46 protein-coding genes are annotated in these 44267 nt (G+C 71.5%); 25 read left to right on the forward strand and 21 right to left on the reverse strand.

All coding sequences use genetic code 11. The features are described 5' to 3' along the window. Positions 1-2 precede the first annotated feature (2 nt). Positions 3-191 carry a hypothetical protein gene (locus tag PSEJ35_RS0104070; RefSeq protein ID WP_028916683.1) on the reverse strand — a complete coding sequence of 63 codons (189 nt, stop codon included), beginning with the start codon at positions 189-191 and terminating at the stop codon, positions 3-5. A gap of 363 nt (positions 192-554) precedes the next feature. Between PSEJ35_RS0104070 and PSEJ35_RS0104075 the strand changes: the two genes are divergently transcribed. Both PSEJ35_RS0104075 and fabV read left to right on the forward strand, forming a co-directional pair. Then, positions 555-1790, forward strand: a complete 1236-nt coding sequence (locus PSEJ35_RS0104075) for an MFS transporter (protein ID WP_051412480.1) — start codon at positions 555-557, stop codon at positions 1788-1790. Positions 1791-1942: 152 nt separating this feature from the next. Continuing rightward, positions 1943-3148: an enoyl-ACP reductase FabV gene (fabV, locus tag PSEJ35_RS0104080; protein WP_028916685.1), complete on the forward strand. Its 1206-nt coding sequence runs from the start codon at positions 1943-1945 to the stop codon at positions 3146-3148. 119 nt (positions 3149-3267) lie between these two features. Here fabV and PSEJ35_RS0104085 read toward each other — a convergent pair whose 3' ends face one another. Beyond that, entirely contained in the window at positions 3268-3645 is a 378-nt protein-coding gene (locus PSEJ35_RS0104085) for a response regulator (RefSeq protein WP_028916686.1), read from the reverse strand. A 23-nt stretch (positions 3646-3668) separates the two neighbouring features. Continuing rightward, positions 3669-6068, reverse strand: coding sequence for a PAS domain-containing protein (locus tag PSEJ35_RS0104090; protein ID WP_028916687.1), 2400 nt, complete (start codon positions 6066-6068; stop codon positions 3669-3671). A gap of 139 nt (positions 6069-6207) precedes the next feature. Between PSEJ35_RS0104090 and PSEJ35_RS0104095 the strand changes: the two genes are divergently transcribed. Then, a complete protein-coding gene (locus tag PSEJ35_RS0104095; RefSeq protein WP_028916688.1) occupies positions 6208-7206 on the forward strand; it encodes a hypothetical protein in 999 nt (332 codons plus the stop codon). Positions 7207-7255: 49 nt separating this feature from the next. Here the strand turns inward: PSEJ35_RS0104095 and PSEJ35_RS0104100 are convergent, their stop codons facing one another. Continuing rightward, on the reverse strand, positions 7256-7498 hold the full coding sequence (locus tag PSEJ35_RS0104100) for a DUF3297 family protein (RefSeq protein ID WP_024870168.1): 243 nt from the start codon (positions 7496-7498) through the stop codon (positions 7256-7258). Positions 7499-7730: 232 nt separating this feature from the next. Between PSEJ35_RS0104100 and PSEJ35_RS0104105 the strand changes: the two genes are divergently transcribed. The 7 genes from PSEJ35_RS0104105 to PSEJ35_RS0104135 all read left to right on the forward strand — a co-directional run bounded on the left by PSEJ35_RS0104105 (position 7731) and on the right by PSEJ35_RS0104135 (position 13237). Then, a complete protein-coding gene (locus PSEJ35_RS0104105; RefSeq protein ID WP_028916689.1) occupies positions 7731-7964 on the forward strand; it encodes a hypothetical protein in 234 nt (77 codons plus the stop codon). Between the two features lie 232 nt (positions 7965-8196). Further along, a complete protein-coding gene (locus tag PSEJ35_RS0104110) occupies positions 8197-8751 on the forward strand; it encodes a YaeQ family protein (protein ID WP_028916690.1) in 555 nt (184 codons plus the stop codon). Between the two features lie 9 nt (positions 8752-8760). Next, a complete protein-coding gene (locus PSEJ35_RS0104115; RefSeq protein WP_028916691.1) occupies positions 8761-9951 on the forward strand; it encodes an NAD(P)/FAD-dependent oxidoreductase in 1191 nt (396 codons plus the stop codon). A gap of 188 nt (positions 9952-10139) precedes the next feature. Next, the gene (locus PSEJ35_RS0104120) at positions 10140-10463 is read left to right on the forward strand and encodes a hypothetical protein (RefSeq protein WP_037082292.1); all 324 of its coding nucleotides are present in this window, start codon (positions 10140-10142) and stop codon (positions 10461-10463) included. 210 nt (positions 10464-10673) lie between these two features. Further along, positions 10674-11957, forward strand: a complete 1284-nt coding sequence (locus PSEJ35_RS0104125; protein WP_028916693.1) for a histidine kinase — start codon at positions 10674-10676, stop codon at positions 11955-11957. Beyond that, positions 11950-12720 (forward strand): LytTR family DNA-binding domain-containing protein, encoded by a 771-nt coding sequence (locus PSEJ35_RS0104130; protein ID WP_028916694.1) that lies wholly within the window; start codon positions 11950-11952, stop codon positions 12718-12720. The genes PSEJ35_RS0104125 and PSEJ35_RS0104130 overlap by 8 nt, the downstream gene beginning before the upstream one ends. Before the next feature lie 151 nt (positions 12721-12871). Beyond that, on the forward strand, positions 12872-13237 hold the full coding sequence (locus tag PSEJ35_RS0104135) for a hypothetical protein (protein WP_028916695.1): 366 nt from the start codon (positions 12872-12874) through the stop codon (positions 13235-13237). 12 nt (positions 13238-13249) lie between these two features. Here the strand turns inward: PSEJ35_RS0104135 and PSEJ35_RS0104140 are convergent, their stop codons facing one another. Together PSEJ35_RS0104140 and msrB are read right to left on the reverse strand one after the other, a co-directional pair. Continuing rightward, positions 13250-13624: a YciI family protein gene (locus PSEJ35_RS0104140; RefSeq protein ID WP_028916696.1), complete on the reverse strand. Its 375-nt coding sequence runs from the start codon at positions 13622-13624 to the stop codon at positions 13250-13252. A 60-nt stretch (positions 13625-13684) separates the two neighbouring features. Further along, a complete protein-coding gene (gene msrB, locus PSEJ35_RS0104145; RefSeq protein WP_028916697.1) occupies positions 13685-14149 on the reverse strand; it encodes a peptide-methionine (R)-S-oxide reductase MsrB in 465 nt (154 codons plus the stop codon). 143 nt (positions 14150-14292) lie between these two features. Between msrB and PSEJ35_RS0104150 the strand changes: the two genes are divergently transcribed. Beyond that, positions 14293-14697: a host attachment protein gene (locus tag PSEJ35_RS0104150; RefSeq protein ID WP_051412492.1), complete on the forward strand. Its 405-nt coding sequence runs from the start codon at positions 14293-14295 to the stop codon at positions 14695-14697. A gap of 43 nt (positions 14698-14740) precedes the next feature. On the opposite strand, the gene PSEJ35_RS0104155 is transcribed toward PSEJ35_RS0104150, so the two are convergent. Continuing rightward, on the reverse strand, positions 14741-15304 hold the full coding sequence (locus PSEJ35_RS0104155) for a DUF3016 domain-containing protein (protein ID WP_037082295.1): 564 nt from the start codon (positions 15302-15304) through the stop codon (positions 14741-14743). A gap of 188 nt (positions 15305-15492) precedes the next feature. Here PSEJ35_RS0104155 and yedA point away from each other — a divergent pair, with 188 nt between their 5' ends. From yedA to PSEJ35_RS17120, 3 genes are all read left to right on the forward strand, one after another. After that, a complete protein-coding gene (gene yedA / locus PSEJ35_RS0104160; protein WP_028916700.1) occupies positions 15493-16392 on the forward strand; it encodes a drug/metabolite exporter YedA in 900 nt (299 codons plus the stop codon). Next, positions 16389-17294, forward strand: coding sequence for an EamA family transporter RarD (gene rarD / locus PSEJ35_RS0104165; protein WP_037082298.1), 906 nt, complete (start codon positions 16389-16391; stop codon positions 17292-17294). The genes yedA and rarD overlap by 4 nt, the downstream gene beginning before the upstream one ends. Before the next feature lie 654 nt (positions 17295-17948). After that, positions 17949-18110: a hypothetical protein gene (locus tag PSEJ35_RS17120; protein ID WP_198014141.1), complete on the forward strand. Its 162-nt coding sequence runs from the start codon at positions 17949-17951 to the stop codon at positions 18108-18110. Positions 18111-18241: 131 nt separating this feature from the next. Here PSEJ35_RS17120 and PSEJ35_RS0104175 read toward each other — a convergent pair whose 3' ends face one another. The 4 genes from PSEJ35_RS0104175 to PSEJ35_RS0104190 all read right to left on the reverse strand — a co-directional run bounded on the left by PSEJ35_RS0104175 (position 18242) and on the right by PSEJ35_RS0104190 (position 22767). After that, positions 18242-19552, reverse strand: a complete 1311-nt coding sequence (locus PSEJ35_RS0104175) for an ABC transporter permease (protein WP_028916702.1) — start codon at positions 19550-19552, stop codon at positions 18242-18244. Positions 19553-19564: 12 nt separating this feature from the next. After that, positions 19565-20722, reverse strand: a complete 1158-nt coding sequence (locus PSEJ35_RS0104180) for an ABC transporter permease (protein WP_028916703.1) — start codon at positions 20720-20722, stop codon at positions 19565-19567. A gap of 15 nt (positions 20723-20737) precedes the next feature. Beyond that, entirely contained in the window at positions 20738-21427 is a 690-nt protein-coding gene (locus tag PSEJ35_RS0104185) for an ABC transporter ATP-binding protein (RefSeq protein ID WP_028916704.1), read from the reverse strand. Positions 21428-21513: 86 nt separating this feature from the next. Further along, positions 21514-22767 (reverse strand): efflux RND transporter periplasmic adaptor subunit, encoded by a 1254-nt coding sequence (locus PSEJ35_RS0104190; RefSeq protein WP_028916705.1) that lies wholly within the window; start codon positions 22765-22767, stop codon positions 21514-21516. Between the two features lie 284 nt (positions 22768-23051). Between PSEJ35_RS0104190 and PSEJ35_RS0104195 the strand changes: the two genes are divergently transcribed. The 5 genes from PSEJ35_RS0104195 to PSEJ35_RS17125 all read left to right on the forward strand — a co-directional run bounded on the left by PSEJ35_RS0104195 (position 23052) and on the right by PSEJ35_RS17125 (position 28617). Next, positions 23052-24017: an ABC transporter ATP-binding protein gene (locus PSEJ35_RS0104195; protein WP_051412482.1), complete on the forward strand. Its 966-nt coding sequence runs from the start codon at positions 23052-23054 to the stop codon at positions 24015-24017. After that, positions 24017-24784 (forward strand): ABC transporter permease, encoded by a 768-nt coding sequence (locus PSEJ35_RS0104200; protein WP_028916707.1) that lies wholly within the window; start codon positions 24017-24019, stop codon positions 24782-24784. Before PSEJ35_RS0104195 ends, PSEJ35_RS0104200 begins: the two co-directional genes overlap by 1 nt. Positions 24785-24796: 12 nt before the next feature. Continuing rightward, positions 24797-25990, forward strand: a complete 1194-nt coding sequence (locus tag PSEJ35_RS15345; protein ID WP_037082302.1) for a sensor histidine kinase — start codon at positions 24797-24799, stop codon at positions 25988-25990. A 75-nt stretch (positions 25991-26065) separates the two neighbouring features. Continuing rightward, on the forward strand, positions 26066-26668 hold the full coding sequence (locus PSEJ35_RS0104210; RefSeq protein WP_028916708.1) for a response regulator transcription factor: 603 nt from the start codon (positions 26066-26068) through the stop codon (positions 26666-26668). Between the two features lie 245 nt (positions 26669-26913). Next, the gene (locus PSEJ35_RS17125) at positions 26914-28617 is read left to right on the forward strand and encodes a diguanylate cyclase (protein ID WP_037082305.1); all 1704 of its coding nucleotides are present in this window, start codon (positions 26914-26916) and stop codon (positions 28615-28617) included. Between the two features lie 21 nt (positions 28618-28638). On the opposite strand, the gene PSEJ35_RS0104220 is transcribed toward PSEJ35_RS17125, so the two are convergent. The 8 genes from PSEJ35_RS0104220 to PSEJ35_RS0104255 form a co-directional block, all read right to left on the reverse strand. After that, entirely contained in the window at positions 28639-30021 is a 1383-nt protein-coding gene (locus PSEJ35_RS0104220) for a leucyl aminopeptidase family protein (RefSeq protein WP_028916710.1), read from the reverse strand. Then, a complete protein-coding gene (locus tag PSEJ35_RS15350; protein WP_051412483.1) occupies positions 30018-30752 on the reverse strand; it encodes an HAD family hydrolase in 735 nt (244 codons plus the stop codon). The genes PSEJ35_RS0104220 and PSEJ35_RS15350 overlap by 4 nt, the downstream gene beginning before the upstream one ends. A gap of 237 nt (positions 30753-30989) precedes the next feature. Further along, a complete protein-coding gene (locus tag PSEJ35_RS0104230; RefSeq protein ID WP_037082307.1) occupies positions 30990-32129 on the reverse strand; it encodes an AI-2E family transporter in 1140 nt (379 codons plus the stop codon). 57 nt (positions 32130-32186) lie between these two features. Further along, positions 32187-32642 (reverse strand): hypothetical protein, encoded by a 456-nt coding sequence (locus tag PSEJ35_RS0104235; RefSeq protein WP_028916712.1) that lies wholly within the window; start codon positions 32640-32642, stop codon positions 32187-32189. Continuing rightward, on the reverse strand, positions 32639-33169 hold the full coding sequence (locus PSEJ35_RS0104240) for a phage holin family protein (RefSeq protein ID WP_028916713.1): 531 nt from the start codon (positions 33167-33169) through the stop codon (positions 32639-32641). The genes PSEJ35_RS0104235 and PSEJ35_RS0104240 overlap by 4 nt, the downstream gene beginning before the upstream one ends. A 7-nt stretch (positions 33170-33176) precedes the next feature. Then, positions 33177-33536 carry a hypothetical protein gene (locus PSEJ35_RS0104245; RefSeq protein ID WP_028916714.1) on the reverse strand — a complete coding sequence of 120 codons (360 nt, stop codon included), beginning with the start codon at positions 33534-33536 and terminating at the stop codon, positions 33177-33179. Positions 33537-33653: 117 nt separating this feature from the next. Further along, positions 33654-35105: a Do family serine endopeptidase gene (locus PSEJ35_RS0104250; protein ID WP_028916715.1), complete on the reverse strand. Its 1452-nt coding sequence runs from the start codon at positions 35103-35105 to the stop codon at positions 33654-33656. Beyond that, positions 35102-36979: an autotransporter domain-containing protein gene (locus PSEJ35_RS0104255; protein ID WP_156924722.1), complete on the reverse strand. Its 1878-nt coding sequence runs from the start codon at positions 36977-36979 to the stop codon at positions 35102-35104. Before PSEJ35_RS0104255 ends, PSEJ35_RS0104250 begins: the two co-directional genes overlap by 4 nt. Positions 36980-37494: 515 nt before the next feature. Here PSEJ35_RS0104255 and PSEJ35_RS0104260 point away from each other — a divergent pair. The 4 genes from PSEJ35_RS0104260 (at position 37495) to PSEJ35_RS0104275 (ending at position 42501) form a co-directional block, all read left to right on the forward strand. Then, entirely contained in the window at positions 37495-38343 is an 849-nt protein-coding gene (locus tag PSEJ35_RS0104260; protein WP_255326719.1) for a winged helix-turn-helix domain-containing protein, read from the forward strand. Positions 38344-38811: 468 nt separating this feature from the next. Further along, entirely contained in the window at positions 38812-40968 is a 2157-nt protein-coding gene (locus PSEJ35_RS0104265; RefSeq protein WP_037082309.1) for an adenosylcobalamin-dependent ribonucleoside-diphosphate reductase, read from the forward strand. Between the two features lie 125 nt (positions 40969-41093). Continuing rightward, positions 41094-41636, forward strand: coding sequence for a hypothetical protein (locus PSEJ35_RS17130; protein ID WP_156924723.1), 543 nt, complete (start codon positions 41094-41096; stop codon positions 41634-41636). 88 nt (positions 41637-41724) lie between these two features. Continuing rightward, positions 41725-42501: an NrdJb gene (locus PSEJ35_RS0104275; protein WP_028916719.1), complete on the forward strand. Its 777-nt coding sequence runs from the start codon at positions 41725-41727 to the stop codon at positions 42499-42501. 547 nt (positions 42502-43048) lie between these two features. On the opposite strand, the gene PSEJ35_RS17565 is transcribed toward PSEJ35_RS0104275, so the two are convergent. Then, positions 43049-43186 carry a hypothetical protein gene (locus tag PSEJ35_RS17565; RefSeq protein ID WP_232207572.1) on the reverse strand — a complete coding sequence of 46 codons (138 nt, stop codon included), beginning with the start codon at positions 43184-43186 and terminating at the stop codon, positions 43049-43051. A 128-nt stretch (positions 43187-43314) separates the two neighbouring features. Between PSEJ35_RS17565 and PSEJ35_RS17570 the strand changes: the two genes are divergently transcribed. Next, positions 43315-43641, forward strand: coding sequence for a hypothetical protein (locus PSEJ35_RS17570; RefSeq protein ID WP_028916720.1), 327 nt, complete (start codon positions 43315-43317; stop codon positions 43639-43641). Continuing rightward, the gene (locus PSEJ35_RS17135; RefSeq protein WP_051412485.1) at positions 43638-43973 is read left to right on the forward strand and encodes a DUF1153 domain-containing protein; all 336 of its coding nucleotides are present in this window, start codon (positions 43638-43640) and stop codon (positions 43971-43973) included. The genes PSEJ35_RS17570 and PSEJ35_RS17135 overlap by 4 nt, the downstream gene beginning before the upstream one ends. On the opposite strand, the gene PSEJ35_RS0104295 is transcribed toward PSEJ35_RS17135, so the two are convergent. Then, positions 43925-44267, reverse strand: a 343-nt coding sequence (locus PSEJ35_RS0104295; protein ID WP_028916721.1) for a transposase, incomplete at its 5' end; no start/stop codon positions are given. The two genes, PSEJ35_RS17135 and PSEJ35_RS0104295, sit on opposite strands and share 49 nt — an antisense overlap.

Below are 44267 nucleotides of genomic sequence, written 5' to 3' on the forward strand. Positions count from 1 at the left end.
CGTCAGATCACCAGCTTGCCCAGCACCGCTTCCAGCGCCACGTCGGCGCACAGGGCGATGAACAGGATCGCGATCCAGCCGCGTTCGATGCCTTCGCCCGGGTGCCAGACCAGCTTGCCGGCACCGACCAGGCTGGCCGGCAGCACGAACAGCAGGGCGGCGTGGCCCAGGCTCATCGCAGAGATGTCCATGGCGCGTCTCCATGACGGCGGTCGTACCGCGATGGCCTGATCTTCCTGCTGGTCCCAGCGAGATTCGTTGATCCGGATCAATCAGCGCTGCTGTGCCCGCCCCCCGGGGAAATGAATGTAGAGCGGGGCTTGCCCCGCTGCCTTCACCGGCGTCGGCACATCCGGCGTGGGAGTCGGGCAGGCCCGACTCCACGGGTGCCCATTCTCCAACCCGGCGGGAGGGGGCTTTCCGTCCGCGCTGCCTGTCCTGGCGACGGCGCGGCGGGCCCGATCCGCCTCTTGCGGCCGGCGTTGCATGAACGGGACGCCGGCATCCCGGCGGTCGGCCTGTACCGGGATGTTGCGACGCAGCATAATTCCCGCATGCCTGCCACGCCCCCTCCCGCCGATCCGGCGGCCGTCGCCGTTCCCGCGATCAGCCGCGGCCGCTACGCCCTGATCCTGACCGCGCTGACCCTGGGCGGCTTCGGCATCGGTACCAGCGAGTTCGCCGGCATGGGCCTGATGCCGAACATGGTCGCCGGGCTGGGCGTGAGCGAACCGCAGGTCGGCCACCTGATCAGCGCCTACGCCCTGGGCGTGGTGGTGGGCGCGCCGCTGCTGGCGATCCTCGGCAACGGCCTGTCCCGCAGGACGCTGCTGCTGGGGCTGATGGGTTTCTACGCCCTCGGCAACCTCGCCAGCGCGCTGGGCCCGGACTACCACAGCCTGATGCTGTTCCGCTTCATCGCCGGGCTTCCGCACGGCGCCTACTTCGGCGTCTCGGCGCTGACCGCGGTGGCGATCAGCCCGCCGGAAGCACGCGGACGGGCGGTCAGCCTGACCATGCTCGGCCTGACCCTGGCGATCCTGCTGGGCACGCCGCTGGCGACCTGGGTCGGGCAGCTGGCCAGCTGGCGCTGGGCCTACGCGGCGGTGGCGGTGATCTCGCTGCTGACCGTGGCGCTGATCGCGCTGGCGCTGCCGTCCCGCCTGGCGCCGCCGGCGCCGGCTGGCAGCCCGTTGGTCGAACTGCGCGCCTTCAACCGCCTGCCGGTGTGGCAGGCGCTGCTGATCGGCGCGATCGGCTTCTCCGGCATGTTCTGCGTGTTCAGTTACCTGGCGCCGACCATGGTCGAGGTCACCGGCGTGGCCCCGGCGTGGATCCCGCTGGGCCTGGCCGGCTTCGGCCTGGGCGGGGTGATCGGCAACATGCTTGGCGGCTGGCTGTTCGACCGCCTGCAGTTCCGTGCTGCGCTGGTGGTGCTGGGCTGGGCCGCGCTGATGCTCGTGCTGTTCCCGCTGGCGGCGCGGCAGCCGTGGAGCCTGCTGCTGGCCACGGTGTGCATCGGCATGATGGGCGGCCTCGGCACGATCCTGCAGTCGCACCTGATGGACGTGGCCGGCGAGGCGCAGACCCTGGCCGCCGCCTCGCACCACGCCGCGTTCAACGCCGCCAACGCGCTGGGCCCGTGGCTGGGCGGCCTGGCGATCACCGCCGGGTGGGGCTGGACCTCGACCGGCCCCGTCGGCGCGGCCACCGCGCTGGCCGGCATCGGCCTGTGGCTGTGGGCGTCGCGCACCCTGGCGCGCCGCCAAGCCTGCGCGACCGCGGCCTGACGCCGCGCTGATTGCCGCCCCGGCGGATCGCGCCCGCCACCCGCTCCCACCATACGCTCCGGAAGGGGCGGCTGGCGGCCGCAGCCCTTAGACTGTGCCGCTCCGCGTGCGCCCCGCGCCCGCGCCTCCATCCGCTTCCGAGAGAGTCACGCGTGGTCATCCATCCCAAAGTCCGAGGCTTCATCTGCACCACCGCCCACCCCGTGGGCTGCGCGAAGAACGTGCAGGACCAGATCCGTTACGTGCAGGCGCAGGGCGCCCGTGGCGAGGGTCCCAAGCGCGTGCTGGTGATCGGCGCCTCGACCGGCTACGGCCTGGCCGCGCGCATCACCGCCGCCTTCGGCTACGGCGCCGCCACCCTGGGCGTGTTCTTCGAGAAGCCGGGCACCGAGAAGAAAACCGGCAACGCCGGCTGGTACAACTCCGCCGCCTTCGACCGCTACGCCAAGGAAGCGGGGCTGTGGAGCCGTTCGATCAACGGCGACGCCTTCTCCGACGAGGTCCGCGCCAAGGCCATCGAGCTGATCGGCGAGATGGGCGGCCCGATCGACCTGGTCGTGTACTCGCTGGCCTCGCCGGTGCGCCGCCTGCCGGATACCGGCGAGCTGAAGCGCTCGGCGCTCAAGCCGATCGGCCAGGCCTACACGTCCACCGCGGTGGACACCAACCGCGACCAGGTCATCGAGGCCACGGTCGAGCCGGCCACCGAGCAGGAAATCGCCGACACCATCCGGGTGATGGGCGGCGAGGACTGGGAGCTGTGGATCGAGGCGCTGTCGAAGGCCGGCGTGCTGGCGCCGGATGCGAAGACGGTGGCCTTCAGCTACATCGGTACCGAGATCACCTGGCCGATCTACTGGCACGGCGCCCTGGGCAAGGCCAAGGAAGACCTGGACCGCGCCGCCCACGCGATCGATGCGAAGCTCAAGCCCACCGGCGGTTCGGCCAACGTGGCCGTGCTCAAGTCGGTGGTGACCCAGGCCAGCGCCGCGATCCCGGTGATGCCGCTGTACATCGCCATCGTCTACCGGATCATGAAGGAGAAGGGGCTGCACGAAGGCCCGATCGAGCAGCTGGAGCGCACCTTCCGCGAGCACCTGTACAGCGACAACCCGCCGCCGGTGGACGAGTCCAACCGCCTGCGCCTGGACGACCGCGAGCTGCGCGACGACGTGCAGCAGGCCTGCCGCGAGCTGTGGCCGACGGTGACCACCGCGAACCTGTTCGAGGTCACCGACTACGCCAGCTACAAGCACGACTTCCTGAAGCTGTTCGGCTTCGAGCGCACCGACGTCGATTACGACGCCGACGTCGACCCGGTCACCCCGTTCGACGTGGTCGACCTGACCGCGGAGTGATGCCGATTGCGCCCCTCTCCCCGGGGAGGGGCGTCAACGCCTCCCTGTAGAGCGGGGCTTGCCCCGCTGCTTTTCACGGCCGCCGGCCCATCCGGCGCGGGAGTCGGGCAAGCCCGACTCTACGGGGACGGGGGCGCGGTCGCCGCGCTGACGCAGTCGCGCAGGTCCTTCAGCCGGAACGGCTTGCCGAGCAGGAGCAGGCCCGGGTCCAGCTCCATGTTGCTGTAGCCGGAGACCACGATCACCGCGGCCTGCGGGAAACGCGCGCGGACCTCGCGCGCCAGCTCCGAGCCGGACATGCCGGGCATCAGGTGGTCGGTGATCAGCAGGTCCGGCACCAGGCCGCCGTCGAGCGCGCGCAGCGCTTCCTCGGCCGAGCCGACCTCGATGACCTCGAAACCCATGTCCACCAGCACGTCGGCGGTGCACATGCGCACGCCGGGTTCGTCGTCCACGACCAGGGCGATGGAAGGGTTCGGTTTGTGGATGGAGCCCATGACGCCTCCGCCTTCGTTCCCGGTCATTGTGCCTGCATCGGGGTCCCGCCTGCAGCCGGCAGCCACAGCTCCATGGTGGTGCCGGCCCCCGGCGTGCTGTCGATCCGCAGGCATCCGCCCAGCTGCGAGGCCAGGCCGTGCGCCATCGACAGGCCCAGGCCGGTGCCCTTGCCGATGCCCTTGGTGGTGAAGAACGGCTCGATGGAGCGTTCGCGCGTGGCCGCGTCCATGCCCACGCCGGTGTCCTTCACCACGATGACGACGTAGCGGCCCGGGGACAGGGCCGGATCCTGGCCGGAGCCTACGTCCTCGCGGCGTGCCGACAGCGTGAGGGTGCCGCCATCGGGCATGGCGTCGCGCGCGTTCACGCCGAGGTTGAGCAGGGCCATCTCCAGCTGGTTGCCGTCGGCATGGGCGCGCGGCAGGTCCGGTTCGACCTCGATGACGGTACGGATGCGCGGGTCGAAGCTGCTGCGCAGCAGCTGGCCCAGGCCGTCGAGCAGGATGGCCACGTCGACCTGCACCGCCTGCAGCGGCTGGCGGCGGGCGAAGGCGAGCAGGCGCTGGACCAGGGTCGCGGCGCGATCGGCCGACTGCCGCGCCACCGCCAGGGTGCGGCTGCGCCGCTCCGGCGAGGTGGACGGGTCCTCGGCCAGTTCCAGCGCGGCCATGATCGGGGTCAGCAGGTTGTTGAAGTCGTGGGCCACGCCGCCGGTGAGCTGGCCCATCGCCTCCAGCTTCTGCGACTGGCGCAGCGCTTCCTCGGTGGCCAGGCGGCCGGTGATGTCCAGCGCCTCCAGGATCACCGCGCTGATCGCGCCGGAGGCGTCGTACAGCGGCCGCAACGACAGGTCGAACGATCGCCGCCCGACCGGCAGGTTCACCGTGATCTCCTCGCGTATCGCCTCGCCGGCCAGCGCACGCATGAACGCGTCGCGCACCCAGTCGGACATCCCCGGCGTGGCGGTGAACCACGGCGTGTTCCAGATCGGCAGGCCGATCACGTCCTGCAGGCGCACGCCGATGGCCTCCAGCGCGGTGCGGTTGGTGTCCTGCAGTGTGCCGTCCAGTGCGCAGCGGCCCTGCAGCTGGTAGCTGCTCTCGAACAGGCTGCGCAGCTGCGCCTGCGAGTCGGCCAGCGCCCGTACCGCGGCGTTGATGTCGGTGACGTCGCGCGCGCTGCAGTAGAACTTGCCGCCTTCCGGCGTGGCCACCCACGACAGCGTGCGGTAGTCGCCGTCGCGGGTGCGGATGCGGCACTCGAAGCCCAGCAGCGGGATGCCCTCGCGCAGGCGGCGTCCGGCCTCCGATACCGCGGCCAGGTCGTCGGGATGGACCAGGTCGCGCACCGGGCGCGCCTCCAGGTCCAGCGCCGACCAGCCCAGTACCCGCTGCCAGGCCGGATTGCTCTTCGCCAGCAGGCCGTCGGCGTCCATCACCGCCAGCAGGTCGGGGGTGACCTGCCAGGTGAGCGAGCGCTCCTGCGCCTGCTCGGCGACCTGCCGTTCCAGCTCGTGGTTGAGCCGGCGCAGGGCCTGCTCGCTGCGCGCACGCGCGGTCTGGTCCAGGCCGGCGACGAAGATGCCCTCGACCTGGCCGCCGGGGCCGAGCATCGGCTGGTAGATGAAGTCCAGGTGCCGCTCGTGGACCGGGCCGTCCGGCGTGGCCTGTTCCATGAACACCGCGCCGTTGGCGAGGAACGGCACGCCGGTGGCGTAGACCTGGTCGAGGACCCCGACGTAGCCCTGCGCCACCGCGTCCGGCAGCGCCTCGGCGACGGTGCGGCCGACCACGTCGCGGCCGCCGACCACGGTGCGGTAGCTGCTGTTGGCGAACTCGAAGCGGTGCTCCGGCCCGCGCAGCAGGGCCATGAAGGTCGGCGCCTGCTCGAACATCCGCGCCAGGCGCCCGTACTCGTCGGCCAGGCGTCGCTCGGTGAGCACGCGGCGGGTGGTCTCGTGGCAGACGTTGAGCATCGCCACCACCTGCCCGTCCGGTTCGCGCACGGGGCTGTAGGCGAAGGTCCACCAGGTGTCCTCGGGGAAGCCGTTGCGCTCCATGCGCAGGTACATGTCTTCCACCCAGGTGGCGGTGCCGGACATCACCGATTCGCATAGCGGGCGGATGTCGTCCCACAGCTCCGACCACACCACCGGGATCGGCTTGCCCAGCGCCCCGGGCTCCTTGGCGCCGAGCACGTCCATGTAGCGGTCGTTGTAGAACAGCAGCAGGTCCGCGCCCCAGCCCAGGCACATGGGGAAGCGCGAGCCGAGCATGATCGACAGCGTGGTCTTCAGCTCGTCGGGCCACTGCTCCGGCTCGCCGAGCGGATGCCGCGACCAGTCGTGGTTCGCGATCCGGGCCGCCATCACCCCGCCGCCACGCAGGAACTGGATGCCGGCGGTCGAGGAAGCGTCGCTCATGGGGCGGCAATGGCCGGGAAGGTCGGCCGATGCTGGCATATTGGTGCGTGAACGAGGTGAGGAGGCCAGGTCCACCTGGGGGAACTCGTTCACGCCGGCGTGGTCAGCATGGCTTCTCCCCGGACACCGACCTCGACCCTTGCCCCATCCCGCCCAGGCCGCATGGCGCGACGAACTGCTGCCCCGCGTGGTCGCGGCCGGCGGCAGCGTGCTGCTGCTCGCGCTGGGGTGGAAGCTGGCCAGCGGACTGGTCCCGATCGGCATGCCGCGGATCGAGGAGACGCCGCGGTTGCGGGTGGTGTTCTCCCCGCGCAACGCGGCGCCGGACCTGCCCGTACCGCCTCCGGCCGTCCTGCCTGCCGCGCCGGTGCAGGACGCGCGCGCGCCGGCCTCGCCACCGCCGCCACAGTCGCGATCCGACAAACCGCAGCCCGCGCCGCCCCCAGCCGCACCGCGCAATGCCGTGCCCACCCTGTTCGGCGAGGATGGCCGGCCGCGCCTGCCGGCGCAGCTCGCCGACCGCTGGGAGACGGCGAAGCCCGCGCCGGGCGGCAAACCCGTCGAGCCCGAACGCAACCCGCTCGAGCGCCGCAATCCCGTCGACGCGCGCAGGACCCGTTTCGCCGACGACTGGGTCAGCGATGGCGATGCGGCCGAGGTCATCAACCAGCAGATCGCCCGCGCGCAGAGCAAGATCGCCGAGTTCCTGCTGGGCAAGGACATCCAGCACGCCCGCGCGCGGCCATCGCCGGAAGTGCGCTTCAACCCGGTCCGCCACGAGCGCGTGGCCGATCTCGGCAGCGAGGCCACCGGCGACGCGTACAAGGCCGCGCCGATCCCCTACGAACCGGCGCCCGGCCTGGAGGGCGAGGCCAGCCGCCGCATCCGCGAACAGGTCGCGGCGCTGGAGACGGCGTACTCGCGCTGCGACCGCGCGCGCCTGCGCCGGCTGATGCAGCCGCTGCTGGCGCATCTGGACGAACTGCAGAAGGCCGAGACCGCGTTCGCGCGCGGTGCCGACCCGGTGCGCGCCCGGCACATGCTGCCGAACGTGGCCAATACCGCCTACGACATGGCGCGCCGCGCGCTGTGGTATGCCGACACGCGCATGGCCGGCTGCACCGCTGGCGCGGGATGAGGCCTGGCAGGCGGCGCGCCGTCGAAGCGGTCGCGCCGCGTGCTGCCGGTCAGGCCGGCTGGATGAAGTAGGGCTCGACCGTGCCCTTGATCTTGAGCGTCATCGGGTTGCCGCGGCGGTCGCGCGAGCGGCCGACCTGGACCCGGATCCAGCCTTCGCTGACCGAATACTCCTCGACGTTGTCGCGTTCCTCGCCATTGAAGCGGATGCCCACGCCGCGCTCGATGATGGCGGCGTCGTAATAGGGGCTGCGCGGGTCCAGGGCCAGTCGGTCGGGGGGCGTATCGCTCATCGGAATGCGTAGGGTCTGCGGCCGGCGGCGCCGGCGGAATGCAAAGGATAGCAATGCACGTGCGTTCCGCATGGCCTGTCCGCGCCGCGACGGGCGTTGAGCTGGTCGAGGACGCCACCGGGGAAGGGGCGGCGGCTCTTCGCTGGCGCTTCACGGCCACCGCTGCAGCATCGCGCCGGCGGAAAGGGACCCCCGTGGCAGACGCCGTGTGGCACGCGGGGAAGCGTCGGGAATGGAACAGCACGAGGTGTCCATCATGAAGAACATGGCCGGTCTTGCCTCCACGGTTGCGGGCTTCGGTCCGCTTGCCTTCCTGTCCATCCAGCACACGCCACCCGGGACGGTCCCGGAAGCCTTCACCAACGAGGAGCGCGCGCGGGCCTTCCGCAATGCGCTGCCGGTGGTGACGGCGAATACCTATCACTGGCAGTTCCGGGACCTTGCGCCGGGCCTGGTCGAGGGTTGAGCGTGGCGGACGGCGAAGCCCTGGGCGGGCACGCATCACCCCTGGGGCGATGACGTGCGCGGGATAGCCCGCGTCCGCAGGACGCGGGCGTTCGCCGGCATGCGCGCCAGGGGCGCGCGAACATGCCGTCCCACCCGGTGGGAGAGGGGATGAAGGGCGGGTGCGCGTATCATGCGCAGCTTCCCGCGCCGCGCCGCCGTCCAGGCCGCGGCCACCGTCCCCAGGAATCCCCATGGCGTTGAAGGCCACCGTGGTCCGTGCCGAGCTGCAGGTCAGCGACATGGACCGCCATTACTACGCGAGCCATCCGCTCACCCTTGCCCGGCATCCGTCCGAGACCGAGGAGCGGCTGATGGTGCGGCTGCTGGCCTTCGCCATGCATGCCGACGAGCGCCTGGAGTTCGGCCGCGGCCTCAGCACCGACGAGGACCCGGACCTGTGGCAGCGCGACTACACCGGCGACATCGAGCGCTGGATCGAGGTCGGCCAGCCGGACGAGGCGCGGCTGCGCAAGGCCTGCGCCCGTGCCCGCGAGGTGGTGGTGCTCAACTACGGCGGCCGCGCCGCCGAGCTGTGGTGGGAGAAGGTCGGCCCGGCGCTGGCCCGCCACGACAACCTCGTCGTATGGGACCTGCCGGCCGCGCAGGTGCAGGCGCTCGCCACGCTGTACGGCCGCGGCCTGCGCCTGACCGTGATGATCCAGGACGGCGAGGTGCGCCTGCTGGGAGCCGACGGCAGCGAGGTGGCGATCCAGCCGGTCGCGCGCATGGGCGCACAGGCGGCCTGAGGCAACGCGGTGTCGCAGCGTTACGACGCCATCGTCATCGGCGCCGGCGCCGCCGGGCTGATGTGCGCATTCACCGCCGGCGCGCGCGGCCTGCGCGTGCTGGTGGTCGAGCATGCCAACAAGGTCGGCAAGAAGATCCTGATGTCCGGCGGCGGGCGCTGCAATTTCACCAACACCGGCACGACCCCGGCCAACTACCTGTCGGCCAACCCGCACTTCTGCAAGTCGGCGCTGGCCCGCTACACGCCCTGGCACTTCATCGACCTGGTCGAGAAGCACCGCATCGCGTACCACGAGAAGGCGCCGGGCCAGCTGTTCTGCGACGTGTCCTCCAAGCTGATCGTGAAGATGCTGGTGGACGAGTGCGCCGCGGCCGGCGTGGAGATCCGCACCCATTGCACGATCGAGCGCGTCGAGCACGGCGACGACGGCGGTTTCCGCCTGCGCACCGCGCAGGGCAGCTTCGCCGCGCCGGCGCTGGTGGTGGCCAGCGGCGGGCTGTCGATCCCCAGCCTCGGCGCCACCGGTTTCGGCTACGAACTGGCCCGCCAGTTCGGCCACGCAGTGCTGCCGACGCGCGCCGGCCTGGTGCCGCTGACCCTGTCCGGCAAGCACCAGGAGCGCCTGGCCGACCTGTCCGGCGTGGCCCTGGAAGTGGAGGCGCGTTGCAACGGGCGCAGCTTCCGCGAGGCGATGCTGTTCACCCACCGCGGCGTCAGCGGCCCGGCGATCCTGCAGATTTCCTCCTACTGGCAGCCCGGCGACGAGTTGCGCCTGGACCTGCTGCCCGGCCGCGACGCCCACGACTGGCTGCGCGCGCAGCAGAAGGCGCGCCCGGACGCCGAACTGAAGACGGTGCTGGCCGAGGCCATGCCGAAGCGCTTCGCCCAGCGCCTGTGCGAGGTGTGGCTGCCGAACCGGCCGATGCGGCAGTACGACCCGCCGCAGCTGCGCCAGGCCGCGGCGCTGCTCGCCGACTGGCCGCTGGTGGCCAGCGGCACCGAGGGCTACCGCACCGCCGAGGTGACCCTGGGCGGCGTCGATACCGACGGCGTGTCCTCCAGCACCCTGCAGTCGCGCCGGGTGCCGGGCCTGTACTTCGTCGGCGAAGTGCTCGACGTCACCGGCTGGCTGGGCGGCTTCAACTTCCAGTGGGCGTGGGCTTCGGGCCATGCCGCGGGCAGCGCGCTCGCCGCCTGAAAAAATCCGATGCACCGGAATGGGGCGCGCGCATCGCGCTTCACGCATGCGCGGAAGGCATCAGCTCATGCGCTGAACGCTTCATCGCACCACGCGATTTTTCACTGCACTCCGACGCACGCGTTGCAATCCTTCCGCGCTGTGGTGGCTGCCGGCGGGGCGCCACCCGTGTATGGCGGGCACGAGCAATGGACGACGCAAGAGCGTCTGCACGACAGGCGGTGATGATCGACATCGACCGGGAACGCGAGCACTGGCGCCAGCGCTACCACGGTCTGCCGCGCGCACGCGCGATGCGCAGCTTCGCCCGGTACTGGCCGGTGCTGTGCGCGGTGTACGACGTGTACCTCAACCATCCCCGCGCCGGGCGCGGCGAGGCCATGCGCCTGTACCTGGGGCGCGAGGACGTGGCCTCCAGCCTGCTGACCGAGGACGAGGCGGCGACGGTGTTCGAGCGGGCCTGGCAGCGGATCGAGGGCGTGCCGGCGAGCGGCCCGGCCGGCGTCCCCTAGGCGCCCGGCGCCGGCCGCCGGCACTCCATCCCGGTCGTCGGGCCCGGCGGGCAGCTGCGCGTATCGTGGCGCAATGCCGGCCGGGCCGGTTCGCGTCCGCTCCCGATCCGGCGCGTTCCGTCGCCGCATCGGGGCTTCCGTCGCAGGCGGGGTTCCCATGGGGGCGGCGACCGCTATGCTCCGCGGCAACGTAGAACCCCGCGGTGCCGCGTGACCACCAGCCTGTTCCTGATCCTGCGCATCCTGTTCGCCTGGGCCGTCGCCATCCTGCTGGCCGGCTTCGTCTGGGACGGCGTGTTCAATGGCGTCGGCGGCATCTTCTGGCTGCTGGCGCTGGGCACCATGGTCGTCGCGCTGCTCGGCGCGATCACCCACCTGCGCCGGGTCCGGCTGATCGCCGGGCGGGTGGACGCCAACACCATCAGCGCCCACCAGCAGCGCCGCATCGAGGTGCCGCTGGACGCCGATGCCGCCTTCGCCATCGTCGCCGCCGCGGTGCGCGAGCTGCCGCGGGTGGAGGACATCGAGGAGTCGCGCGGCAGCCTGCAGGTGCGGGCGCGGGTGCGGCGCAGCGATCCGTTCGGCGGCATCCAGCCCTCGCGCTGGAACCTGCTGGCGCGCTTCGCCATCACCCACGACCGGGTCCTGGCCACGGTGCAGCCGGGCGACGGCATCAGCAGCGCGACCCTGCTGTGCGAGCCGGACGCGCCGCACTGGGTCGACCTGTTCGCCCTGGACGAAGGCAGCAACTACGAGAACGCCGAGGCCCTGCAGCGCTCGGTCAGTCGCCGCGTGGCCGAGCAGCGCCGCGACGAGCAGGCCGCCGCCGAGCGCAGCGCCACCGACAACGCGCTGACCGTGGCCCGCCTGAACCTGCTGATGGCCCAGGTCGAGCCGCACTTCCTCTACAACACCCTGGCCAACGCCCAGGTGCTGGCGCGCACCGACCCGCCGCGCTGCGAGCAGATGATCGGCCACCTGATCCAGTACCTGCGCCGCTCGCTGCCGCGCGAGCACGACGCCCTGTCGACCCTGGGCGAGGAGCTGGAGCGCACCCGCGCCTACCTGGAGATCCTGCGGATCCGCATGGGCGCGCGCCTGCAACTGCACATCGAGGTGGCCGACGAGCTCAAGCAGGTGCAGCTGCCGTCGATGATGCTGCAGACCCTGGTCGAGAACGCGATCAAGCACGGCCTGGAGCCCAAGCCCGGCGGCGGCAACATCTGGATCCTGGCGCGCCGCTTCGACGACCACGCCACGGTCACCGTCGCCGACGATGGCCAAGGCTTCGGCGGCGCCACCTCCGGCACCGGCATCGGCCTGAAGAACCTGCGCGAGCGCCTGCGCCTGACCTATGGCGAGCGCGCATCCTTCTCGATCGTTTCCAACTTCCCCAGCGGCGTGGCCGCGACGCTGTCGCTGCCGGAGACCACTACCGTTCCGCCGCCGCTGCCGGGCGTGGCGGGCGTGGAAGGAGAGGCCCGCCATGGTTGATTGCGTGATCGCCGAAGACGAGGAGCTGCTGCGTACCTCGCTGCTGCTGCAGCTGGGCGAGGTCTGGCCCGGGCTGCGCATCGTCGCCGAGTGCGAGGACGGCGCCTGCGCCCTGGAAGCCATCGCCGAGCACCAGCCGGACGTGGCCTTCCTCGACATCCGCATGCCCGGCCTGACCGGCATCGAGGTCGCCGCGGCGATGTCCGAGGTCAGCCCGCGCACCCAGGTGGTGTTCGTCACCGCCTACGACCAGTACGCGATCGACGCCTTCGAGCAGGGCGCGGTCGACTACCTGCTCAAGCCGGTGGCGCGCGACCGCCTGCAGGCCACCGTGCAGCGCGTGCAGTCGCGGATGGCCGCCGGCCGCCCCGACCAGGCCACCCTGGATACGCTGCTGCGCCACCTGCAGCAGCGCCCGGCCGAGCCGAGCGCGCCGCCGCCGCTGGCCTGGATCACCGCCAACGCCGGCCGCGAGACGCGCCTGATCATGCTCGACGAGGTGCTCTACTTCCGCGCCGACAGCAAGTACACGGTGGTGGTCACCGAGGCCGGCGAGGCGCTGCTGCGCACGCCGCTGAAGGAACTGCTGGCCGCGCTGGACCCGCACCAGTTCCGGCAGATCCACCGTTCCACCATCGTCAACCTGCGCGCCGTGGCCTCGGTGGTCCGCGACGACAGCGGCAAGGGCACGCTGCGCCTGAAGGGCCGCAGCGAAACCCTGCCGGTGAGCGTGCCGTACATGGCCCTGTTCCGCGGGATGTGAGCGCAGGAGGAGGCGAATGCCACTGCACTGCGACGGTTCGCCGCCGCCGTGCATCCACAAGGAGTTGCCGCATGAAGTCCCGGGTTCCCCCGAGTTCCCTGGCCCCGCGCGCGACCGGATGCCGCGTTGCCTGTTCCCCCCGAGGTGTGCCATGCATTTCCTGACCATCCTCCTCTCCTGCCTGCTCGCGCTGTTCGGCGTCGACGAGCGCCCGACCACGACCAGCATCACCCGCGTGGTCGGGGACGGCACCGAACTGCTGTTCAGCAAGACCACCCAGGTGGAAGGCCAGACGGTGTTCGAGTGCTTCTCCAGTGCCAGCGGCGGCTGCCACTACCGCATCTGGGAAGAAAGCTGCCCTGCTGGCGCGCACGCTGCCAGCGGCGACCAGGCCTGCCAGCGCCACGAACTGGACCGCTTCGAACTGGCCGTCGGCCGCCGCCACCAGGTGCAGGGCCTGCCGCGCGGCTTCCGTCACTGCGTCACCACCGGCACCGACGCCAGCTGCGCCAGCTGAGGCCGGCGCGGCTCAGGCGCCGACGCGCACGCGCTCGGCGTCCATGTCGGCGACCGGACGCACTTCCATGCTGCCGTAGCGCGCCCACGGGAACTGCCTGGCCAGTTCCACCGCCTCCTCCATCGAGTCGGCCTCGACCAGGTTGTAGCCGGCCAGCACTTCCTTGGTCTCGGCGAAGGGACCGTCGAAGACCGTGGTGCGGCCCTCGCGCACGCGCACGGTGCGCGCCTGCTCCGGGTCCTCGAGCTTGTTGAAGCCCACCAGGGTGCCGCGTTCGGCCAGGGACAGGGCGTGGCGGATGCAGTGGCGCATCTCCGCGTCGTATTCCTCCGCCGGCACCTTCTCGAGCAGTTCCGGGTCGATGTACACGAGCAGCAGGTACTTCATGCACGACTCCTCTCGGGGGGGGGGGCGGCATGGTAACCCCGCCGCGACGGCGGCCGCGGTTCAGGCCGGGCCGGCTTCAGCGCCACCGCGGCGCAGCGGGTCGGGCAGGGGCTGGCCGGCGTCGACGAAGGCGAGCGACACCGAGTTCAGGCAGTGCCGCTCGAAGGTCGGCGGCGGGCCGTCGGGGAACACGTGGCCCAGGTGGCTGCCGCAGCGCGCGCACACGATCTCGGTGCGGACCATGCCGTGGCTGGTGTCGCGGATCCGGCCCAGGTGCTCCTCCGCATACGGCTCGAAGAAGCTCGGCCAGCCGGTGCCGGAGTCGAACTTGGCGCTGGAGCGGAACAGGGGCAGTCCGCACAGCCGGCAGCAGTAGGTGCCTTCGCGCTTGTTGTCGAGGAACACGCCGCAGAACGGCGCCTCGGTGCCGTGCTGGAGCAGCACCCGGCGTTCCTCGGCCGAGAGCCCGGCGACCAGGGCTTCGCGCTGCGCCTGGGTGGGCGGGGTGAGGTCGAAACGGCTCATGTCGGGACTCCTCGTGCAGGGGTGGGGGACGCGCGCTGCGTGGACATGGTGGCACGACGCGCACGGAATCGTGACGGGGCCTGCGCGCGGGGCTAACGCCATCGGCCCTAGGTTCGGGGTTCGCCCACCAGGAAGGAAGCATGATGCGCAGGATTCCCCGCGATACCTGGGTACTGGTCGCCGACGGCGCGTCGGCGCGCCTGTTCCGCACCCTCGGCACGGAGAACGGCGCGGTGCGCCTGCACCAGGAAGAAGCGCTGCAGCTGGACCCGGCCGAAGGCGTGATGCCGGCGGTGCTGCCGGCCGACGTCGGCGCGCGCGAGGTCGACGAGGCTTCGTTCGCCAGGCAGCTGGCGCTGCGCCTCAACAAGGACGCGCTGGAAGGGCGCTACGCGGGCCTGGTGATCGCCGCCGACCCGACGACGCTGGGCACGCTGCGGCCGCTGTTGCACGAGGAAGCCCGCGGGCGGGTGCTGGCCGAGGTGCCGAAGAACTACACCAACGCCCCGCGCGAGCAGATCGAGCAGGCGCTGGCGCCGGACTTCTGAGTGCGTCGGGCCGGCGGCCTGCGCCGCCGGCCCGCCCAGGCGGTCACTTCGCCGCCAGGCCGCCGTCGGCCGGGATCTCGCGGCGCAACCAGTCGTCGATCATGCGCTTCTCGTGGCGCAGCGGGTCGTTGCGCAGCTGCGTGCCGTTGTGCAGGTAGTTCATGTCCGACAGCTTGCGCTCGCCCTCGGACACGACGTTGCCGTCGGCATCGGTAATGCGCACCTGCAAGGTCATGCGCGGCGGATAGATGTCGCGCAGCACGCGCACGTGCTGGTAGTTGATGCCCAGCTGCGGCTCGTAGCTGCCGGCGCGCTGGATGTCGGTGATGGTGACGTCCATGCGCTGGCCTTCCGGCAAGCGCCTGGCGGCACGTTCCTGCAGGTACTCGGCCAGTTGCTGCACCCAGCTGCCCTGTTCGGCTTCCCAGCGGTTGCGGCTGAAGCGGAGGTCGGAGAACTGGGCAGGATCGGTCCATTCGACGCTGACCGGGCCATCGGCGGGCAGGGCGCGCGGCGCGGAAGGGTCAGTGACCACGTTGCGCGCCTGCACCGGCGCGACGGCAAGGGCCGCCAGCAACGGCAGCAACAGGATCGTGCGCTTGATCATGACGGGGCTCCTGCGTGGACTGGCCCGATTCTGCGCCTGCCCCCGCCGCGCCCGGAAGTCCCGCCCCGCGCGTGGTTGCCGGCGCTTCAGCCATGCCATCGCCGCAACGCAGAACGCCTACTTCCGGCACAAGCCGCGGCGTGGGGGCACGGTAGAATCAGCGGCCGTCTAGACCGCGCGTCCTCCCCATGTCCTCCTCCGTACAGGCCCCGGTCCGCACCGGCGGGCTGGCCGTCGCCGCCGCCCTGGCCATCGTCTACGTGGTCTGGGGTTCGACCTATCTCGGCATCCGCTTCGCGCTCGAGGGCGGCCTGCCGCCGCTGAGCGCCGTGTCCGGCTTCCGCTTCCTGGTCGCCGGCGGCGCGATGTTCGCGTTCCTGCGCTGGCGCGGCGTGGCCGCGCCGACCCGCGCGCAGTGGAAGAATCTGGTGGTGATGGGTGCGCTGCTGCTGCTGTTCGGCAACGGCTTCGTGGTCCTGGCCGAGCAGGACGTGTCTTCCGGCCTGGCCGCGGTGGCGGTGGCCTCGGTGCCGCTGTGGATGGGCCTGTTCGGCATCTTCTACGGCGCCAGGCCCAGCCGCATCGAATGGGTTGGCATCGCCATCGGCTTTCTCGGCGTGCTCTGGCTCAACGCCGGCAGCAGCCTCAGCGCCAGTCCGACCGGTCTGGTACTGCTGCTGGTCGCGCCGGTAGCCTGGGCCTTCGGTTCGCTGTGGTCGCGCGGGCGCGACCTGCCGTCCCCGTTCATGGCCGCTGCCGGGCAGATGCTGTGCGGCGGCGCGCTGCTGCTGGTGACCGGCCTGCTGTGCGGCGAGAGCCTGGACGCGGCGCCGACCACGCAGGGCCTGCTGGCGCTGCTGTACCTGGCCGTGTTCGGCTCGGTGGTCGCCTTCAGCACCTACGTCTGGCTGCTGCACCACGTGCGCCCGGCGCTGGTGAGCAGCTACGCCTACGTCAACCCGGCCATCGCCGTGGCCCTGGGCGCGTGGCTGGCCGGCGAACGCTTCACCGCCCACGACCTCGGCGCGATGGCGGTGATCCTTGCCGGCGTGGTGATCATCACCCTGGCCAAGGTCCTGCGCCGATGAGCGCACAGCCGCTGCAGGCCGCCGCGGTGGACCGGCGCGGGCTGGCGGTCACCGCCGCCACCTTCGTGATCTGGGGCGTGGTGCCGCTGTACTGGCACCTGCTCAAGGCCGTGCCGTCGATGCAGATCATGGCCCACCGCGTGGTCTGGAGCGCGCTGCTGGTGGTGGCGTGGCTGCTGCTCAGCAACGGCTTCGGCTGGCTGCGCAAGCTCGCCGCCCAGCCGCGCGCGCTGCCGGCGCTGGCGCTGAGCGCGGTGCTGATCGCGTTCAACTGGGGCCTGTACATCTGGGCGGTCAACGCCGGCCACGTGGTCGAAACCAGCCTGGGCTACTTCATCAACCCGCTGGTCAACGTGGTGCTGGGCGTGCTGGTGCTGCACGAACGCCTGCGCCGGCTGCAGTGGATCGCGGTCGGCTGCGCCGCGGTGGGCGTGGCCTGGTTGACCATCAGCGCCGGTTCCCCACCATGGATCGCGCTGGGCCTGGCGGCCTCGTTCGGCCTGTACGGCCTGGTGCGCAAGCTGGTGTCGGTGGACCCGGTGGCCGGCCTTGGCCTGGAGAGCCTGTACCTGTTCCTGCCCTCGCTGGCCTACGTGCTGTGGGCCGAATCGGGCCATGGCGGCAGCTTCGCCAGCGGCTGGGGCTGGGACACCGACCTGCTGCTGGTGTTCGGCGGCGTGGTCACCGCCGTGCCGCTGATCGGCTTCGCCTACGGCGTGCGCCGCATCCCGCTGAGCCTGGTCGGCCTGCTCCAGTACATCGCCCCGACCCTGCAGCTGCTGCTGGGCGTGTGGTTCTTCAACGAACCCTTCGGCACCTCCCACGCCCTCGGCTTCGGTGCGATCTGGCTGGGCCTGGCGATCTACGCCGGCGAAGGCCTCTGGCGCAGCCGCCGCGCGTGACTCGCAGCCCGGACAAGGCCGCAGGCCGCATCCGGGTCTGAGCCCATCTCCCTCAGGGAGAGGGGGGAGAGTAGGTGTCTCATGGCTCCGGCGTGCGCTGCGGCGGCGCGGGCGTACTCGAGAAGCAGAAGCGCCGGCTCCAGACGGGGCCGCCGCCCCAAGAGGGTATGGCGCATCGCGCGGTTCCGCCGTCCATGGCTCCAACGCGCGAGCGCAGGCCATCCATGGCCTGCTTGCGCCATACCCCCTTGGGACGAGGTCCCCGCGGCGCGTGGAGGCCGTGGCTTCCATGGCAGCGCGCGTAGCCCGGATAAGGCCGCAGGCCGCATCCGGGGGAATCGCCCGCCACGTTCTGGACGGGAGCCTTGCTGGCCCCCATTCCCCGGATGCGCTCCGCTTATCCGGGCTACGTCTCCCGTAGAGTCGGGCTTGCCCGACTCCCACGCTGGATGTCCCAGATCGCGTAAACCGCAGCGGGGCAAGCCCCGCTCTACACGAAGCGCCGCGCGCAGGGCGCCTGTCACACCGGTAAAGGGAGGCAGGAGCGAAGCCACGACCCGAACCTGCCGAAAGACGCGGTAGCGCGGGGGTATCGCGCAAGCAGCACATGGATGTGCTGCGTTCGCGCGTTGGAGCAGGACGCGGAACCGCGCGATGCGCGATACCCCTGCGCTGCCGCGGCTCCGTCCGGAGCTCGCCAGGCTGACGCCGGTGCCGTTGCCGCTGCTGTTGCCGTTGCTGTTGCCGTGGCTGTTGCTGTTGCTGTTGCTGTGGTCGTGGCTGTTGCTGATGCCGTGGCCTTGGCCTTGGCCGTGAGTGTCGACGTCGCTGTTGCGGTCGCGGATCCCGGGCAGAAACGCCGGAACTTCGTCGTTCCCGCGATCGGACCGGTCGCCCGGCAACCGATCCTCTCCCCCGACCCCTCCCCCGATGGGGAGGGGCACACGTCACAGCGCGCGCAGGGCCGTGGTGATCGGCAGGCGCGCCGCGCGGAGGGCGGGGAACAGGCCCCCGACCAGGCCGATGCCCAGGGCCCACTTCAGGCCCGACCACAGCAGCTCCGGCGTCACCTTGAACTCGAACACCACCGCGCTGAAGTTGCTGCCCATGGTCGACGCGCTGTAGCCGTTGAATACCAGCCAGGCCACCAGACCGCCCGCGATCCCGCCGAGCAGCGCCAGCAGCATCGTCTCCAGCATCACCGCCGCCACCACCGGCAGCCCGCGGAAACCGATCGCCCGCATCGTCGCGATCTCCCGCGCACGCCCGGCCACCGCCGCGTACATCGTGTTGAGCGCACCGAACACCGCGCCCACCGCCATGATCGAACCGATCACCGTGCCGAGGATGGTCAGCAGCTGGTTGAGCTGGCCGCTCTGCTTGGCGTAGTAGGCCCTGGTCGTCTCCACGTCCAGCTTCAGGCGCGGATCGGCCGCCATCGCCGCCTTGAACTGCTCGAAGCCGGCCTTGCCCTCGGTACGCACCGACACCAGCTGCCAGGCCCCGCGGTTGTAGGTGGTGGCCAGCGTCTGCGCGTCCGTCCACAGCTCCGAATCGTGCGCGTCGCCCGAGGCGAACTTGCCGACCACCTTCCACTCCTGGTTGCCCAGCTTCAGCGTGCTGCCCACGTCCAGGTCGCGGAACTGCTTCTGCGCGCCCTGGCCGACCACGATCTCGCGCAGGCCGGCGGTATACCTGCGGCCCTCGACGATCTTCACCGAGTCGTGCACCGCCCAGCCGGCCTCTTCCACGCCGCGGAACTGCGCGTTGACGTCGCCGCCGTCCTCGCGCGAGACCAGGCTGACCACCTGCGACAGTTCCGCCGACACCAGCGGACGCCCGTCGGCGCCGCGTGCGATGCCCGGCAGGCTGGCGATCAGCGGCACCTGGTCGCGCATGATCACCGAGTTGGTCTCCGCCTGCGAACCGCTGCGCAGCACGATCGCCGTGGTCTCGTTGCCGGTGCCGGCGACCGTGGCCTGGAAGCCGCGGCCCATCGACAGCATCGCCACCAGCACCGCGACCACGCCGGCGATGCCGACGATGATCACCGACGAGGCCCCCCAGCGCTGCGGCAGGCTGGCGATGCCGATGCGCGCCGCCGCCAGCGCCAGCCGGCCCGAACGGGTCAGCAGCAGCCACAGCGCCAGCAGCACCGCCACGGCGAGTACTCCCTGCCACGGCAGCATGATCCACACGGCCAGGCCCACGACGAGCAGCACGACCGTGAGCAGGTTCCAGAGCCATTGCATCTTCATGTCCGTGTCTCCTCAGCGTCCGGCCAGCGCGTCGACGATCTTCAGCCGCTTGGCGCGCAGCGCCGGCAGCACGCCCACCACCAGGCCGATCAGCACGATCAGGCCCGCGCCCACCAGCCAGGTCTGCATCGGGATGCCCGGCGGCAGCAGGCCCTGGGCGCGGCTGGCGAGCCCAGGCAGGATCAGCGCGGCCAGGCCCATGCCGATCAGGCCACCCAGCCCGACCAGCAGCACCGATTCCACCAGCACCAGCCACAGCACCGTGCCGTCCTTGAAGCCCAGCGTCTTGAGGATCGCCAGTTCCGGGATGCGCTCGCGCACCGCCTGGGCCATGGTGTTGCCGGTCAGCAGCAGCAGGGTGAAGAACACCGCGCCCATGATCGAGGTGACGATCAGGCCGATGTCGGCGAACTGCTTGGCGAAGGACTGCTGGAACGCCGACTCGGTCTGGCTCTTGGTCTCGCGGTCGGAGTTCATCGACAGCGCATCGATGGCCTGGGCCACGCGCGAGGCGTGCGCCGGGTTGTCGAGGGTGACGGTGAACCAGCTGACCTGGCCCTTGATGTAGTCGTTGGCCTCGTCGAAGTAGGTCCAGTTCATCACCAGCTGGCGCTCCTCGCCGGCCGCGGCGGCGCGGTCCTTGGAGCGGAAGATGCCGACCAGCTGCAGCGGCCAGTCGTTGCTGCCCTGGCGCGGGAAGATCGTCGCCTGCAGCGGGATGGTGTCGCCGACCTTCCAGCCGAATTCCTTCGCCAGCGCCTCGCCGACCACCGCGCCGGTGCGGGTCTCCTGGAACGCGCGCAGCTGCTCCGGCGGCAGCTCGAGGTTGGTGTACACCTCGAAGTAGTTCGGCGCGACCGAAAAGCTCGGGAAGAAGTTCTTCGGATCCTGGTAGATGCCGCCGAACCACATCGCGTAGGTGATGTCCTTCACCCCGGGAACGGTGCGGATCTGCTGCTCCAGGCGCACCGGCAGGCTCTGGGTGATGGACAGGCGCGAGGTGGTGATCAGGCGGTTGGCGCCGTCGAGGCTGCCGCCGGAGTTGAAGGCCACGCGCACCGAGTCGAGCATCCCGAACAGCAGGAAGGCGGTGACCACCGACAGCAGGGTCAGCAGGGTCCGCGTCTTGCTGCGGAACAGCTGCGCCCATACGAGCGAGAGGTATTTCATCGCGGTGCCCTCCGGTCAGTGCGCGGCCGGCGCTTCCGCCAGTTCGCCCTTGTCCAGGTGGATGGTGTGGGTCGCGTACTCGGCGGCCTTCGGGTCGTGGGTGACCATGATGATGGTCTTGCCGTGCTTGCGGTTGAGCATCTGCAGCAGGTCCAGGATATCCTCGGCCGAGTGGCGGTCCAGGTCGCCGGTCGGTTCGTCGCAGATCAGGAAGGTCGGATCGGCGACGATCGCGCGGGCGATCGCCACGCGCTGCTGCTGGCCGCCGGACAGTTCGTTCGGGCGGTGGCCGCGGCGGTCGGCCAGGCCGACCAGGGTCAGCGCGATCTGCGCCCGGCGCGCGCGGTCGGCCGCGCCCAGCTTCGTCAGCAGCAACGGCAGTTCGACGTTCTTCTGCGCCGTCAGCATCGGCATCAGGTTGTAGAACTGGAACACGAAGCCGACGTGGTGGCTGCGCCAGTTCGACAGCTGGCCGCCGGAGAGGCGGTCGATGCGCTCGCCCTCGATCTCGATCTCGCCGCCGCTGGGCGTGTCCAGGCCGCCGATCAGGTTCAGCAGGGTGGTCTTGCCCGAGCCGGAGGGGCCCATCAGCGCGACGAAGTCGCCCTTGGGGATCTCCAGGTCGATCCCGTGCAGCACCTGCACCTTCTCGGGACCGCGCTGGTAGGTCTTGGTGACGTTGCGGAGGGTAACCAGGGACGTCATCGCTTGTTCCTCGTCGGGGCCTTCGCGCACGGCGTCGGCGGGGGATCGGCCGCCGCGCGGGCGCGGCGGATCAGGCAGGAGCGGGCTCAAGGGCTGTCGCTGGCGACGCGCACGCGGTCCCCGTCCTTCAGGGTCCCGGGTGGATCCAGGACCACGGTTTCGCCGGCGGCGAGGCCGGACAGCACGGTGCGCTCGGAACCGGAGGTGGCGCCGGTCTTCAGCGCGCGCTGCTCGACCCGGTCCTCATCGCCGAGCGCGAACGCCACCTCGGCGCCGTCGCGCTGCACGACCGCCGCGGCCGGCACGCGCACGCCCTGCGGCTTCTGTTCGCCGGCCGTGGCTTCGGAGGGGCGCTCCAGGAAGCTGACCCGCACGCCCATGTCCGGGACGATGCGCGGATTCTTCTCCTTCAGCGCCACGCGCACCTTCACCGTGGCCTTGCCGCGGTCGGCGGCGGGGATGATCGCGATCACCTCGCCGGGGATGCGCCAGTCCGGATAGGCATTGAGCACGGTCTCCACCGGCATCTTCGGCTGCACCCGGCCGATGTAGGACTCGCCCACTTCCACCTCGACCTCCAGCGAATCCATGTCGACGATGGTGCCGATGCCGGTGCGGGTGAAGCCGCCGGTGGCCAGCGGCGAGACGATCTCGCCCGGCTGCGCCGCCTTGGCGGTGACGATCCCGGCGAACGGCGCGCGCACGATGGTGTTGTCCACGCCGTGGCCGGCGATGCGCAGCTGGTCGCCGGCGACCTGCGCGTTGCGCTGCGCGGTGGCCAGCTGCGCGCGCAGCGAGTCGCGCTGGGCGATGGCCTGGTCGTACTGCGCGCGCGAGACCAGCTGCTGGCCGACCAGCTGCGACAGCCGCTTCGCATTGGCTTCGGCGTCGGCCAGCTGCGCCTGCACGCTGCCGATCTGGGCGCGCGCGGCGGCCACCTGCGAGGCGGCGAGGCTGCGCTGCGCGTCGGCATCGATCGGATCGAGGCGGGCCAGCACCTGGCCTTCCTCCACCCGCATGCCTTCCTCGATCAGCACTTCCTGCACGCGGCCGGTGACCTTGGCCGAAACGGTGGCCATGCGCCGCGCCACCACATAGCCGCTGGCGTCGAGCACCGAGGCGCCGCCACTTCCACCGGCACTGCTGGCGATCGGCGCGACCGGCGCGGTGCGGACTTCCGGCGCGCTGTCGCGGCCGAGCAGCAGCCAGGCAACGACGGCGATGACGAACAGCGCGGCCACGCCCAGCCCGATCCACAGCCCGCGCCGCGACGGCGGCGGCGGCGGGGCCTTGCTGCGTTCCAGCCGGAGTTCCTTGAGCAGTTCGGAAGAAGCGTTCATTGCGTTCCCGTAGCAGTCCCTGTCCAGTGTCCGCGGCAAGGGTACACGCCGGCCAGTTGCCGGAAGTCACTTCATGCAGGCGGCCGGTCGTGGCCGCCGGTGCGCATACCTGCCGCGACGGTCGGGAATACCCCGCTTCGACACGGCGTGGCGTTGCCGGCGCATCGTGCCGTCCGCCCGGGCCCGGACCCAGTGACAGCTGTCATGCGCTTCGCATGAACCCCATGACTGCCGCGCCCCGAGCGCACGCGGGAAAGTGGCCCCATCCCGCGAGGAGGCCACCCATGCACACCGCCACACATACCGGCACGGAAAGCTCCGTGCTCCCGCAGGCCCGCGCCGCCGCGCCGCTGGCGCGCCTGCACCAGACCCACAAGCGCTACGGCGCCACCGTCGCCCTGGACGGGCTGGACCTGGAACTGCACGCCGGCCAGGTGCTGGCCCTGCTGGGCCGCAACGGTGCCGGCAAGAGCACCGCGGTCGGCCTGCTGCTGGGCCTGCAGCGTCCCGACGCCGGTCGCGTCGAACTGTTCGGCCTGCCGCCGCAGTCGCTGGACGCGCGGCGCCAGTCCGGGGTGATGCTGCAGACCGCGGGCATCCCCGACGCGCTGAAGGTCGGCGAGCTGCTCGCGCTGACCCGCAGCTACTACCCCGATCCGCTCGGCGTCGACGAATGCCTGGCCCTGGCCGGGCTGGAGGAACTGCGCGGGCGCCGCTACGGCCAGCTGTCCGGCGGCCAGCAGCGGCGCGTGCAGTTCGCCATGGCGGTGTGCGGACGCCCGCGCGTGCTGTTCCTGGACGAACCGACCACCGGTCTGGACATCGATGCGCGGCAGGCGATCTGGCGCACGGTGCGCGCGCTGGCCGCGCTGGGCTGCGCCGTGCTGCTGACCACGCATTACCTGGAGGAAGCCGAAGCGCTGGCCGACCGAGTGGTGGTGATCGACCGCGGCCGCGTGCTGGCCCAGGGCCGCGTCGACGAGATCCGCGCGCGGGTGTCGCGGCGCCTGGTCGGCTGCGTGTCGACGCTGCCGCCGCCGCGCGTGGCTGCATGGCCGGGCGTGGAAGACGCGCGCGCCGGCGAGGGCGGGCGGCTGGAGATCGTCGCCACCGCGGCCGAGCCGGTGGTGCGCCGGCTGCTGGCCGAGGATCCGGCGCTGTCGGAACTGGAAGTGCGCCGCGCCGGCCTGGCCGAAGCCTTCCTCGCCCTGACTTCCGGAGAATCCCCGCGCCAGGAGGAGGCTGCCTGATGCACGCCATCACCCACGGTACCGCCCGCGTTTCGACCCTGCGCATCTGGATGCAGGAAGCGCGCTGCGAGTTCCTGCGCCTGTGGCGCACGCCGGCCTTCACCGTGCCGAGCCTGCTGTTCCCTTCGCTGTTCTACCTGCTGTTCGGCGTGCTGCTCGGGCGCGGTGGCGGCGGCGAGGCGGCGCGCTACCTGTTCGCCGGCTACGCCGTGTTCGGCGTCAGCGGCGTGGCCCTGTTCGGCTTCGGCGTGACCGTGGCGCTGGACCGCAGCGAAGGCCTGCTCACCCTCAAGCGCGCGCAGCCGATGCCGGCGGGCGCCTACCTGGCGGCGAAGGTCGGCATGGCCATGCTGTTCTCGCTGGTGATGTTCGCCCTGCTGTCGGCGTTCGCCGTCGGCCTGGGCGGGGTGCGGCTGGCGCCGGCGGCGTGGCTGGGCCTGCTGGCGGTGGTGGTGCTGGCGGTGCTGCCGATGGGCGCGCTGGGCCTGTGGCTGGGCACCCTGGTCGGCGGGCGCGGCGCACCGGCGCTGATCAACCTGGTGTACCTGCCGATGGCGTTCCTGTCCGGGCTGTTCGTGCCGCTGTCGATGCTGCCGCAGGTGCTGCGCACGTTCGCGCCGCTGTGGCCGTCGTACCATCTGGCCAGGCTCGCGCAGCTGCAGGTGGGTTTCGCCGAAGGCGTGGCGCCCTGGCTGCACGTGGTGGTGCTGCTGTGCGTGGCCGTGCTGTTCCTGTCCCTGGCCCGTCGCCGCCTGGCGACTTCCTGACCGGTACCCGCCATGCAACCGCCGCCGCCCGCTCCCCTGCCGCGCTGGATCCGGCCGGCGCCCGATTCGCTGCTGATGCAGAACTGCCGTCGCGGGCAGCCGTTGTGGACCGAGTTCGTGCACCTGCTGTGGTCGGCGTGGGTGTTCGTGGTGCCGGTGTTCACCCCGCAGGGCTACGACGCCCGCTGGTGGCTGCTGACCGCGCTCTCCTACCCGCTGTTCGTCGCCCTGTACGCCGGCACCCTGGTGATGCCGCCGCGGCGCGCCGCGAAGCTGGCGGTGGCGATGATGCTGCTGTGCCTGGTGCTGCTGCCCTGGTACCCCAGCGGCATGAGCTACTTCGTGTTCGGCTGCGTGATGCTGGGCATGTATCCGTGGCGCAGCGGCTGGCGCTACGCCGGCGCGCTGCTGCTGGGCAACGTCGCCCTGATCGGCCTGGCGCGGGCGGTGGGCTATCCGTGGGCGTCGCTGGCGTGGATGCCGGTGACCACCCTGGTGGTGGGCCTGATCGTGCACGTGGAGCGCCAGCGCCATGCCCGCGACGTCGCCCTGCGCCTGTCGCAGGACGAGGTGCGGCGCCTGGCCGCCACCGCCGAGCGCGAACGCATCGGCCGCGACCTGCACGACCTGCTCGGGCACACGCTTTCGCTGGTCGCGCTCAAGGCCGACCTGGCCGGGCGGCTGATGCAGGCCAACCCGGAAGCGGCGCGGCGCGAGATCGGCGAGCTGGGCCAGGTCGCGCGCGATGCGCTGGCGCAGGTGCGGCGCGCGGTCACCGGGATCCGCGCCGCGGGGCTGGCCGCCGAGCTGGCCGCGGCCAAGGTCCTGCTGGAAGGGGAGGGCCTGCGCCTGGAGGTGGACAACGAGGCCGGCGAACTGCCGCCGGCACAGGAAACCGTACTGGCCCTGTGCCTGCGCGAGGCGGCCACCAACATCCACCGCCACGCCCGCGCCGGCCGGGTGCGGGTGTCGCTGCGCCGCGAAGGCCAGCGCTGGCGGCTGCAGGTGGAGGACGATGGGCGCGGCGGCGCGATCCGCCCCGGCAACGGCCTGGAAGGCATGCGCGAACGCCTGCAGGCCCTGGGCGGCAGCCTGGCCATCGCGGCGGCGCATCCGCACGGCACCCGGGTCGTCGCGGAATTGCCGTGCTGGCAGGCGCTGGAGCCGGAACCGGCCAGCAGCGACGCCGGCGGGCAGCCAGGCTAGGCGGCCGGCGCGCCAATCGCAGCGGCGTTGCCGCTTTTGCTAACGTCTGGCCATGCGCCCGACGACGAGCCACCGATGATCCGCGTCCTCCTCGCCGAGGACCAGGCGATGGTGCGCGGCGCGCTGGCCGCGCTGCTGGCCATGGAAAGCGACATCGAGGTGGTCGGCGCGGTGCCCGACGGCGAGAGCGCCTGGCGCGAGGTCCAGCGGCTGCGCCCGGACGCGCTGGTCACCGACATCGAGATGCCGGGCCTCACCGGCCTGGAGCTGGCCCAGCGCATCCAGCGCCACGAACTGCCGGTGAAGGTGGTGATCGTCACCACCTTCGCCCGCGCCGGCTTCCTGCGTCGCGCGCTGGAGGCCGGCGTGTCCGGCTACCTGCTCAAGGACGCGCCGGCCGAACGGCTGGCCGAGGCGCTGCGCAAGGTCCGCCACGGCGGCCGCGCGATCGACCCGGAACTGGCGGTGGAGGCCTGGGGCGAGGCCGACCCGCTCAACGACCGCGAGCGCCAGGTCCTGCGCCTGGCCGGCGAGGGCCGCTCCTCGGCCGAGATCGCCGCGCAGCTGGGCCTGTCGCAGGGCACGGTGCGCAACTACCTGTCCGAGGCGATCGGCAAGCTCGGCGCGGCCAACCGGATCGACGCGGCGCGCATCGCCCGCCAGCGCGGGCTGCTCTAGACCGGTGCGCCAGGCGGGCCCGGGTCGGCCCGGGGCAGGGCAAAGCGGAATCCCCACCCCACTTTCGGCCAGTTCCGGCCGCGGCGGCATCTGCTAACGTTTCCCCATGTCCACGCCGTACCGCCGTCGATGCCCTGCGCCCTGGCTGCCATGACCCGGGGCCGGTGCAGCGGCCTGGCACCTGCGGCCTGCCCGGCCCGCGCCTGCGCGGCCGCCTGCCACCTCCAGCGCCGGGGCCAGCCGTAGTGGCCTTCCGCTTGCGCCTGGCCAGCGGCCTGGGCCTGCCTGCCGCCGCCCTGATCTTCGCCGCCGTCGGCGTCGGGGTGCTGCTCGGCGCCCACCGTTTCATCGACGCCTCCAACGCGGTCAGCCACAGCGGCGAGGTCCTGGCCAGCGCCGGGGCAGTGGAGGCGCGGCTGCGCGATGCCGAGGCCGCGCACCGCGGCTACCTGCTCGGCAACGCGGTCGAATATCTGGCCCAGTACCAGTCCAGCCGCGAGCAGCTCGGCCCGCTGCTGGCGAACCTGGCCCACCTGGTCGAGGACAACCCGGAGCAGGCCGCGCGCGCGCGGGAGATCGAGACCCTGGCCCGGCGCCGGCTCGAGCAGATGGACCGGACCCAGGCCGACTACGCCGCCGGCGGCATCGCCGCGGTGAAGGACCACCCCGATCCGACGATCCGCCGCACCTCCGCCGCGATCGGCGAACAGGTCCGCCTGCTGGTCGACGAGGAACGCCGCCTGCTGGAACAGCGCGGCCTGGCCAGCCGCAACAGCGCCGACATGCTGCGCGCGCTGGCCCTGCTCGGCATCCCGCTGGGCATCGCCGTGGTCGCCTGGGTGTACTGGCTGCTGCTGCGCGAGATCCGCCGCCGCGGCGACGCCGAGCGCATCGGCACCGAGGCCAACGCGCGCCTGCGCGATTCGGTGGCGCGCCTGGAGCGGCACAGCGCCGACCTGTCGGAACTGAACCGCTTCGGCGGCCTGCTGCAGAACTGCATGCGCCCGGAGGAAGCGGTGGCGCTGACCAGCCAGCTGCTGTCGCGCCTGCTGCCGGGCACCGGCGGCACCCTGTACCGGGTCAATCCCGCGCAGGGCTATGCCGAGGAAGTGACCCACTGGGGCGAGCACGCCGCCGCCAGCGTGGCGATCCTGCCTCCGGACAACTGCTGGGCGCTGCGCCGCGGCCAGGTCCACGTGCTGCGTTCGCATGGCGAGACCCTGCGCTGCACCCACGTGCAGCCGCCGGCGATCGACGCCGAGTACAACAGCGCCTGCATCCCGCTGCTGGCGCAGGGCGCGCAGCTGGGCTTCATCTACCTCTCGGCGCCCACCCCGGACTTCCTCTCGGAGATGGAGCTGGTGCAGGCGGCGGCCGAGCAGCTGTCGATGGCCCTGCACAACCTGTCGCTGCAGGAGCGCCTGCGCCTGCAGTCGATCCGCGACCCGCTCACCGGGCTGTTCAACCGCCGCTACCTGGAGGAGTCGCTGGCGCGCGAACTGGCGCGCAGCGAGCGCCGCGGGCTGCCGCTGAGCCTGATGATGCTGGACCTGGACCACTTCAAGCTGTTCAACGACCTGCACGGCCACCCCGGCGGCGACGCGCTGCTGGCCGCGCTGGGACCGCTGCTGCGCCAGCGCACGCGCGGCGAGGACATCGCCTGCCGCTACGGCGGCGAGGAATTCACCCTGATCCTGCCGGAAGCCAACCTGGAGCAGGCCGCGCGCCGCGCCGGCGAACTGGCCGAGGCGGTGCGCGCGCTGCGGGTGGAGTACCTGGGCACGCTGCTGCCGGCGGTCACCTGCTCGATCGGCGTGGCCACCTACCACCACGGCGAGGACAGCGCCGAGACCCTGCTGCAGCGCGCCGACCAGGCCCTGTACCGGGCCAAGCGCGCCGGCCGCGACCGCATCGAGACCGAAGCCACGGCCGCCACCTGCGCGGCCTGACCACAACCGCGGACGCCGGCCTCAGCCGGCGTAGCGCGCCTTCAGCATTGCCCAGGCCGAACGCAGGCCCAGCGCCTCGCCGCCGGCCGGGCGGCCCGGACGGCTGTTGTCGTTCCATGCGTAGGTGTCCAGGTGCGCCCACGGCGTGCCGGCCGGCACGAAGCGCTCCAGGTACAGCGCGGCGGTGACCGCGCCGGCCATGCGCGAGCCGGCGTTGGCCAGGTCGGCGATGTTGCTGGTCAGGTAGCGCAGGTAGGGGCGCCACAGCGGCATGCGCCAGACCGGGTCGCGGGTGTCCTGGCCGGCGGCCAGCCAGCCGTTGGCCACCGCGTCGTCGTTGGCGAACAGCGCCGGCAGGTCCGGGCCCAGGGCGATGCGCGCCGCGCCGGTGAGGGTGGCGAAGTCGACGATCAGGTCCGGCTTGCGCTCGCCGGCATAGGTAAGCGCGTCGCACAGGATCACCCGGCCCTCGGCGTCGGTGTTGTCGATCTCGACGCTGACCCCGGCGCGGGTGGCGATCACCTCGCCCGGGCGGAAGGCGTCCGGGCCGACCGCGTTCTCCACCGCCGGCACCACCAGGGTCAGGCGTACCGGCAGCCTGCGCGCCATCACCAGCCCGGCCAGGGCCAGGGCGTGGGCGGCGCCGCCCATGTCCTTCTTCATGTTGCGCATGCCGTCGGCCGGCTTGAGGTCCAGTCCGCCGGTGTCGAAGCACACGCCCTTGCCGACCAGGGCCAGGTGCGGGTGCGCGTCGCTGTCGGCGGCGCCGTTGTCCCAGCGCAGCTCGATCAGGCGCGGGGCGCGATGCGAGGCGCGGCCGACCGCGTGGATCGCCGGGAAGTTCTGCGCCAGCAAGGCGTCGCCGGCGACGACCTCGACCTGCGCGCCGTGCTCGGCGGCCAGTTTGCGGGCGACGGCTTCCAGCTGCTCCGGGCCCATGTCCTGGGTCGGGGTGTTGACCCAGTCGCGCACCCGCGCGGTGGCTTCGAGGACGTCCATCGCCTCGGCATCCAGCTGCGCCAGGCGCAGCCGCGCCGGCGCGCGCGCGCCGCCCTTGTAGCGGTCGAAGCGGTAGCTGCCCAGGCCCCAGCCCAGCTGCAGCGTGGCCAGCTCGGCGGCCGGCAGGTCGGTCGCCGGCACCCAGGCGCCCGCCGGGAGCGCGGTCGGGGCGTGCGCGTAGCTGCACGGATCGAGGCGGTCACCTACGCCGACGATGGCTCCGGCGATGCCGCCCTCGCCCGGCAGCAGGGCGACGCTGCCCGGCGACGGCTGGAACTCCTGCGCGTCCAGCCACGCCGCCACGGCCTGCGGCTGCGCGTCGCGCCACGCGCCGTACCCGTCGCGGTCGAGGAAGTGGAGCGGCAGGGCCGCGGCGGAGTGGTCGGCGTAGCAGGGAGAGGTCATGTGGCGTGTTCCCGGACGCGGGCGTCCGTGCAGGGGGAGGAGTGCGCCTCCAGCCAGTCGGCCAGGGCGGTGAGGTCGGTGAACTGCAGGTCCGGCACGATCTCGTCGTGCTCCCAGGCCCGGTCCTCGCGGTTGATCCAGCAGCTGCGCAAGCCGGCGCGGGCGGCGCCGGCGACGTCCATCTCGATGTGGTCGCCCACGTGCAGGACCTCGCCATGGCCGCAGCCCAGCCGCGCGCAGGCGGCGTGGAAGATGCTGGCCGCCGGCTTGGCTGCGCCGTGCTCGCGCGAACCCAGCTGGAAGGCGAACAGGTGCATCACCCCGATCCGCTGCAGGTCGGCGTTGCCGTTGCTCAGCGCGGCGATCGGCACGCGCGCGGCGATGCGGGCGAGGGCGTCGAGCGCGTCGGGGTAGAACTCGACCTGGTTGCGCGCCGCGTAGAAGGCCTCGTAGGCCGGCTCCAGCAGGTCCAGCGGAGCGCCGGAGGTTTCCAGCGCCTCGCGCAGGGTCAGCCGCCGCAGCGCCGACAGGTCGTGGTGCAGGTGCGGATTCTCGCGGAACGAGCGCTCGCGCAGCGCCCGCATCGCCTCCACCGGGTACATGGCGGCGGTGCGGGGGCTGTGTTCCAGCATCCACTCGTGCAGCACCTGGTCGATCCGGGCGCCGATCGGCGCGAACGGCCACAGGGTGTCGTCGAGGTCGAGGGTGATGGCGCGGACGGTGAAGCTCACGGCCGCCATTGTAGGCCCCCGGCCCGGCGCCTGGGCCGGCCCCCGGACGGAACGGTGCCTTCCGGCCGCCCCTGAGCCGCTCTCGCCAGGGAGAGGGGTTGGGGAGAGGGCTGGTGTGGCAGCGCCGCTGATGATCCCCGCCCTCTCCCGGGAGACGTAGCCCGGGTGCGCCGCTGCGATGTTCGCTCCAACGGGAAGGGAAAAGCGGGAGCAACAGCAGCAGAGGCGATGGCGCCGCTACTCCAGCAGCTTCGCCCAGCCCTGCATGCCCTCCACCTGGGCCAGCACCAGCTTCACGCACACCAGCAGCGGTACCGCCAGCAGCAGGCCGACCAGGCCCCACAGCCAGCCGAACAGCATCAGCGCCAGGATCAGCACCAGCGGCGACAGCGCCATGCTGCGGCCGAGGATGATCGGCGTGACCAGCTGGCCTTCCAGCGTGTGCATGGCCAGGTAGATCGCCGCCGGGGCCAGCGACTGCAGCGTCTCGTCGAAGCGGATGAAGCCCACCAGCAGCATCAGGCAGATGCCGATCAGCGGGCCCACGTACGGGGCATAGTTGAGCAGCATCACCGCCGTGCCCCACAGCAGCGCTTCCTGCAGCGGGAACTCGAACGCCATCACCAGCACGGCGGCGAACAGCAGGCCCATCACCAGGTTGATCACGCTGATGGTCAGCACGTAGCGCGAGACCTCGCGCTCCATCGACTGCAGGATCTCCACCGTGAACTTCTTCTGCTGCCTCCCGGGCAGCAGCGCGATCGCATTGCGCTGCAGGTTCTCGCCGTAGACCATGAAGAAGAACGTCAGCAGCACCACCGCCAGCACCGCCGCGGCCAGGCGCGGGGTGCGGGTCAGCACCGCGTAGGGATCGTCGACGCGGGTGCGCACCACCTGCACCTTGCGGCTGGATTCGCCGGCCGCCGCGCGCGCCATGTCCTCGGCGATGCGGTTGGCCTCGTGCATCGGCCGGGTCAGGTCCTGCAGCTGGCGGCCCAGCCGGCGCGCCTCGCGCGGGGCCTGCTCGGCCCAGCTCGACGCCGGTTCGACCAGCTGCAAGGCCAGGGTGGCGGTGCCGGCCAGGCCGGCGCACAGCACCAGCAGCGCGGCGAGGAAGCGTGGCACGTACAGCCTGCGCAGCAGCCGGATCAGCGGGTTGCCGATCAGGGCGAAGAACATCGCCAGCAGCACCGGCAGGATCACTTCCTGCGCCGCCCACAGGGTGAAACCGGCCGCCAGCACCGCCAGCACCACCACCGCGGCCGGCGCGCGCGGCCGCGGATGCGGCAGGTGCGCGTCGATCGGCACCGGCACCGGCTCCGGAAGGAGCGGGTCGGGCGAAGGCTCGGAGGCGGGCGGGAGCGGGGTGGCGGACATCGGCGTCGGGCAGGGCCGGCGCGCAGGCCGGAGCAGGAGGGGGATACGGCGGCCGGATCAGCGCTCGGACAGCTCGGTGGCCGCTTCGGCCGGCGAGGGGGCGTGCACCGGGGCGGCGGTGGCGGCCTGCGCCTCGAACGCGTGCTCCGGCGGCACCGCCGGCTCCTGGCCGGTGGCCGCGGCCACGCCCTGGTTGACGCTGGCGGCCTGCTGCGCGGCCTCGTCGGCGGCGGCGCCGGCTTCCTCGGACGCGGCGGCCGCGCGCAAGGTGGCGAGCATGCTGGAAATGGTGCCGGCCATCTGCAGCCAGCGGGCGGCCCCGACCCGCGACAGCGGTTCGGCGCGGCCGACCAGGAAGCCGGACACCAGGCCGGCGATGACGATGCGCGAAGGCGTCCAGCCGCGCTTCCAGGCCGTGGCGAAGGCGCCGCGGCTGGCCTCGGCGCGGTCGCTGCATGCGGCCACCCGCCGTTCGGCGCGCTCCACCCGCTGGCGCAGCAGTTCGAACCTCATGGCCGCGGCTCCGTGCCTGGTGCCGGCGGCGTGGTCGGGACAGGCGGCGCGGAGGCAGGCACGTCGTCGGCCTCGTCGTCCAGTTCGTCGAACAGGCCCAGGCGGCTCAGCTGCCGGCGCGTGGCGTGCAGGCCCATGTGGTCGAAGAAACGCGCGGTGCGCCACGCGGCCAGGCCGGTGATGGCCAGGTTGAACAGCGCGGCGATGGCCAGCGAAGAGAGCCACGACAGGCCCAGGCCCTGCAGCAGGGCCACGCCGGCGGCGGTGGCCAGCAGCCAGCCGGTGGCGCCGAACACCACCGCCACCGCGGTCCAGGCCAGCGCCCGGCCCATCGCGCTGCGGGCCAGGGCGATGTCGGCCGACAGCAGCGCGCGCAGCGAACGCAGGGAATCGGCGGTGGCGCGCAGCGAGGCCTTGCCGGCCGCGCCCAGTTCGCGCAGGGTCTCGTCCAGCGGCGGCGCGCCGGCGTCCTCGCCGGGTGCCGGCGCAGGCCCTGCCGCGTCGCCGGGACGCTCCCCCTCGCTCATCACAGGCTTACCGGTCGCGGCGGGTCAGCGCGGCGACCAGCCAGCCGGCGGCGAAGGCCACGCCGAACGACGCCAGCGGGCGCTCGCGGATCAGTTCGGCGGCGCTGTCGATCAGGTCGCGGCCCTTGTCCATCAGCGCGTCCATCTGCTCGCGCGCCGCCTCGCCACCGGCCTCGGCGGCGGCCAGCCCGGCCAGCCCGCTGTCGGCCAGTTCGGCCTTGACGTTGGCCCGGCCCAGGCGCAGCTCGTCGCCGGCGGCGGCGGTCGCGCCGCGGATCGCTTCGCCGGCGGCACCGGCGGCGGCCTTCAGGTGCGAACCGGCTTCGGCGAGGTTGTCCTTCAGGTTGTCGGTGGAGGTCGGGCTCATCGGAATCTCCTGGGCGTGCGAAGTGGGGGTGCGCCCGGCGGCGCGAGAGAGGCATCGAACCACGGGCCGGGTGTAGGCCCCGTTACGGCTCGACGGCCGGCGGCATCGCCGCCGCCATCATTGCATCACGAGGTCGCCCTGCACGTTACCGCGGACGATGCGCAGCACCAACCGCTGCGGCGGTTCGGCCAGGCTGGAGCGGAAGCTGGCCAGGTCGTCGAAGCGCCCGGCCGAGCCGGCCACGATCAGGTCGCCCTTGCGCAGGCCGTTGCGCGCGGCGCGGCTGCCTTCCTGCACCGCCTCGACCAGCACGCCGCGCACCCGCGCCTGGCGCTGGCTTTCCGGCAGGTCGGCCAGGCGCGCGCCGGCCAGACGCGGATCGACCTCGCTGCCGTCCACCGCGCGCGGCTGCTCGCGCAGCGTCGCCTGCAGCTGCACGCGCTGGCCGTCGCGCAGCACCACCAGCGGCACCTTGCTGCCGACCTGCTGCAGGCCTTCGAAGTTGTGCAGCGCCAGCGGGTCGCTGATGCGCTGGCCGCCGGCTTCCACCACCACGTCGCCGGGGCGCAGCCCGGCCGCGGCGGCGCCGGAGCCGGCGTGCACGCGGGTGACCAGCGCGCCCTGCTGGCCTTCGGGCAGGCCCAGCGTCCTGACCAGGCGCGCGTCCAGCGCCTGGGTGTCCACGCCCAGGGTGCCGCGGCGCACCTCGCCGGTGGTGACCAGCTGGTGGACCACGTCGCGGGCCAGGTTGGACGGGATCGCCAGGCCCAGGCCGATGTTGCCGGCCATGCTGCCGCGCGGGTTGAGCGAGGCGGTGTTGATGCCGACCAGCTCGCCGCGCAGGTTGACCAGCGCGCCGCCGGAGTTGCCCGGGTTGATCGAGGCGTCGGTCTGGATGAAGTTCTGGTAGCCCAGCCCGCGGATGCCGCTGCGGCCCACCGCCGAGACGATGCCCGAGGTCACCGTCTGGCTCAGGCCGAACGGGTTGCCGATGGCCACCACGTAGTCGCCCACCTGCAGCTGGCCGCTGTCGCCCAGCGGCAGGCCGGTGAGGTTCTCTGCCGGGATCCGGATCAGGGCCACGTCGGTGTCGGCGTCCGAGCCGAGGAACTCGGCCTTGAGCGTGCGCCCGTCGGCCAGGGTCACCGAGACGTCATCCGCGCCCTCGACCACGTGGTGGTTGGTCAGCACGTAGCCGCGCGCCGCGTCGATGATCACGCCCGAGCCGAGCGATTCGTTGATCCGCTCCTGCGGCACCTGCGGGAACAGGCGGCGGAAGAACGGGTCGTCGAAGAACGGGTTGCGCACCGCCACCCGCTGCTTGGTGTGGATGCTGACCACCGCCGGCATCACCCGGCGCAGCATCGGCGCCAGTGAGGGCAGCGGCTGGCCGTCGACCGCCGCCGGCAGCGCGGTCGAGGCGACGGCGGGCACGGCCGCGGCAGGCGCCGGTGCGGCCGGCATCGCCTGCGCACGGTTGTCCATCAGTTCGTTGATCGCGGTGGCGGCGAACCCGCCAAACGCGGCGGCGGCAGTGAGGGCAAGCAGGGTCCCGGTCGAACGCTTCATCGGCTTCGGCATCTTTGAGGTTCGGGTGCCTGTTCAGTTTGACAGCACAGGCTCAATCGATGCTGAAGGTGGGGCGGCCTGCCGGCGCTTGCAAGTGCGATCCGTCCTGCCGCCCTCCGAGAGCCCCCGATGCCGTCAGAACGCGCGTTGCAGGACCAGCCTCCCATCGCTCCAGGACCGGTCGGCGAAGCCGCAACCGTAGTCGGCCGACCAGCGCCAGCCTGCCCCGAGCGCACCGTCCAGGCGCAGGCGCAGTTCCGTGGCGGCAGTGCTGCCATCGCGCGGCAGGTCGAAGTGGACGTCGGGCACGCCGCGGAAGGCGGCGCGTTGGCGGTCGCCGTCGAGCAGTCGAAACGGTGGCTGGCCTCGACGTGCAGCCGAAGGGCCCGGCCCGCGGCGTTCCACTGCCGGGCGTAGCGCGTGCCAAGCGTGGCGGCCAGGCGCGTGTCTTCGGCCGCGGCGCCCACCAGCTCGAAGCCGCTGTCGCCCATCTCGGCGAAGCCGTCGCCGCGCAGGTGCAGGTAATCGAAGGCGGCGAACGGGACCAGCGTTCCGCCCAGGGCATCCACCGTGCGCCCGGCTTCGGCGTGGGCGGACAGATGGTCGACCGTACGCTGCGCATGGACCACATGCCCTCGTGCGCCAATCCGCAACTCGCGCTGCAGGCGCAGGTCGGCCCGACCGGCGGCCAGTTGCGCACCAGCGTGCCAGCCGTCGCCCCGGTAGTGCGCATGGAAGCCGGCCAGTGGCACTTCGCCCGCGGCGCGCCCGCCGCCGGCATCGAAATGCATCGAGGCCTGCCGGGTGCCGACCATCGTCCCCACCAGCAGACGCGGCCCCAGCCACTGCGCGCTTCCGCCGAGCGTGCCGCTGGCGTTCGCGCCTGGCGCGGCGCCGCGCACAGCCATCGACCAGGCCACCGGCCGCTGGGAATACGCCAGCTCCGCCAGCTCCACATCCAGTGCGCGCGCGCCGCCCGCGAGCTGCGATTGCAGCGCATCCAGCATGGCCACGTGCGCGTGGCCGGCCAGGCTCTCGAGCGAGCGGGTGGCCTGCAGGCGGTCCGGCGTCCACAGCAGCGCCGTCGCCGAGGCGAGGAACTGGCGCTGGGCCAAGGCCAGCGTCGGCGGCGGGGTCGCGGCGAAGCCGTCGGCGCCGCCCAGCGCCGCGTCGAGGTTGCCGGCCGATGCCAGCACCAGGGCGCTGGCCGGGCCGGCCTGCATAGTGGCGCTGGCGCTGGCACGGACCAGGTCGAACCAGACGTCGTGTTCGCCATAACGCAGGCTGCCCTCGATGAACATGCCGCGGGCAGTCCATTCGGCGAACGTCCCCGAGACGCCCCCACCGGCGTGGAGGATGGCGTGGCTGCCTGCCGCGGGGAGTGGATAAGGCCCCCAGCCGTCGTCGTGGCGCGCAAGCCGGAGCGTCCCGTCGAGGCGGGCCTGTCCATCCACCTGCAGCGCGGTCGATGAGTCCCAGCCGGGCGGGGCGAGGGCGAATTCGAACACGCCGTCGGCTCCCTGGTGGAAATCGCCGCCGATGCGCGGGGTGTTGCCGTAGGCCGCGCCGGAGACCAGCAGGAGTCCGCTGTTGTCCAGGTCGCCCTGCACGCGCTCCCACAGTTGCACGGTGCCAAGGTTGGCGACGTCGCCTTCGACATGGCCGGCCACGAAGAGGGAGGCCGGCGCTTCGACGCGGACGTCCGATTCGAGCCTGGAGGCGCCGACGGTCCTGAGTTGCCCGCCGGCGACCCGGGTTCCGCCATCGAAGCGATAGCTGCCATCCAGGCGCAGCTCCCCCGGCCCGTTGAGCACCAGCGCGTGCCCGCTCTGCGGCGGGGGCAGGGTGGGTTGATCGGACCTGGGCACGTCCACCACGCAATCGGAGGCGATGGGCGCCGGGCAGGGATTGAAGGTGGGCGGCGCCGGGGGCGGCGTCGAGCCGGACGTGCTCGGCGCCGGGCTCGGAGGGCGGCTGCCCCTCCGCTGGAACAGGCGGCCAGCAGCAGGGCGGCGATACACAGGACCAGGGGCGTGCGATGCGTGGACATGGCGGTCTCCTCGGAGGGCGCGTGGACGACGGGATCAGGAGCGGGCCGTGGACCAGGCATGCATCGACGGGACCTTGCCGGGGCGGTGCCATACTCGGCCCGCGCGGCGGCGCGACGGACGCGGGGTGGACCGGAAGCGGCATCGGGGTCGGGGTGCATGGCGGGCTCGCGTGGATGGAGCCGGGGAGGCAGGGCCTGCCGCGGCATGGCGCAGGTTTCCGCCGCGGCGCTGCGGCCCGCCATCGGATCGGGTGAAAAAACAAGAAAAGCGGTGAATCCAGCCTGGGAGACACCCGTTGCCGCTTCGGCGGCTACGTCCTCGATCCGCGCGCCCGCGAACTGCGCCGCCTCGACGGCACGCCGGTACCGCTCACCGCCAAGGCCTTCGACGTAATGTGCGTGCTGGTGCACGAGCGCGAGCGGGTGGTCGCCCGCGACGAACTGTTCGCCGAGGTCTGGCCCGGCCGGGTGGTGGAGGGGAACACCCTGACCCAGGCGGTCTCGGCGCCGCGCCACGCGCTCGGCGACGGCGAGCGCTACGTGGTGACCGTGCCGGGGCGGGGCTACCGCTTCGTTGCCGAGGTCACGCCCGATGCGGCGCCGCCGGACGCCGCGGCACTGCATCCGGACCCGTTCCGCGCCGCCGCCACGGCCGTGCCGCCGCCGGGTCGCTCGCGCGCGCCATGGTTCGCGCTGGCCGCCGCCGCGGCCCTGGTGGCGGCGCTGCTGGCCTGGAGCTGGTGGCGACCGCCGCCTCCGGCAGCGGTCGCAGGGACACCGCATGCGGTGGCTCCGGCGGCCGCCACGCCGGCCGCCACCGTGGTCGTGCTGCCATTCCAGCCCCGGCCGGAAGACGGCGAGCAGGACAAGTGGCTGGGCCCGGGCCTGGCTGACGTGCTTGGCCAGCGGCTGGACGCCTCGTCTGCGCTGCACGTGTATCCGTCCGGCTCCGGCCAGCGCCTGGCCGCGCTGGCGCCTGATCCATTGCAGGCCGCGCGCAGGCTCGGCGTGGATTACCTGGTCGAAGGCAGCACCATGCGCCGCGGCGCGGACATCGAGGTGGAGGTGCGCCTGCGCACGGTGGCCGACGGCGCCACGCGCTGGACGCAGCGCTTCGGCACCGCTGCCGCACGCGTCATCGCCGTCCCCCCGGACCGTGGCCGCCCCCCCCGCGGGCGGCTACCCTGAAGGCACAACGCACATTGGCGGCGGAACGGGAAAACCGCTGCTGCGCGCCCCTTAACACCCCCTGCCGTAGCCTGCGCGCAGGCCCTGCGCAAGCTCCTCGCGGGGCAGGCCAACCCCCGGCCGATAGCAACCACGGAAGGGCTGCGCAAGCGGTTGACACCCCCACTTTTGGGGGGTAGCGTGGCGCCCTGTTACACCACTAGATATAGCGGTCCAGCAGACCCAAGGCCCAAGCGATGGTGTTCAGGTGCAGCATTCCTGAACAGGCGTCGTCAAGCCCCAATCGCCCGGGGGTGGCGAGCGGATGAGGCAGGAAAACCCAGTCGGCGGCGGCCTCCGGGCCCGCAGGAAACCCACCGTCTGACCCGGCGAGCGGCGCGTGCGAACGCGACCCGCCGGCCTTGCCGTCCCCGCTTCGTCCCCCGGTCCCCCCCAGGAATCCGGCGTGGTAAGGAGAACCCGACAGACATGAGCACGGTGCGCCTCGAAGTGGTCCAGGACAACACCAAGAACGGCGGGCAGATCCCGCTGCAGCCCGCCTCCCACGACATCTGGGACAAGAAGTACCGCCTGAAGACCAAGCAGGGCGTTCCGCTGGATGCGGACATCGACGGCACCTACCAGCGCGTCGCCCGCGCCTTGGCCGATGCCGAGCAGACCGAGGAGAAGAAGGCCTACTGGTACGAGCGCTTCCTGTGGGCGCTGCGCCATGGGGCCATCCCCGCCGGCCGCATCACCTCCAACGCCGGCGCGCAGGAACACAAGCCGGCCACCAGCACGATCAACTGCACCGTGTCGGGCACCATCACCGACTCGATGGACGGCATCCTGGAGAAGGTCCACGAGGCGGGCCTGACCCTGAAGGCCGGCTGCGGCATCGGCTACGAGTTCTCGACCCTGCGTCCGCGTGGCGCGTTCGTCGCCGGCGCCGGCGCCTACACCTCCGGCCCGATGTCCTTCATGGATATCTACGACAAGATGTGCTTCACCGTGTCCTCGGCCGGTGGCCGCCGCGGCGCGCAGATGGGCACCTTCGACGTGTCGCACCCGGACGTGAAGGACTTCATCCGCGCCAAGCGCGAGGACGGGCGTCTGCGCCAGTTCAACCTGTCGCTGCTGATCACCGACGGCTTCATGCAGGCGGTGGAGAACGACGAGGACTGGCCGCTGGTGTTCCCGCTCAGCCGCAAGGAAGAGGGCGACATCGACCTGGCCGACGCCAGCAAGGTGGTGTGGCGCGACTGGCCGACCCAGGAGAACTACATCGTCCGCGACGACGGCCTGGTGGCCTGCAAGGTGTACGGGCACATCCGCGCCCGCCACCTGTGGGACATGATCATGGTCTCCACCTATGACTACGCCGAGCCGGGCTTCATCCTGATCGACAAGGTCAACGAGATGAACAACAACTGGTGGTGCGAGACCATCCGCGCCACCAACCCGTGCGGCGAGCAGCCGCTGCCGCCGTACGGCGCCTGCCTGCTGGGCTCGGTCAACCTGACCACCTTCGTGCGCGACCCGTTCACCGACAAGGCGCGGTTCGACTGGGACGAGTACAAGGAAGTCGTGCGCGTGTTCACCCGCATGCTCGACAACGTGGTCGAGGTCAACGGCCTGCCGCTGCCGCAGCAGCAGGCGGAGATCCTGCGCAAGCGCCGCCACGGCATGGGCTTCCTCGGCCTGGGCAGCACCCTGACCATGCTGAAGATGAAGTACGGCTCGCCGGAAAGCCTGGAGTTCACCGAGCAGGTGGCCCGCGACATGGCCGTGGCCGGCTGGGAAGTGGGCCTGTCGCTGGCCAAGGAGAAGGGCCCGGCCCCGATCATGGAAGAGCGCTTCACCGTGACCCCGAAGATGCTGCGCCAGCGCCCGGAAATGGCGAAGGACGGCTGGCGCGTGGGCCAGGAGATCGAGGGCAAGGTGCTGCACGCGCGCTACAGCCGCTACATGCAGCGCATCGCCACGGTCGCCCCGGAGCTGGTCGACGAGCTGGCCGAGATCGGCGCGCGCTTCACCCACCACAGCTCGATCGCCCCGACCGGCACCATCTCGCTGTCGCTGGCCAACAACGCATCCAACGGCATCGAGCCGTCGTTCGCGCACCACTACAGCCGCAACGTGATCCGCGAAGGCAAGAAGTCCAAGGAGAAGGTGGACGTCTACAGCTACGAGCTGCTGGCCTACCGCCACCTGGTCAACCCGAAGGCGATGCCGTTTTCCGAGGACCCGGAGGCCAAGTTGCCGGAGTATTTCATCTCCGCCGACGACATCTCGCCGAAGGAGCACGTGGACGTGCAGGCCGCCGCCCAGAAGTGGGTGGACAGCTCCATCTCCAAGACCGCGAACGTCCCCACGGACTACCCGTACGAGGACTTCAAGGACATCTACCGCTACGCCTACCAGCAGGGCCTGAAGGGCTGCACCACCTTCCGCTTCAACCCGGCCGCCTTCCAGGGCGTGCTGGTGAAGGAGAAGGACCTGGAGAACACCACCTACCGCTTCGAGCTGGAAGACGGCTCGGTGGTGGAGGTGAAGGGCAACGAGGAGATCGAGTACGACGGCGAGACCCACACCGCCGCCAACCTCTTCGATGCGCTCAAGGAAGGCTATTACGGCAAGTTCTGAAGCTTTGAGGCCTTGGTGCGCGCTGTTCCGGGCGCCCGCCACGGCCCTTTCCCAAGCAGTACGGCGCCCGGAACGGAACGTAGTCCCGATTACCAGGCAAGAGAGTGCCCCCAGGAGGGCTCCCCATGAGCAATGGCAATGGTGTGACGGCGACCATTTCCGAGGCCGCCGATGCAGTGAAGGAACGGGCCGTGGAGATCGGCCAGACGATCGCCGCCACCGCCGAAGGCGCGGTGGAAAGCGCCGGCGCGGTCGTGGTCCAGGCCAGGGAGACCGCCACGCGCGCGCGTGCGGCGGTGAAGAAGACCACCGGCAAGGCGCGCAAGGCCGTCTCCGGGACCGTGGCCAAGGCCCGCAAGAAGCTGACCGAGGCCAAGGCCAAGGCCGCCGCCGAGGCCGACGCGCTGCGTTCGAAGCTGGGCAGGAAGAAGGCCGCGAAGAAGACGGCCAAGGCTGCGAAGAAGGCTGCTGCGAAGAAGGCGCCGGCGAAGAAGGCTGCTGCGAAGAAGGCGCCGGCGAAGAAGGCCGCGGTGAAGAAGGCGGTCGCGAAGAAGGCGCCCGCGAAGAAGACCGCGGCAAAGAAGGCTGCGCCGAAGAAGGCCGTCGCCAGGAAGGCTCCCGCGAAGAAGGCCGCTGCGAAGAAGGCCACCGCCAAGCGGGCGAAGTAACACTCAACGCACTACGTCCCTCCCCGCGAGGGGAGGGACGGCGGCGGCATCCCCGCCGCTTCCACGAAACACTCAAAGGACACGCAAGATGGCCGTCAAGATCGACAAGAAAATCAAGGGATACGCCGTGGTCACCCCGGAGGACAAGGCGCGCGAGGCCGCGCCGCCGCCCGCGGCTGCTCCCGTCGATCGCCCGGCCGCCGAGGCCAAGGACAACATCATCCAGATGCACGAGCGCATCGAGCGCCCGGACGTCCTGATCGGCAGCACCTACAAGATCAAGTCGCCGATGGTCGAGCACGCCATGTACGTGACCATCAACGACATCGTCCTCAACGCCGGCACCGAGCACGAGCTGCGCCGTCCGTTCGAGGTGTTCATCAATTCCAAGTCGATGGACCACTTCCAGTGGATCGTCGGCCTGACCCGCATCATGTCCGCCGTGTTCCGCAAGGGCGGCGACGTCACCTTCCTGGTGGAGGAGATGAAGGCCGTGTTCGACCCGCGCGGCGGCTACTTCAAGGCCGGCGGCGTGTACATGCCCTCGCTGGTGGCCGAGATCGGCGCCGTGGTCGAGGAGCACATGAAGTCCATCGGCCTGATCCACGACCCGGAACTGAGCGCGCACCAGAAGGCGCTGATCGCCGAGAAGCGCCGCCAGTTCGAGGAGCGCCAGAAGAAGAACGCCGAGCCGACCCCGGCCGCCGTCCAGGTCACCGGACCCCAGGAAGACATCGCCGTGACCGGCGACGGCACCAGCTTCCCGCCCAGCGCCACCATGTGCCACAAGTGCAACACCAAGGCGCTGGTGATCATGGATGGGTGCGCGACTTGCTTGAACTGTGGGTATAGCAAGTGTGGGTGAGCTTTAGCGAGTAAGTGGCATTCCAAGGGCTGGGCCTTCAAAGGCCTGGCCCTTTTCTTGGTTCCTATAAGGTCGCGGAATTCGTTTGGGATGCAGAGCCGATTCAAGAGCGCGAGATAGAGCAGACAATCGAGTTGTTCGTTGCTTGGGGGAAAGCGCGTGCGGCCGAAGTGAAGCGCGAGTTCTCCGACGAGCAACTGGAGAACGCAATACTTTCGCGTCTTGCTAGGCCGGAGTTTGCATCAGTCTTCACTAGTGCTGCTGAGGATAAGTCGACGCGTCTTCGTAGGATGCTCGGGATGGCGGCATTGGAAGTCTCGCCACGAGACGACGTTTACCTCGACTACCTTGTGGCTCACACTTCTTGTTGGACGCCGCTACCAAAGCTCCTGAAGTTTTCGACACTATCTCCCAAATATCCTACGGTTCACTAATCGCTGACGCTGTTGCGGGCCTTGCAGTGCCCCCGGGTCAACTTCGCCGCCTCCACCGCCGACAAGGAGTTTCTCGCGGTGTGCCGGGGCAGCAACGGCGTCTATCCGCTGGGCTACGTGCCGCACAACTGGCACTTCGCCACGATGACCACCGGGCTGACCGGCTCGCGCACGCTGGCGATGCAGGCGGCCGTGCAGACCGCCGCGCGCGCCGACCGCGAGGTGATGGGCGAGGCGCCGATGCAGTTCATGCAGCAGTTCGTGGTCGCGCCGGTGTACGCCCGACGTCCGCTTCGGCGACTGGGACGCGATCCTCGCCGCCGATGCGCCACCGGCGGCGCTGCCGTATCCGACGGCGATCCACCACTTCGCACGCGGCATGGCCCAGGTGCGCAAGAGCGCGCTGGAGGAGGCCGCGCGCGAGGCCGGGGCGCTGCGCGCGATCGCCGCCGACCCGGCGATGGCGGAGGTCAGTTTCTTCGACATCAACAATGCCGGCGCGGTACTGAAGGTCGCCGAGGCGCTGCTGCGCGGCGAACTGCTGCTGGCGCAGGACAGGATCGCCGAAGGGCTGGCCGTGTTGCGCGAGGCCGCCGCTGCCGAGGACGCGCTGGCCTACAACGAACCGGCCGACTGGCCGCTGCCGGTGTGTAATGACCCAGTGATTTCCTGCTCAGGTGTTACCTTGGAGAAGGAGCACAGATGAGCGCGGTAATGGAAGAGGAAATCAAGCGTTGGACGGCCCGGCGCAAGTCGGCGCTGGTGCTGGAGATCATCCAGGGCAAGACGACAGTGGCCGAGGCCAGCCGGCAGTTCGATATCCCGCCCTCGGAGATCGAGAGCTGGGTGGAGGACGGCAAGCGGGGTATGGAGAACGCCCTGCGAGCCAAGCCGGAGGACGTGCGCGAGCAGTACGAGCGGCAGCTCAAGGACCTGCAGGAAGCCTACGGCGAGGCGATGCTGGAGTTGCGCGCGCGAAAAAAATTGGTTCATCTCCCAACTCCGGGGAAGGCCGCCCGGATCTTGAGGAAGAAGTAGGCGTCATCGCGGAAGCCGTAGGCCAATCGCTTGATGACCTTGATCTTGTTGTTGATGCCCTCGACCAGGTTGGTGCCCAGCGGCCACCGGCAGTGGGCCAGGATGCCGGGCAGGTAGGGCTCCAGGCGCCGGACGAAGATCTTCAGCGGCTCCAGCCCGCTGCGCAGGGCCCGGCGCTTCCACTGCTTCCAGGCGCGTAACGCCCAGGCGCGGCTGCGATATCGCCACAACTGTTTGAGGTCGTCCTTGAGCAGGTAGACGGTGAGCAAGGCGCGGTTGGCTGCCAGCAGTTCG

The sequence above is a fragment of the Pseudoxanthomonas sp. J35 genome (assembly GCF_000513995.1).
Classification (GTDB): domain Bacteria; phylum Pseudomonadota; class Gammaproteobacteria; order Xanthomonadales; family Xanthomonadaceae; genus Pseudoxanthomonas.

Coding starts and splice junctions, on each gene's coding strand:
- PSEJ35_RS0104070 (WP_028916683.1), bottom strand. CDS start 191: ATGGACATCTCTGCGATGAGCCTGGGCCACGCCGCCCTGCTGTTCGTG.
- PSEJ35_RS0104075 (WP_051412480.1), top strand. CDS start 555: ATGCCTGCCACGCCCCCTCCCGCCGATCCGGCGGCCGTCGCCGTTCCC.
- PSEJ35_RS0104085 (WP_028916686.1), bottom strand. CDS start 3,645: ATGGGCTCCATCCACAAACCGAACCCTTCCATCGCCCTGGTCGTGGAC.
- PSEJ35_RS0104090 (WP_028916687.1), bottom strand. CDS start 6,068: ATGAGCGACGCTTCCTCGACCGCCGGCATCCAGTTCCTGCGTGGCGGC.
- PSEJ35_RS0104100 (WP_024870168.1), bottom strand. CDS start 7,498: ATGAGCGATACGCCCCCCGACCGACTGGCCCTGGACCCGCGCAGCCCC.
- PSEJ35_RS0104105 (WP_028916689.1), top strand. CDS start 7,731: ATGGAACAGCACGAGGTGTCCATCATGAAGAACATGGCCGGTCTTGCC.
- PSEJ35_RS0104110 (WP_028916690.1), top strand. CDS start 8,197: ATGGCGTTGAAGGCCACCGTGGTCCGTGCCGAGCTGCAGGTCAGCGAC.
- PSEJ35_RS0104120 (WP_037082292.1), top strand. CDS start 10,140: ATGGACGACGCAAGAGCGTCTGCACGACAGGCGGTGATGATCGACATC.
- PSEJ35_RS0104130 (WP_028916694.1), top strand. CDS start 11,950: ATGGTTGATTGCGTGATCGCCGAAGACGAGGAGCTGCTGCGTACCTCG.
- PSEJ35_RS0104135 (WP_028916695.1), top strand. CDS start 12,872: ATGCATTTCCTGACCATCCTCCTCTCCTGCCTGCTCGCGCTGTTCGGC.
- PSEJ35_RS0104140 (WP_028916696.1), bottom strand. CDS start 13,624: ATGAAGTACCTGCTGCTCGTGTACATCGACCCGGAACTGCTCGAGAAG.
- msrB (WP_028916697.1), bottom strand. CDS start 14,149: ATGAGCCGTTTCGACCTCACCCCGCCCACCCAGGCGCAGCGCGAAGCC.
- PSEJ35_RS0104150 (WP_051412492.1), top strand. CDS start 14,293: ATGCGCAGGATTCCCCGCGATACCTGGGTACTGGTCGCCGACGGCGCG.
- PSEJ35_RS0104155 (WP_037082295.1), bottom strand. CDS start 15,304: ATGATCAAGCGCACGATCCTGTTGCTGCCGTTGCTGGCGGCCCTTGCC.
- yedA (WP_028916700.1), top strand. CDS start 15,493: ATGTCCTCCTCCGTACAGGCCCCGGTCCGCACCGGCGGGCTGGCCGTC.
- rarD (WP_037082298.1), top strand. CDS start 16,389: ATGAGCGCACAGCCGCTGCAGGCCGCCGCGGTGGACCGGCGCGGGCTG.
- PSEJ35_RS17120 (WP_198014141.1), top strand. CDS start 17,949: ATGCGCGATACCCCTGCGCTGCCGCGGCTCCGTCCGGAGCTCGCCAGG.
- PSEJ35_RS0104175 (WP_028916702.1), bottom strand. CDS start 19,552: ATGAAGATGCAATGGCTCTGGAACCTGCTCACGGTCGTGCTGCTCGTC.
- PSEJ35_RS0104180 (WP_028916703.1), bottom strand. CDS start 20,722: ATGAAATACCTCTCGCTCGTATGGGCGCAGCTGTTCCGCAGCAAGACG.
- PSEJ35_RS0104185 (WP_028916704.1), bottom strand. CDS start 21,427: ATGACGTCCCTGGTTACCCTCCGCAACGTCACCAAGACCTACCAGCGC.
- PSEJ35_RS0104190 (WP_028916705.1), bottom strand. CDS start 22,767: ATGAACGCTTCTTCCGAACTGCTCAAGGAACTCCGGCTGGAACGCAGC.
- PSEJ35_RS0104195 (WP_051412482.1), top strand. CDS start 23,052: ATGCACACCGCCACACATACCGGCACGGAAAGCTCCGTGCTCCCGCAG.
- PSEJ35_RS0104200 (WP_028916707.1), top strand. CDS start 24,017: ATGCACGCCATCACCCACGGTACCGCCCGCGTTTCGACCCTGCGCATC.
- PSEJ35_RS15345 (WP_037082302.1), top strand. CDS start 24,797: ATGCAACCGCCGCCGCCCGCTCCCCTGCCGCGCTGGATCCGGCCGGCG.
- PSEJ35_RS0104210 (WP_028916708.1), top strand. CDS start 26,066: ATGATCCGCGTCCTCCTCGCCGAGGACCAGGCGATGGTGCGCGGCGCG.
- PSEJ35_RS0104220 (WP_028916710.1), bottom strand. CDS start 30,021: ATGACCTCTCCCTGCTACGCCGACCACTCCGCCGCGGCCCTGCCGCTC.
- PSEJ35_RS0104230 (WP_037082307.1), bottom strand. CDS start 32,129: ATGTCCGCCACCCCGCTCCCGCCCGCCTCCGAGCCTTCGCCCGACCCG.
- PSEJ35_RS0104235 (WP_028916712.1), bottom strand. CDS start 32,642: ATGAGGTTCGAACTGCTGCGCCAGCGGGTGGAGCGCGCCGAACGGCGG.
- PSEJ35_RS0104240 (WP_028916713.1), bottom strand. CDS start 33,169: ATGAGCGAGGGGGAGCGTCCCGGCGACGCGGCAGGGCCTGCGCCGGCA.
- PSEJ35_RS0104245 (WP_028916714.1), bottom strand. CDS start 33,536: ATGAGCCCGACCTCCACCGACAACCTGAAGGACAACCTCGCCGAAGCC.
- PSEJ35_RS0104250 (WP_028916715.1), bottom strand. CDS start 35,105: ATGAAGCGTTCGACCGGGACCCTGCTTGCCCTCACTGCCGCCGCCGCG.
- PSEJ35_RS0104265 (WP_037082309.1), top strand. CDS start 38,812: ATGAGCACGGTGCGCCTCGAAGTGGTCCAGGACAACACCAAGAACGGC.
- PSEJ35_RS17130 (WP_156924723.1), top strand. CDS start 41,094: ATGAGCAATGGCAATGGTGTGACGGCGACCATTTCCGAGGCCGCCGAT.
- PSEJ35_RS0104275 (WP_028916719.1), top strand. CDS start 41,725: ATGGCCGTCAAGATCGACAAGAAAATCAAGGGATACGCCGTGGTCACC.
- PSEJ35_RS17565 (WP_232207572.1), bottom strand. CDS start 43,186: ATGAACTGCATCGGCGCCTCGCCCATCACCTCGCGGTCGGCGCGCGCG.
- PSEJ35_RS17570 (WP_028916720.1), top strand. CDS start 43,315: ATGGCCCAGGTGCGCAAGAGCGCGCTGGAGGAGGCCGCGCGCGAGGCC.
- PSEJ35_RS17135 (WP_051412485.1), top strand. CDS start 43,638: ATGAGCGCGGTAATGGAAGAGGAAATCAAGCGTTGGACGGCCCGGCGC.